The 54380-nt window shown below is 73.1% G+C and carries 61 protein-coding genes, 1 pseudogene and 1 riboswitch (2 of these 63 cut by a window edge); of the genes and pseudogenes, 32 read left to right on the top strand and 30 right to left on the bottom strand.

Features of this window, described 5'->3' with window-relative positions:
• Both ACSHWO_RS32945 and ACSHWO_RS32940 read left to right on the top strand, forming a co-directional pair.
• Positions 1-414: the 3' end of an IS110 family transposase gene (locus ACSHWO_RS32945; RefSeq protein WP_438309567.1), read on the top strand. Its footprint begins 801 nt before the window's first position; only the last 414 of its 1215 coding nucleotides appear in the window; the start codon falls outside the window, past its left edge; it ends in the stop codon at positions 412-414.
• 62 nt (positions 415-476) lie between these two features.
• Complete coding sequence (locus tag ACSHWO_RS32940) at positions 477-1097, top strand: lamin tail domain-containing protein (protein ID WP_438317977.1); 621 nt, start codon at positions 477-479, stop codon at positions 1095-1097.
• Positions 1098-1220: 123 nt separating this feature from the next.
• Here ACSHWO_RS32940 and cutA read toward each other — a convergent pair whose 3' ends face one another.
• Both cutA and ACSHWO_RS32930 read right to left on the bottom strand, forming a co-directional pair.
• Positions 1221-1559: a divalent-cation tolerance protein CutA gene (gene cutA / locus ACSHWO_RS32935; protein ID WP_438317974.1), complete on the bottom strand. Its 339-nt coding sequence runs from the start codon at positions 1557-1559 to the stop codon at positions 1221-1223.
• 77 nt (positions 1560-1636) lie between these two features.
• Positions 1637-2236, bottom strand: a complete 600-nt coding sequence (locus ACSHWO_RS32930) for a TetR/AcrR family transcriptional regulator (protein WP_438317971.1) — start codon at positions 2234-2236, stop codon at positions 1637-1639.
• A gap of 94 nt (positions 2237-2330) precedes the next feature.
• Here ACSHWO_RS32930 and ACSHWO_RS32925 point away from each other — a divergent pair, with 94 nt between their 5' ends.
• Positions 2331-3119 carry an SDR family NAD(P)-dependent oxidoreductase gene (locus ACSHWO_RS32925; protein ID WP_385848160.1) on the top strand — a complete coding sequence of 263 codons (789 nt, stop codon included), beginning with the start codon at positions 2331-2333 and terminating at the stop codon, positions 3117-3119.
• A gap of 100 nt (positions 3120-3219) precedes the next feature.
• Here the strand turns inward: ACSHWO_RS32925 and ACSHWO_RS32920 are convergent, their stop codons facing one another.
• Positions 3220-4731 (bottom strand): SulP family inorganic anion transporter, encoded by a 1512-nt coding sequence (locus tag ACSHWO_RS32920; RefSeq protein ID WP_385848156.1) that lies wholly within the window; start codon positions 4729-4731, stop codon positions 3220-3222.
• A 35-nt stretch (positions 4732-4766) separates the two neighbouring features.
• The gene (locus ACSHWO_RS32915; protein WP_438317966.1) at positions 4767-5093 is read right to left on the bottom strand and encodes a hypothetical protein; all 327 of its coding nucleotides are present in this window, start codon (positions 5091-5093) and stop codon (positions 4767-4769) included.
• 652 nt (positions 5094-5745) lie between these two features.
• On the opposite strand from ACSHWO_RS32915, the gene ACSHWO_RS32910 reads away from it, so the two are divergent.
• The 4 genes from ACSHWO_RS32910 (at position 5746) to ACSHWO_RS32895 (ending at position 11378) form a co-directional block, all read left to right on the top strand.
• Positions 5746-8532 (top strand): LamG-like jellyroll fold domain-containing protein, encoded by a 2787-nt coding sequence (locus ACSHWO_RS32910; protein ID WP_438317963.1) that lies wholly within the window; start codon positions 5746-5748, stop codon positions 8530-8532.
• A gap of 474 nt (positions 8533-9006) precedes the next feature.
• Positions 9007-9984, top strand: a complete 978-nt coding sequence (locus ACSHWO_RS32905; RefSeq protein WP_438317960.1) for a magnesium transporter CorA family protein — start codon at positions 9007-9009, stop codon at positions 9982-9984.
• A gap of 183 nt (positions 9985-10167) precedes the next feature.
• Positions 10168-10785: a TOPRIM nucleotidyl transferase/hydrolase domain-containing protein gene (locus ACSHWO_RS32900; RefSeq protein WP_438317957.1), complete on the top strand. Its 618-nt coding sequence runs from the start codon at positions 10168-10170 to the stop codon at positions 10783-10785.
• A 215-nt stretch (positions 10786-11000) separates the two neighbouring features.
• The gene (locus tag ACSHWO_RS32895; RefSeq protein ID WP_385849963.1) at positions 11001-11378 is read left to right on the top strand and encodes a hypothetical protein; all 378 of its coding nucleotides are present in this window, start codon (positions 11001-11003) and stop codon (positions 11376-11378) included.
• 562 nt (positions 11379-11940) lie between these two features.
• On the opposite strand, the gene ACSHWO_RS32890 is transcribed toward ACSHWO_RS32895, so the two are convergent.
• The gene (locus ACSHWO_RS32890; protein WP_385849965.1) at positions 11941-12348 is read right to left on the bottom strand and encodes a four-helix bundle copper-binding protein; all 408 of its coding nucleotides are present in this window, start codon (positions 12346-12348) and stop codon (positions 11941-11943) included.
• Between ACSHWO_RS32890 and ACSHWO_RS32885 the strand changes: the two genes are divergently transcribed.
• On the top strand, positions 12329-12502 hold the full coding sequence (locus tag ACSHWO_RS32885; RefSeq protein ID WP_361087385.1) for a hypothetical protein: 174 nt from the start codon (positions 12329-12331) through the stop codon (positions 12500-12502). The two genes, ACSHWO_RS32890 and ACSHWO_RS32885, sit on opposite strands and share 20 nt — an antisense overlap.
• A 640-nt stretch (positions 12503-13142) precedes the next feature.
• Here ACSHWO_RS32885 and ACSHWO_RS32880 read toward each other — a convergent pair.
• From ACSHWO_RS32880 to ACSHWO_RS32870, 3 genes are all read right to left on the bottom strand, one after another.
• Entirely contained in the window at positions 13143-15071 is a 1929-nt protein-coding gene (locus ACSHWO_RS32880; RefSeq protein ID WP_438319327.1) for an NAD-binding protein, read from the bottom strand.
• Positions 15072-15300: 229 nt separating this feature from the next.
• Complete coding sequence (locus ACSHWO_RS32875) at positions 15301-16767, bottom strand: multicopper oxidase family protein (RefSeq protein WP_438317952.1); 1467 nt, start codon at positions 16765-16767, stop codon at positions 15301-15303.
• 110 nt (positions 16768-16877) lie between these two features.
• Positions 16878-17267, bottom strand: a complete 390-nt coding sequence (locus ACSHWO_RS32870) for a hypothetical protein (protein WP_438317949.1) — start codon at positions 17265-17267, stop codon at positions 16878-16880.
• Between the two features lie 164 nt (positions 17268-17431).
• Between ACSHWO_RS32870 and ACSHWO_RS32865 the strand changes: the two genes are divergently transcribed.
• Positions 17432-17830 carry a hypothetical protein gene (locus tag ACSHWO_RS32865; RefSeq protein ID WP_438319326.1) on the top strand — a complete coding sequence of 133 codons (399 nt, stop codon included), beginning with the start codon at positions 17432-17434 and terminating at the stop codon, positions 17828-17830.
• Here the strand turns inward: ACSHWO_RS32865 and ACSHWO_RS32860 are convergent, their stop codons facing one another.
• From ACSHWO_RS32860 to ACSHWO_RS32845, 4 genes are all read right to left on the bottom strand, one after another.
• Complete coding sequence (locus ACSHWO_RS32860) at positions 17831-18340, bottom strand: metallophosphoesterase family protein (protein WP_438317946.1); 510 nt, start codon at positions 18338-18340, stop codon at positions 17831-17833.
• A gap of 34 nt (positions 18341-18374) precedes the next feature.
• A complete protein-coding gene (locus ACSHWO_RS32855; RefSeq protein WP_438317943.1) occupies positions 18375-18857 on the bottom strand; it encodes an MSMEG_6728 family protein in 483 nt (160 codons plus the stop codon).
• Between the two features lie 31 nt (positions 18858-18888).
• Positions 18889-19530, bottom strand: coding sequence for a hypothetical protein (locus tag ACSHWO_RS32850; RefSeq protein ID WP_438317940.1), 642 nt, complete (start codon positions 19528-19530; stop codon positions 18889-18891).
• 70 nt (positions 19531-19600) lie between these two features.
• Positions 19601-20485: an MBL fold metallo-hydrolase gene (locus ACSHWO_RS32845; protein ID WP_438317937.1), complete on the bottom strand. Its 885-nt coding sequence runs from the start codon at positions 20483-20485 to the stop codon at positions 19601-19603.
• A gap of 134 nt (positions 20486-20619) precedes the next feature.
• On the opposite strand from ACSHWO_RS32845, the gene ACSHWO_RS32840 reads away from it, so the two are divergent.
• The gene (locus ACSHWO_RS32840; RefSeq protein WP_361087358.1) at positions 20620-21048 is read left to right on the top strand and encodes a MarR family winged helix-turn-helix transcriptional regulator; all 429 of its coding nucleotides are present in this window, start codon (positions 20620-20622) and stop codon (positions 21046-21048) included.
• Between the two features lie 8 nt (positions 21049-21056).
• On the opposite strand, the gene ACSHWO_RS32835 is transcribed toward ACSHWO_RS32840, so the two are convergent.
• The 5 genes from ACSHWO_RS32835 to ACSHWO_RS32815 form a co-directional block, all read right to left on the bottom strand.
• A complete protein-coding gene (locus ACSHWO_RS32835; protein WP_438317934.1) occupies positions 21057-22082 on the bottom strand; it encodes an RNA ligase family protein in 1026 nt (341 codons plus the stop codon).
• Complete coding sequence (locus ACSHWO_RS32830; RefSeq protein WP_438317931.1) at positions 22075-23064, bottom strand: MBL fold metallo-hydrolase; 990 nt, start codon at positions 23062-23064, stop codon at positions 22075-22077. Before ACSHWO_RS32830 ends, ACSHWO_RS32835 begins: the two co-directional genes overlap by 8 nt.
• Positions 23065-23278: 214 nt before the next feature.
• Positions 23279-24553, bottom strand: a complete 1275-nt coding sequence (locus ACSHWO_RS32825; RefSeq protein ID WP_438317928.1) for a serine hydrolase domain-containing protein — start codon at positions 24551-24553, stop codon at positions 23279-23281.
• Positions 24554-25061: 508 nt separating this feature from the next.
• The gene (locus ACSHWO_RS32820) at positions 25062-25223 is read right to left on the bottom strand and encodes a hypothetical protein (protein WP_438317925.1); all 162 of its coding nucleotides are present in this window, start codon (positions 25221-25223) and stop codon (positions 25062-25064) included.
• A 72-nt stretch (positions 25224-25295) separates the two neighbouring features.
• Positions 25296-26702 carry a short-chain fatty acyl-CoA regulator family protein gene (locus ACSHWO_RS32815; protein WP_438317922.1) on the bottom strand — a complete coding sequence of 469 codons (1407 nt, stop codon included), beginning with the start codon at positions 26700-26702 and terminating at the stop codon, positions 25296-25298.
• A gap of 377 nt (positions 26703-27079) precedes the next feature.
• On the opposite strand from ACSHWO_RS32815, the gene aceA reads away from it, so the two are divergent.
• The 4 genes and pseudogenes from aceA to ACSHWO_RS32795 form a co-directional block, all read left to right on the top strand.
• On the top strand, positions 27080-28369 hold the full coding sequence (aceA, locus tag ACSHWO_RS32810) for an isocitrate lyase (RefSeq protein WP_438317919.1): 1290 nt from the start codon (positions 27080-27082) through the stop codon (positions 28367-28369).
• A gap of 38 nt (positions 28370-28407) precedes the next feature.
• On the top strand, positions 28408-29997 hold the full coding sequence (gene aceB, locus ACSHWO_RS32805; protein ID WP_438317916.1) for a malate synthase A: 1590 nt from the start codon (positions 28408-28410) through the stop codon (positions 29995-29997).
• Positions 29994-30866: a 3-hydroxybutyryl-CoA dehydrogenase gene (locus tag ACSHWO_RS32800; RefSeq protein ID WP_438317913.1), complete on the top strand. Its 873-nt coding sequence runs from the start codon at positions 29994-29996 to the stop codon at positions 30864-30866. The genes aceB and ACSHWO_RS32800 overlap by 4 nt, the downstream gene beginning before the upstream one ends.
• Positions 30867-31088: 222 nt before the next feature.
• Positions 31089-31211, top strand: a riboswitch (cobalamin riboswitch).
• A gap of 2 nt (positions 31212-31213) precedes the next feature.
• Positions 31214-31766 (top strand): annotated as a pseudogene (locus tag ACSHWO_RS32795) (5-methyltetrahydropteroyltriglutamate--homocysteine S-methyltransferase); the annotation flags it as partial.
• Positions 31767-31817: 51 nt separating this feature from the next.
• Here ACSHWO_RS32795 and ACSHWO_RS32790 read toward each other — a convergent pair.
• The 6 genes from ACSHWO_RS32790 to ACSHWO_RS32765 all read right to left on the bottom strand — a co-directional run bounded on the left by ACSHWO_RS32790 (position 31818) and on the right by ACSHWO_RS32765 (position 36819).
• The gene (locus ACSHWO_RS32790; protein WP_438317910.1) at positions 31818-32138 is read right to left on the bottom strand and encodes a hypothetical protein; all 321 of its coding nucleotides are present in this window, start codon (positions 32136-32138) and stop codon (positions 31818-31820) included.
• A gap of 338 nt (positions 32139-32476) precedes the next feature.
• A complete protein-coding gene (gene gap / locus ACSHWO_RS32785) occupies positions 32477-33475 on the bottom strand; it encodes a type I glyceraldehyde-3-phosphate dehydrogenase (RefSeq protein WP_361087328.1) in 999 nt (332 codons plus the stop codon).
• Positions 33476-33581: 106 nt separating this feature from the next.
• Positions 33582-34538 (bottom strand): GlxA family transcriptional regulator, encoded by a 957-nt coding sequence (locus tag ACSHWO_RS32780; RefSeq protein WP_438317907.1) that lies wholly within the window; start codon positions 34536-34538, stop codon positions 33582-33584.
• Between the two features lie 80 nt (positions 34539-34618).
• Positions 34619-35122: a TspO/MBR family protein gene (locus ACSHWO_RS32775; RefSeq protein ID WP_438317904.1), complete on the bottom strand. Its 504-nt coding sequence runs from the start codon at positions 35120-35122 to the stop codon at positions 34619-34621.
• A gap of 173 nt (positions 35123-35295) precedes the next feature.
• Entirely contained in the window at positions 35296-36276 is a 981-nt protein-coding gene (locus ACSHWO_RS32770; RefSeq protein WP_438317901.1) for a DUF4344 domain-containing metallopeptidase, read from the bottom strand.
• 90 nt (positions 36277-36366) lie between these two features.
• Positions 36367-36819, bottom strand: a complete 453-nt coding sequence (locus ACSHWO_RS32765; protein WP_438317898.1) for a hypothetical protein — start codon at positions 36817-36819, stop codon at positions 36367-36369.
• Positions 36820-37051: 232 nt separating this feature from the next.
• On the opposite strand from ACSHWO_RS32765, the gene ACSHWO_RS32760 reads away from it, so the two are divergent.
• The 3 genes from ACSHWO_RS32760 (at position 37052) to ACSHWO_RS32750 (ending at position 37992) form a co-directional block, all read left to right on the top strand.
• Positions 37052-37447 (top strand): GNAT family N-acetyltransferase, encoded by a 396-nt coding sequence (locus ACSHWO_RS32760; protein WP_438317895.1) that lies wholly within the window; start codon positions 37052-37054, stop codon positions 37445-37447.
• A gap of 103 nt (positions 37448-37550) precedes the next feature.
• The gene (locus ACSHWO_RS32755; protein ID WP_438317892.1) at positions 37551-37748 is read left to right on the top strand and encodes a hypothetical protein; all 198 of its coding nucleotides are present in this window, start codon (positions 37551-37553) and stop codon (positions 37746-37748) included.
• 61 nt (positions 37749-37809) lie between these two features.
• On the top strand, positions 37810-37992 hold the full coding sequence (locus ACSHWO_RS32750; protein WP_361087310.1) for a CsbD family protein: 183 nt from the start codon (positions 37810-37812) through the stop codon (positions 37990-37992).
• Positions 37993-38101: 109 nt separating this feature from the next.
• Here ACSHWO_RS32750 and ACSHWO_RS32745 read toward each other — a convergent pair whose 3' ends face one another.
• Together ACSHWO_RS32745 and ACSHWO_RS32740 are read right to left on the bottom strand one after the other, a co-directional pair.
• The gene (locus tag ACSHWO_RS32745) at positions 38102-39187 is read right to left on the bottom strand and encodes an SRPBCC family protein (protein ID WP_438317888.1); all 1086 of its coding nucleotides are present in this window, start codon (positions 39185-39187) and stop codon (positions 38102-38104) included.
• 4 nt (positions 39188-39191) lie between these two features.
• Positions 39192-40415 carry a histone protein gene (locus tag ACSHWO_RS32740; protein WP_438317885.1) on the bottom strand — a complete coding sequence of 408 codons (1224 nt, stop codon included), beginning with the start codon at positions 40413-40415 and terminating at the stop codon, positions 39192-39194.
• Positions 40416-40571: 156 nt separating this feature from the next.
• Between ACSHWO_RS32740 and gvpO the strand changes: the two genes are divergently transcribed.
• From gvpO to ACSHWO_RS32690, 10 genes are all read left to right on the top strand, one after another.
• A complete protein-coding gene (gene gvpO, locus ACSHWO_RS32735) occupies positions 40572-40946 on the top strand; it encodes a gas vesicle protein GvpO (protein ID WP_438317882.1) in 375 nt (124 codons plus the stop codon).
• A 29-nt stretch (positions 40947-40975) separates the two neighbouring features.
• The gene (gvpJ, locus tag ACSHWO_RS32730) at positions 40976-41461 is read left to right on the top strand and encodes a gas vesicle protein GvpJ (RefSeq protein WP_438317879.1); all 486 of its coding nucleotides are present in this window, start codon (positions 40976-40978) and stop codon (positions 41459-41461) included.
• Between the two features lie 3 nt (positions 41462-41464).
• Positions 41465-42181, top strand: a complete 717-nt coding sequence (locus ACSHWO_RS32725; protein ID WP_438317876.1) for a GvpL/GvpF family gas vesicle protein — start codon at positions 41465-41467, stop codon at positions 42179-42181.
• A gap of 34 nt (positions 42182-42215) precedes the next feature.
• On the top strand, positions 42216-42464 hold the full coding sequence (locus ACSHWO_RS32720; RefSeq protein WP_438317873.1) for a gas vesicle protein GvpG: 249 nt from the start codon (positions 42216-42218) through the stop codon (positions 42462-42464).
• A 76-nt stretch (positions 42465-42540) separates the two neighbouring features.
• Complete coding sequence (locus ACSHWO_RS32715; RefSeq protein WP_361087505.1) at positions 42541-42924, top strand: gas vesicle protein; 384 nt, start codon at positions 42541-42543, stop codon at positions 42922-42924.
• Positions 42921-43778, top strand: a complete 858-nt coding sequence (locus tag ACSHWO_RS32710) for a GvpL/GvpF family gas vesicle protein (protein WP_438317870.1) — start codon at positions 42921-42923, stop codon at positions 43776-43778. Before ACSHWO_RS32715 ends, ACSHWO_RS32710 begins: the two co-directional genes overlap by 4 nt.
• Complete coding sequence (locus ACSHWO_RS32705; protein ID WP_438317867.1) at positions 43775-44032, top strand: gas vesicle protein; 258 nt, start codon at positions 43775-43777, stop codon at positions 44030-44032. The genes ACSHWO_RS32710 and ACSHWO_RS32705 overlap by 4 nt, the downstream gene beginning before the upstream one ends.
• Positions 44029-44463 carry a gas vesicle protein K gene (locus ACSHWO_RS32700; RefSeq protein ID WP_385848849.1) on the top strand — a complete coding sequence of 145 codons (435 nt, stop codon included), beginning with the start codon at positions 44029-44031 and terminating at the stop codon, positions 44461-44463. Before ACSHWO_RS32705 ends, ACSHWO_RS32700 begins: the two co-directional genes overlap by 4 nt.
• 53 nt (positions 44464-44516) lie before the next feature.
• Positions 44517-44690, top strand: coding sequence for a hypothetical protein (locus tag ACSHWO_RS32695; protein ID WP_385848850.1), 174 nt, complete (start codon positions 44517-44519; stop codon positions 44688-44690).
• Positions 44691-44778: 88 nt separating this feature from the next.
• Entirely contained in the window at positions 44779-45078 is a 300-nt protein-coding gene (locus ACSHWO_RS32690; protein ID WP_438317864.1) for an acylphosphatase, read from the top strand.
• A 20-nt stretch (positions 45079-45098) separates the two neighbouring features.
• Here the strand turns inward: ACSHWO_RS32690 and ACSHWO_RS32685 are convergent, their stop codons facing one another.
• From ACSHWO_RS32685 to ACSHWO_RS32665, 5 genes are all read right to left on the bottom strand, one after another.
• Positions 45099-45641 (bottom strand): hypothetical protein, encoded by a 543-nt coding sequence (locus tag ACSHWO_RS32685; RefSeq protein ID WP_438317861.1) that lies wholly within the window; start codon positions 45639-45641, stop codon positions 45099-45101.
• 99 nt (positions 45642-45740) lie between these two features.
• The gene (locus ACSHWO_RS32680; RefSeq protein WP_438317858.1) at positions 45741-46391 is read right to left on the bottom strand and encodes a response regulator transcription factor; all 651 of its coding nucleotides are present in this window, start codon (positions 46389-46391) and stop codon (positions 45741-45743) included.
• Complete coding sequence (locus ACSHWO_RS32675; RefSeq protein ID WP_438317855.1) at positions 46355-47686, bottom strand: sensor histidine kinase; 1332 nt, start codon at positions 47684-47686, stop codon at positions 46355-46357. Before ACSHWO_RS32675 ends, ACSHWO_RS32680 begins: the two co-directional genes overlap by 37 nt.
• The gene (locus tag ACSHWO_RS32670; protein WP_438317852.1) at positions 47676-48470 is read right to left on the bottom strand and encodes a CPBP family intramembrane glutamic endopeptidase; all 795 of its coding nucleotides are present in this window, start codon (positions 48468-48470) and stop codon (positions 47676-47678) included. The genes ACSHWO_RS32675 and ACSHWO_RS32670 overlap by 11 nt, the downstream gene beginning before the upstream one ends.
• Before the next feature lie 86 nt (positions 48471-48556).
• Positions 48557-49141, bottom strand: a complete 585-nt coding sequence (locus ACSHWO_RS32665; protein ID WP_438317849.1) for an ATP-binding protein — start codon at positions 49139-49141, stop codon at positions 48557-48559.
• 159 nt (positions 49142-49300) lie between these two features.
• Between ACSHWO_RS32665 and ACSHWO_RS32660 the strand changes: the two genes are divergently transcribed.
• From ACSHWO_RS32660 to ACSHWO_RS32640, 5 genes are all read left to right on the top strand, one after another.
• On the top strand, positions 49301-49906 hold the full coding sequence (locus ACSHWO_RS32660; RefSeq protein WP_438317846.1) for a TetR family transcriptional regulator: 606 nt from the start codon (positions 49301-49303) through the stop codon (positions 49904-49906).
• A 162-nt stretch (positions 49907-50068) separates the two neighbouring features.
• Positions 50069-50983, top strand: coding sequence for a cyclase family protein (locus ACSHWO_RS32655; protein ID WP_438319325.1), 915 nt, complete (start codon positions 50069-50071; stop codon positions 50981-50983).
• 141 nt (positions 50984-51124) lie between these two features.
• Positions 51125-52705, top strand: a complete 1581-nt coding sequence (locus ACSHWO_RS32650; protein WP_438317843.1) for a GMC oxidoreductase — start codon at positions 51125-51127, stop codon at positions 52703-52705.
• A 165-nt stretch (positions 52706-52870) separates the two neighbouring features.
• Positions 52871-53710: an SDR family oxidoreductase gene (locus tag ACSHWO_RS32645; RefSeq protein WP_438317840.1), complete on the top strand. Its 840-nt coding sequence runs from the start codon at positions 52871-52873 to the stop codon at positions 53708-53710.
• A gap of 37 nt (positions 53711-53747) precedes the next feature.
• Positions 53748-54380, top strand: partial view of a cytochrome ubiquinol oxidase subunit I gene (locus ACSHWO_RS32640; protein ID WP_438317837.1) — the beginning only. It continues 855 nt past the right edge of the window; only the first 633 of its 1488 coding nucleotides appear in the window; its start codon is at positions 53748-53750; its stop codon lies off the right edge, out of view.

The raw sequence follows: 54380 nt of genomic DNA, 5'->3' as shown, positions 1-54380 counted from the left end.
GAGGCCCACCCTCTTCACCCGGTCCTGACCTCGATGCCCGGAGTCGGAGTCAGGACCGCCGCCGTCCTGCTGGTCACCGTCGGCGACGGGACCGGCTTCCCCACCGCCAGCCACCTCGCCTCCTACGCCGGCCTCGCCCCCACCACCAGGTCGTCAGGGACCTCGATCCACGGCGAACACGCACCCAGAGGCGGAAACCGGCAGCTCAAACGCGCCATGTTCCTCTCCGCCTTCGCCTGCATGAACGCCGACCCCGCCTCACGCACCTACTACGACCGGCAACGAGCACGCGGCAAAACCCACACCCAAGCCCTCCTCCGACTCGCCCGCCAACGCATCAGCGTCCTCTTCGCCATGCTCCGCGACGGCACCTTCTACGAATCCCGACCCCCCACCGTCACCCTCGCCGCATAACCACCCCAAACAACCCAAACCCGGCACCGCACCCTTGACGAAGGACATAGAGACACCCCCCCATGTCTGCTTCTTTTGCCACGCGTCGTCTCCTCGCCGCAGTCCTGGCCGCCGGCGCCGTGGTCGGTGCGGCCGCAGTGCCGGCCGCCGCGCACGAGGGCGACCGGCGCGACCACCGCGGCCGGTACTCCTCGATCGTCATCGGTGACGTGCAGTACGCGGGCAGCCGCGGTCGCGGCAACCGGGACCTGAACCGCGAGTGGGTCGAGGTGGAGAACACCGGCCGCCACTCCGTCGAACTGCGCGGGTTCACCCTCACCGACCGCGACGGCAACCGCTACCGCTTCGACCGCCTCCGCCTCGACGGGCGTTCCGCCGTCAGGGTCCACACCGGCCACGGCCGCGACACCCACGGCGACGTCTACCAGAACCGCCGCCAGCAGGTGTGGGACGAGCGGGACTCCGCGACCCTCCGCGACGACCGCGGGAACGTCCTCGACACCGAGTCCTGGGGCGGGCGCGAGGACCGGGACGGCCGCAACAACCGCAACGCCCGCGACAGCCGCCATGAGCCCGACGCCCGTGACAGCCGCCACGCCCGCAACGCCCGTGACAGCCGCGAAAGCCGCGACGATCGTGGTGGCCGCGAAAGCCGCAACGACCGTAGGGGCCACCGCGGCTGACGTCGGCCCGGTCGGCGGCGGCCCGCGGTGAGGGCTGCCGCTCACGCTCCCACCCTTCGAACGGGGTGCCCCCGCGGCACCCCGTTCTCGCGTTGCCCGCGTTCGCTCCCGCGCCGCGACGCGTCAGGCGCCGCCGCGCGTCTCGGCCTGCGCCCAGGCCAGATAGGCCTCCGAGGCCCCGGTCGTCGGCAGCACCACCCATTGCGGCACCTCGTACGAGTGGCGCGCGTGCACCCATTCCCGCAAGTGTTCCACCCGGTCCTCGGTGGTCTTGAAGGAGACCCGGTACTCCCTCTCGTGCTGCACCTCGCCCTTCCACCAGTAGAAGGCGGTCATGCGCGCGTCGACGTGGGCCCCGGCGGCCAGCCGGGCCCCCACCGCGCCGCGCGCGAGCTCGTACGCCCTCGACTCGTCGTCCTCCGTGGTCTGCACGATCACGATCGGGTTCCCGCCGTCCGCCACGCTCCGCCTCCTCCTGGTCCGGTGCCCCGACTCTAGCCACGGCGGCCGAGCGGCGCCGGATCCGCGCCTCGTACCGGTCAGTCGCCGGTGGCGGCGCCGAGACCGCGCAGCAGGACGTCCAGGGTGAGGTCCGTCGCCTCGGACAAGGGGGTTTCCTCCAGGAGGGCGGCTACCGCGAGCGTCGCCAGGCCGTGCAGCACGGAGAAGGCGACCTGGGCCAGGCGGCCCGGATCGTCCGCCCGCACGAGGCCTTCGCGCTGGCCTTCGGCGATCAGCTCGGCGGCGATCTCCAGGCTGCGGTGTCCGAGTTCGCGCAGTTCCGCGCTGGAGTCGTCGGAGTGTTTGACGGTGAACATGAACTCCAGCAGTGGCGCGTGCGTGACGGCGAAGTCCACGTACGCACGCCCCAGCGCCTCCAGCCGGGCCGGTACGGGGCCGGGGGCCGCGGCCGCGGCGCGCAGGCGGTCGTTCAGCCGGGTGAAGCCGTTGACGGCGAGGGCGTCGAGCAGGGCCCGGCGGTCGCGGAAGTGCCGGGACGGTGCGGCGTGGCTGACGCCGAGCTCGCGGGCGAGGGCGCGCAGGGACAGGCCCTCGGCGCCGGAGGTCACGAGGACGTGCTCCGCCCTTTCCAGCAGCGCGGCCCTGAGGTTGCCGTGGTGGTAGGACCCGTCGGCCAAGGCAGCCCCTCCTTCCAATGTTGTCATTGACTACAATGCTGTCTCTGTCTACATTCGATTATGGACCAGCCGCCCTGAGAGGGAGTAGCTCGCGATGACCATGACGTACAGGAACACCACGGCCCTCATCACCGGGGCGAGCGCCGGCCTCGGTGTCGAGTTCGCCCGCCAGTGGGCCGCGCGCGGCGCCGACCTCGTGCTGGCTGCCCGCCGTCTCGACCGCCTGGAGACGCTCGCCGCCGACCTGCAGGACCGGTACGGCATCAAGGCCCACGCCATCGCCGCGGACCTGGCGCAGCCCGGTGCCGCGACCGCGCTGCGCGCCGGGATATCGGCCCGCGGCCTGTCGGTCCAGACGCTGATCAACAACGCGGGCTTCGGCAGCCACGGCGCCGTCGCCGATCAGGACCCCGCGCAGATGGAGGAGATGATCCGGCTGAACGTGCTGGCCGTCACGGAGCTGACCCGGGCGTTCCTGCCCGACCTGGTCTCCGACGGCCGCGGCGCGCTGGTCAACATCGCCAGTGTCGCCGCGTACCAGCCCACGCCGGCCATGGCCGTCTACGGCGCGACCAAGGCGTTCGTCCTGAACTTCACCGAGGCCGTCGCGTACGAGACGCGCGACTCGTCGCTGCGCGTCCTCGCCGTCTCGCCGGGGCCCGTGAGCACCGAGTTCTTCGACGTCGTCGGCAGCCGTGACGCGGCCGTCGGCCGGATGGCCACGCCCGAGCAGGTCGTGACCGCCGCACGCCGGGCGCTGGAGAGCCGGTCGACCCCGCCCAGCGTCGTCGTCGGGCTGAGCAACCGGCTCTCCGCGCTGGCCTCGGCGCTCGCGCCCCGCCGTGCGGCGCTTGCGGTGGCCGGGCGCGCCCTGAAGGCCTGACGGCCGGCGCGCGAGGGCCGAAGGGGCCGGCCGCCCCTCGCTCGGCGGCGTCGCTCGGCGCCTCGTTCGTCGCCTCCGTCCGCGGCGTCGCCGAGCGGAGTCAGCCGGCCAGCCGGGCCGGGGTGGCGGCTGCGCCGTCCGTTCTCTCGTAGCCGGTCATCCGCACCGGTTCGGTCCCGGTCGCACCGTGTCGTGCGGCCCAGTTCCCGAGCGCGGCCCGGCAGGCGTGGTCCAGGTGCCGGACGGCCGTCAGGTCGAGCTCGATGGGCCTGTCCTTCGGCAGCGCCTCCAGGGTCTGCAGGATGCGGGGCAGGCGGAGGAACGTGGCGTTGCCGGACAGGGTCACCACGATCCGGCCGCCGGTGAGGGCGTGGGTCTCGACGTGGACGTGGGAGGTCTCCCACGCCGACTTCGCCACCGCCAGCACGAGCCCCAGCATCACGCCTTCGAACATGCTGGTCGCCAGGATGGCGACGGCCGTGGTGACGAGGACGGCGAGCTCGCCGCGGTGCCCGCGCCACAGCACGGCGAGCTCCTTGACGGGGATCAGCTTGCAGCCCGCGTGGACGAGTACGCCGGCGAGGGCCGCGAGCGGGATGATGCCGATCGCCGCCGGTAGGAGCGCGGTGAACATCAGCAGCCACAGCCCGTGCAGGATGCGGGAGGCTCTGGTCTTCGCGCCCGCCTGGACGTTGGCGGAGCTGCGGACGATGACGGCGGTCATCGGCAGAGCGCCGAGTGCGCCGCACACGGTGTTGCCGATGCCCTGGGCCACGAGTTCCTTGTCGTAGTGCGTGCGCGGTCCGTCGTGCATCCGGTCGACCGCGGCCGCGCTGAACAGCGATTCGGCCGAGGCGATCAGGGCGAAGCCGAGGACCGTGCCGATTACGGCGGCGCTGCCCAGGGAGGCGAGGTCGCCCATGGCGGGCGGCCGGATCGCCTCCAGGAGCCCTTGCACCCGCACGCTGGCGACCTCCAGGTCGAGGAGCGCCGTGGTGGCGGTGGCGAGGGCGACGGCGGCCAGCGCGGCGGGCACCAGCCGCACCTTGGCGGGCAGCCTCTGCCACCCCACGAGGACGGCGATGGTGCCCAGACCGACCGCGAAGGAGGTCAGCACGGTGCCGTCGGAGGCGATCTCCCCCGCCAGGCCGGCTGTTCCGAGGACCTTCTCCGGGCCCGAGCGCGGCTGTTCGACGCCGGCCATGGTGTAGAGCTGTCCGAAGACGAGCACGAGTCCGATGCCGGCCAGCATGCCGTGCACGACGGAGACGGAGATGGCACGGAACCAGCGGCCGAACCGCAGCAGGCCGAGACCGATCTGGAGCAGCCCGCTCGCCAGGACGATGCCGCCGAGCATGCCGAGGCCGAACTCCCGTACGGCCTCGAAGACGAGTACGGTCAGGCCAGCTGCCGGGCCGCTGACCTGCAGGGCGCTTCCGGGCAGGAAGCCCACCACCAGGCCGCCGACGATGCCGGTGATCAGGCCGAGCTCGGCGGGTACGCCCGAGGCCACGGCCACGCCCACGCACAGCGGCAGGGCCACGAGGAACACCACGAGTGAGGCGAGCACGTCCCGCCGTACGGCAGCGCCGTCCCTGGCGGCCGCGAGCACGGGCGCCCACCCTTTCGCGTTCGTGCCGGGCCGGTTCACAGGGCACCGAACGCCGGGCCGCCGGCTTGCGCCCGGTGGACCCTGACCGACCCGGTGTGGACCTCGTCGTACCGGGCCTGCAGCCCGAGCCGGCCCGTCTCGACGCCTTCCCGCACGCAGGGGTGGCCGTGCAGGGTCTCCAACTGCACCTGGGCGTGGGCCTGCACGGCCTCCGCGACGTCGGACGGTTTCTCCACCAGGGAGCAGACGGACGCGTCCGGGGGTACGGCCTGGTCCAGCCGGTCGCGGACGTCTTCGGGGTGCCGGGGGTCGGCCACGTGGGTGGCCGAGAAGGAGCGCGCGTTGTCGATCAATGACTTCATGATGGCCTGCCTCCTGCGCCTGCGCGGCTTCCGCCGGGGCGCGGTGTGGTCGGGTCGGGTCGGTCGAGTGGCGTGGGTGGGCGCGCCGGGGGCACGTCGGAGCCGTGCCCTCGGGCATGTGCCGCACCCTGCCGCGGCACAGCGTGGTTCGCAGCCGCAACTTGCACTTTACCATCACATTGCCTTGCGGTGACAGCTCAGTTGTTGTCATAACCCATACAAAACGCGGCAGTTGATGGCGCAATTGCTGCACCACTCGCCCCCTCCGCGAGGTGGACGGGCGCCTCACTTCGCACCAGGAAGCAAGGCGGCGCACACGCATCACCAAGCGTAACAGGGTGATCTCACACCGTGTCAATCCGACCGCCGTGCGGCTGAATCGTCGTCAACAGCCCCTCGGGGAAGCGGCGTTGCATCTCAACTTGATAACGAGACCACACCGGACGCAGCCCGGGGCTCGCCTATTACAGTCAACTCCACCGATTCACAAGTGACTTGACGGATCATCATTTCTTGCCGGAAGGTAACGTTCAGGCATCTGCGGGTCCGTTCCCGTTTGTCCGAATTCGTCGCCGCGGCGGTCTGGCAGGCTTTCGGCACCCCACTCCTCCGACCTTGGCCGTCGAGCTGAGCGAACAGCCCTGGGGGGCTCATGCGTAGATCCAGAAGCCTGACCGCCGCCCTCGTCCTGTCACTGGCCGGCGCCGGAACGGGGCTGGGCCTGGTGCTGATGCCCCAGGCGTCCGCCATCACCCCGCCGGTGGCGTTCACGGCCGACAACCTGCCGACCTGGCAGACCAACGGGATCGTCTGGGCGATGGCGCAGGCGAACGGTACCGTCTTCGCCGGCGGCACCTTCTCGGCGGTCCGCCCGCCCGTCGGCGGTTCCGGCGCCGAGCGGGAGGCGGTGAACTTCGTCGCCCTCGACGCGGCGACGGGCAACCCCACCTCCTGCAAGCTGGCGTTCACCATCGGCGAGGGCACGGCGACCGTGCGGACGCTGGCCGTCTCGAAGGACAAGAAGACCCTCTACGCGGGCGGCTCCTTCGGCGCCGTCAACGGCGTACCGGTGTCCAACGTCGCCGCGATCGACATCGCCGGGTGCACTCCGAAGCCGGCCTTCCGGCCGGGCTTCGCGGCCACCGTACGCGGACTCGCCGTCACCGGCGACACCCTGTACGCGGCCGGCGACTTCAACACCGTCCAGGGCCAGCCCCGCCAGAAGTTCGCCGCGGTCGACGCCGCCACGGGCGCGGTGAAGCCCTTCACCGCCAACGCCGACGAGCCGGGCCGGGCGATCGAGCTCACGCCCGACGGCAGGAACGTGCTGCTCGGCGGCGACTTCTTCACCGTCAACGGCTCCAGCAGCCACGCCCTCGCCGTGGCGGACGCCTCCTCCGGCGCCGTGAAGAAGAGCTACGGGAGCGCGTTCCACCCCCTGTCGGTGGTCATGGACATCGCCACCGACGCCAACGGCTTCTACACCGGCAACCAGGGCAACGGCGGCGGCGTCTTCGACGGCCGCACCGGATTCGACCTGAGCGACTTCAAAGAGAAGTGGCGCGACCGCTGCCTCGGCGCCACCCAGCAGGTCCTGCCGTACGACGGCGTGCTCTACAGCTCCTCGCACGCGCACAACTGCTCCACCGAGATGGAGTTCCCGGAGGAGGGCAAGCGCCGCTACCTGATGGCGCAGCCCACCGCGCACAGGGACGGCGCCGCCCCGGCTCCGGTCGACGGGTTCGTCCGCGGCCCGCGCAAGCTCGGCTGGTTCCCCGCCGTCAACGGGGGGATCGGGGAGGGCGTCGGCCCGCGCGTCATGGCCGTGGCGGAGAAGGGCGACACGAAGTACATGTGGGTCGGCGGTGAGTTCACCACCGTCAACGGCGTCGAGCAGCAGGCCCTGACCCGCTTCGCCTCCACCGGCGACCGCGGCGCCCCGACCACGCCGGTCGCGAGCGCCGACAGCGTGAAGCCCGGCGAGGCCCAGGTGCGCTGGCGGACCAGCTACGACGCGGACGACAGCAAGCTGACGTACCGCATCTACCGCAACGGCTCCAGCACCCCGGTCCACACCATGACCGCAGACTCCCTGGAGTTCGAGCGGCCGCAGGCCTCCTGGACCGACACCACGGTCAAGGCCGGCCAGTCCTACACCTACCGGATCACCGCCACCGACGCCGCCGGCAACACCAGCGCGCTGTCGGCCACCGCCTCCGTGACCGTCCCGAGCACGCAGCAGGCCTACCCGGCCCAGGTCCGCGCCGACGGCGCCCAGCTGTACTGGCGCTACGACGACACCGTCAGCCCGTACGTGGCCGACTCCTCGGACGGCGGCAACACCAGCGGCGTCCAGGTCAACGCCCCGGCCCTGCGCCAGACGCCGGGCGCGACCAGCGGCGCGAGCACGGCGATGGGCTTCAACGGCACCAGCCAGCAGGTCCACAGCGACCACCACCAGACGGTCCCGGGCACTTACAGCATCGAGACCTGGTTCAGGACGAACAGCACGCGCGGCGGCAAGCTCGTCGGCTTCGGCAACAACACGAAGAACACCAGCGGCGCCTACGACAAGCACGTCTACCTGACCGATGCCGGACGCCTGGTGTTCGGGGTGTACAACGGCTCGACCCGGACGATCGCGACCAGTGCGTTCGAGAGGTACAACGACGACAAGTGGCACCACGTGGTCGCCACCCAGGGCCCGTCCGGCATGGCCCTGTACGTCGACGGCCAGAACAAGGGCACGCTCAACGTCACCGACACCACTCCGTACACGGGCTACTGGCACGTCGGCGGCGACAACCTGAACGGCTGGCCGAACCGCCCCACGAGCGACATGTTCGCCGGCCAGATCGACGAGACGGCCGTCTACCCGAAGGTCCTCACCGCAGCCCAGGTCAAGAACCACTTCGACCTGGCGAAGGCCCCGTCCGACACGGTCTCCAAGGTCACCGCGACCGAGGACACCTACGTCAACCAGGGCGCGCCGAGCGCCGCCAACGGCACCGCCACCTCGCTGGCCGTCCGCGGCACCCAGGGCTACGAGACGTACCTGCGGTTCAACGTGCCGGCCGCGCCGGCCGGGCAGGTCCTGAAGTCCGCCGTCCTCCAGGTCAAGACCTCGACCCAGGCCGGTGCCGGCACCGCCGACACCGTCTCCGTGGTCCCGGTCACCGGCACCTGGAGCGGCGACACCACCACGTACACCACCAGGCCCGCCGTGGGCACCACCCCGCTGGGAACCTTCGCCGCCATCCCGGACGGCTCGGCCCTGCACAGCGCCCAGCTGGACACCGCCGCGGTCTCGGCCCTGCTGGGTGGCAGCCGCGGCCTCGCGCTGACCGGCAAGGGCACCGACCCGCTGTGGATCTGGTCCAGGGAGTCGACCGCCGCGGACGCCGCTCCGCAGCTGATCCTCACCTTCGGCCCGAAGTAACCACACGGGGAACGCATGGTGCGGGGCCCGGCCGTCCGACGGCCGGGCCCCGCGCCGTGCGCGCTTCAACTTCCCCTTCCGTCAGTGTCCACGGCTCGGCGGAACCGCCTGACAGCCGCGCCCGCGCACGGGACGTTGGCGGCGCAGCTACGACGGAAGGACCACATGCCGCAGTACGCCAGCAGCGACGAAGAAGCGGACAGGGACCTCAGGGCCTACTGCCTGCTGGTCAGGATCGCCGGGGTGCGCTTCAACATGCACGGCGACATCGACGGGTGACCGGCCCGGCCGGCGCGGCCCGCAGCAGCACGGCCGCGTCGGCCCGGCGGCGTGCCCGTCCGCGGTCCCGCCTCACCTGTTCGAGGTGCGGCGTCGTGCGAACGCGTCACTGCGTTTGCGCCGCGCCGTCGCACGGACAGGCTGGAAGGCGACGCAGCGGACGGCAGACGGCGAGGGGCGATGATCGTATCGGTGATGTCCATGCCGGCCGGCACCATGACGCGTACCCATCCGTCCGAGGCACGCAAGCGGCTCGCGACGTCCCCGTTCCTGCTCGTGGACGTGGCACTGCCCGAGAGGCACTCGTCCTCGGAGCAGCCGCTCGTCCGCCTGCTGGGGTTGGGGATCGCGGGACTGGACTGGCTCGGCCGGGAGGGAGAGTCCGCCCGGGCCGAGTTCCTCGGGGACGCCGCCGTGTTCGTCCTGCCCGCGGTCGAGGCGGGCGAGGTCGTCCACGTCCACGCCGTGGCGACCGAGAGGTACCTGCTCACGGTGCACCGGGGCGCGACCGGGCTGATGGCGAGCTTCACCGGCCGGTTCCCGCACGAGCGTCCGCCGGACGCGGTGGCCATGCTGTTCCTCCTGCTCGACGAGGCCCTGGAGACCTACCGCCGGTCCGCCGTCCAGGGGCTGCTGACCGCGGAGGACCTGGAGGACGAGATGTTCCGCAAGAGGCAGCCCGAGCAGGTCTACCGCCTGTCACAGCTGCGACGCCACGCGGCCCTCCTGCACCACACGCTCCTTCCCTACACGCAGGTGGTGGAGGAGACGATCTCCCGCCGCATGCTGAGTTCGGGCTTCCCGCAGCCGCGGCAGCGGCTCGCGCGCGAGTACCAGCGCACGGCGCGCTTGACGCTCACCGACATCGATTCGTTCCAGGAATCGGCCCGGCGCGCCTTCGCCAGCTACTCCTCCCTGGTGTCCGGTGACCAGAACGGCGTGATCAACCGCCTGGCGATCGTGTCGACGATCTTCCTGCCGCTGACCTTCGTGACGGGGTTCTTCGGCATGAACTTCGCCTATCTGACGAGCGAACTGGAGAGCAGGGCGGTGTTCTGGCTGCTCGCCGTCGGGTTGCAGGTGCTCTTCCTGCTCGCCGCGCTCTACGTGCTGCACCGGACCGGACTGTGGCGCAGGCTCCAGGACGAGGACGCCCACCTCGACGACCACTAGCCGGGCGGTCAGGGGACGGCGCGAACGGCCCGGGGGCGCGGGCGGGCGTCGGGTGCGGCCTGGCCCGGTCCGGGTCGAGCCGGGCGGGCCCTGAGCCGGAGCGCACCTCAGCGCGCCCCGGACACCGCACCCCCGCCGGAAAATCCCTGGCCCGGCCGTCGGAAAGGGCCGAGACTCCGTCCCATGAGTGATATGGCACTGTTCCGGAAGGCCGTCACGGCATGGGCGGCCGGTGGGACCGGCGACAGGGCGCGCGAGCTGGCCGTCCGGCTCCCCGTCCGGACGGTCGTCCTGCTGGAAGGGCCCAGCGACGTCGCAGCGGTCGACGCACTGGCGGCGCGCCTCGGCCGGGATCCGGCCGCCGAGGGGGTCTGCGTGCTGCCGATGGGGGGTGCGATGAACGTCGGGCGCTTCGCCGGGGTGCTCGGACCGTCCGGTCTGGGCCTGCGCCTGACCGGACTGTGCGACGAGCGCGAGCGCGGCTACTACGTGCGCGGCTGGGAGCGCGCCGGCGCGGCACCGGCAGGGTTCTTCGTCTGTGCGGCGGATCTGGAGGACGAGCTGATCCGTGCGCTGGGCGTGCCACGGGTGGAGGAGCTGATCGGGGCGGAGGGGGACCTGCGCGCCCTGCAGACCTTCCAGCGCCAGCCCGCCCAGCAGGGCCGCACCCCGGAACAGCAGCTGCGGCGGTTCCTCGGCACCAAGAAGGGACGCAAGATCAGCTACGGGCGGGTGCTCGTCGAGGCGCTCCCCCTCGACCGCGTCCCCGCCCCGCTCGAAGGCCTCCTCGCCCACCTGTGACCGCGGCCCGCGGCGCCGCGCCGCTGCTCCGCTGCTCCGTGTCGTCCCCTGCCGCGTGTCGTCCCGGCCCCGTGCCCTCCGGGCCAGGCGGGTGACGTTCGGTACCGGTTGGCCGATGCGGGCCGGCTGTCGGGTCGCGCGGCGGGACCGGTCGGAGACGGTGGTGAGACCGTCCGCGGCCCGCTGTGGGCCGCCGTCGCCAGGAGTGTGAGTCAATGCGCCGTTCCGTTCCCGTCCTGTTCGCCGCCGTCGCCCTGACCGGGTCGGCCGCCGTTCCCGCCGCCGCGGCGGATCCGACGCCGATCACTTCCCCGTACGTCCAGGCCGCCGCGGACGTCACCGCCGCCGGCGTGCTGAAGCGGGCCAAGAACGTCAGCTGGGTGCGCCACGTCAACACCGGCCGCTACTGCGTCCACGTCGATGCCCAGGTCAACCTCGCGTTCAGCGTGGTCCAGGTCGAACTGCCCAATTCCAACCGGCGCAGCTTCACCACCACCCCCAACGCCGTCTGCGGTACCAACGCCGTCACCGTGAACACGTACGACCTCAACGGCAACTACGTCGACAACGCGTTCACGGTCGCCGTGCTGTAGCCCCGGACCGCCCGCGTCGCCCCGCGGCCTGCCGGTGCGCGCCGGTGAGCCGCCCGGCGGTCACGGTGTACGCGGGCGCATCGGACGGGTCCGATCCGCCCGGCCGTGCGCCCAGCGTGACCGCAGGGAGGCACGCCGTCCCTCTTTCGTGGTCCTTTGCCGGCGTGCGCTCCGCCGGGCGGGTGAAGGCGGCGCCCCGAGCGCTGATCATCCTGGTGGGATCGGGGCCGCCGGTGCCCAGCCAGCCCGGCGGCTCCCCACCAGGAAGGCACTGCGTTGTCCCACGGCCAAAGGCGGTCCTGCGCAGCCACCACGGGCGCTGGGGCGCCCGCAGCTCGTAGAGCCGTACGTCGACGAGGAAGTGGCCTGGGCCATCCGCCAGCACGAGGCCTATACCTTCGACCCGGACGTCCACATCGAGTGCGACGAGTTCGAGGACGTGGTCGGGCGCCACTTCCGCCAGCCGCCGCAGGGCCTGGGCTTGGCTCCCCCGTCGCCCACATGTGGCGCACCATGATCTGGCCCAACAACTTCCTCTGAGACGGGTCTGCCGCCGGACCGGTCAGCCCAGGGCGGCCAGGAGCTCGTTGCAGGCGCCTTCGCAGGAGCGGCAGGCCTCGGCGCACAGCCGGCAGTGCTCGTGCATGTCCGCGTGGGAGGCGCATTCGTCGGCGCAGGCCTTGCAGGCGACCGCACAGGCCTTGAGCAGGGCCGCGGTGACGTTGGCGTCGTACCCGGTGTGGCGGGAGAGCACCGAGGCGGTGGCGTTGCAGATGTCGGCGCAGTCCATGTCGGTGCGGATGCACTTGGTCAGGTCGCCGACCATGCCCTCGGACAGGCAGGAGTCGGCGCACGCGGTGCACGCCTGGGCACAGGCCTGGCACGCCTCGATACAGCGGGTGAGCCTGGCCTGGTCGATGCGGCCCAGGTCGGCCGGGTAGGTGGCGAGCATGTCCTCGACGGTGGTCATGACGGGTGCCTCCTTCTTCGAGAGCGGAGGCCGGCTGGCGGGCCACGGCCGCACCCACGCGTCGGCCCCGTACGTCCAGCGTGCGGCCGCGGAGCAGCAGCGGCAAACACGGCGCGGCCGGCTTCGCCGTTCGCCCCGCAAGGGCCCGACATGACGGATGAACTCCGATCGATGTGACGGCCCGGTGGTATGGGTGGGGGACCATGGCAGAGGCGCCGAACGACACGTACATCGACCTCTCGGGGCTCGTGCTCACGATGTCCTACCTGCTCCCCTCGGGGAGCCCGATGCAAGCGGTCGTCCACGGCGCGAACTTCGCGTTCCCCAAGCCCCTGTGGGTGTCCGTCGGCGCCGGCCGGCCCGAATACCTCGACGCGAGCCTCCTCTTCGGCCTCCGCCAGCGCGGAGCGCCGCAGCAGCGCGCCGTGCAGGGCCCCACGGGCGAGGAGGTCGGCGCACGCATGGCTCCGGGGCAGCGGTTCGTAACGCCGCGCGGGCGCGCCTGCTCCTTCAGCGACCGGGGTGACAGCGCGCTGCTCTCGAACGTGCGCCGGTACTCCCCGTTGGAGTACTGGGAGACCCTCCTGACCATGGTTGACAGGGCCATCGGCCTCTACGCGATGGGGGCCGCCCAGTACGGGCACAACTGCGTCGTCCCGGACGACGGGGCCGCCCGTGGACGATCGCCTGGCGCAGGCGGACCGCGGGTACCGGCTGACCCACGCGCACTTCGAGAACTACCGGAACGGCTGACGCCCGCGGTCGGAGCGCGAGGACCGTCCGGCCGGGTGGCGTCAGCGGTCGGCGGAGTCGGCGGTGGGAGTACGGCGGCGGCCCAGGAGCTCGGCCAGGCCCTGCCGGGTGGCGGCCATCAGGACGCGGTCCTGTCCGGAGAGGACGCGGTCGGGGTCCAGGTCCCAGACCAGGCCCCCGGCGGCGGCCGGGTCGCCCGCGCGGCGGACGCCGGGCAGGTGCGGGCGGCGCTCCGTGCGGGGTGCCGAGTCCAGGGCGATGACGCGCCAGGCGCCGGGGCGGAAGGACTGCGCGATCGTGCGCCCCTCCAGCTCCGGGAGTCCCGCCACCTCGACGGCGGCGATCAGCAGGACGCGGCGTTCGACGGGGATGGCACCGAGGATCTGCCGTCCCATCATCGCCCCGGCGAAGGCGGGGGCGGCGAGGTGGGTGACGCTGCGGCTGCGGGTGAGCGCCCCCGGGTGCGCCGTGCTCAGGGTGCGGTCGACCGCCTCGGCGAAGTCGTCGTCGTCCAGGCGCAGTACGACGCGCAGGTCGCCCTTGATCGTACGGGCGTGCAGGACCGCCTCCAGGTTGGTGGTGTCCGAGCTGGTCAGCGCGAGCAGGGCACGGGCCCTGTGGACGCGGGCTGCCTCCAGGACCCCCTCCTCCGTGACGTTCCCCAGGACCACCGGCACGTGCAGGCGGCGGGCGAGCGGGAGCCCGCGGGCCAGGGAGTCCGCCTCCAGGCACACCACGGGGACGCCGAGCTCCCTGAGCCGGGCGAGGACCCGCGTGCCGATCTTCCCGAGGCCGACGAGGACCACGTGCCCGGAGAGGTTGCCCGGCGGCCGCCTGAGCCCCGCGGCCGTACGGAACGCGCCCAGGGCCTCCAGCGCGGCGGCCACGAGGACGGGCAGCAGGAGCATGCCCACGAACCCGCCGAGCACCTGGAGCAGTTGCCGTACGGGCGGTTCCCGGACGGCCGGGTCGTTGAAGGCGAAGATGTCGAGGAGCGTCACGTACGCGGCGTGGAACGGGGAGTCGCCGGTCGTCAGCCACGAGGCCAGCCCGAGCGCCGCCACAGCGACGGCGACCCCGGCCAGCGACCAGTTCAGGCGGGGCGAGAAGAGGGATCCCAGGGAGCCGAGGAGGGCCGCCGCGCCCGGGAGCGGGGAGGGGAGGCGCCGGCGGCGCGGTGGCGGAACGACTTCGAGGGCGACGACGGTGCGCCCGCCCGCGTGCGCGGTCTCGTCGTCGTCCGGCAGCAGCCACGGTCCGCGGTCTCGGTCGCGGTCCCGGTTCCACGTGCGGGCGGGGCCATCGCTGCCCTCCGGGCCGTCGGGGTCCGCGGAGAGCAGCGCCAGTGTGCACAGGGCGCCGGCGGGCGGGGCGCCGCGCCGGCGGGGTGTGCGCTCCACCGCCCTGAGCAGGATTCCGTTGGCCTGGACGACCTTGCTGGTGCCCGCGACCGCGGTGGCCGCGAAGGCGGGTGCCGCGGTGTCCGAGTCCGACAGGACGGTGGTCGAGGCGTCCAGGCCGGGCGGGTCCGGGGCGGGGGCCGCGACGGCGGCCGCCCGGTCGAGCAGTTCGGCCAGGTGCAGCCCGAGCTTGCGGTTGTACAGGCGGATGACCAGGCGGACACGGGGGTTGAGGCGTCGGGCCACCAGGGCCGCCTGCACGTTGCGGTCGTCGTCCTCGTACACGAGGGACAGCGCCGGCGCGCCGTCCACGCCCGCAGCGGCCAGGACCGCTTCGTCGGGCTCGGCCGCCTCCACGATCCGCAGTCCGCCCGCCCCGGGCCGCTCCCCCGGAGCCGCGTCCGACGGCCTGGCGAGCGGTACGCGGGACAGCGGCCCGGAGCCCGGCCCACCCAGCACCCGCTCGGCCTCGCGGGCGGCGGGCACGATCAGGGTGACGGGTTCGCCGTACACGTCGAGGAGTTCCGCGGCGACCCGGTGGGCGAGGCCGTCGTCGCCGCAGACGACCATCCGGCCGGAAGGGGACTCGGAGTGAGGGAGGAACGGAGAGTGACTCGGGGGCCGCACGGCGGGAGCATGCCCTCGTCGGGCGGGAGGGCAAGCGTGGGAGAGGGCAGGCGGGAGGGGCCGGAGGGGTGAACGAGTACTGGGGAGGTGCTCCCCCGCGGTGGCTGCGCGCCCTGACCGGCACCGGCGCACGCTGACCGCCCCGACGCGTGCCGGCCAGCCAGATCACTAGCTAGCGCACTCGGAAGTTGGCCATCATGCCCATGGCCGAGTGGTCCAGCAGGTGGCAGTGGTAGACGTAGGTGCCCCGGTAGGTGTTGAAGGTGGCGTGCAGTTTCACGGTCTCGCCGGGGAACAGCTGGACCGTGTCCTTCAGTCCCGCCTCGGCGGGCGCGGCCGGGACGCCGCCCCGCTCCAGTACCCGGAACTGGACCAGGTGCATGTGGAAGTTGTGCGGGATCCGCTGGTTGGCGTTGGTCACCGTCCATATCTCGGAGGTCCCGAAGGTGACCGTCTGGTCGATCCGGTCCGGGTCCCACTGCAGCCCGTCGATGAAGCCGCGCGCTTCGGTGCGGCCGTCCTCGTCCATGCTGAGGACGATCTTCCGCTCGACCGCGGGCTTGGGCAGCGCGTCCACCGCGGGCAGGGTGCGCAGTACGTCCGGGATCCGGCTCGGGTCGGGTGCGGTGCGGACCACGTCGAAGCGGAGCACGTTGCCGGGCTCGGTGGTGCCCGGGCCCGGCATGTTCTGGAGCACGAGCTTCGTGCCGACGGGGTAGCGGGAGAAGTCGATGACGACGTCGGCGCGTTCGGCCGGGGACAGCGGGATGGTGTCGGTCGTGAACGGGCGTTCCAGCAGGCCGCCGTCCGAGCCGATCTGCACCATCTGCCCGCCGTCGGCGAGCCGCAGCTTGAAGAAGCGGAGGTTCGACGTGTTGAGCAGGCGGAAGCGGTACTTGCGGGCGGCGACCTCCACGTACGGGCTGGGGCGGCCGTTGGCGAGCAGTGTCGTGCGGCCCCGGAAGTCGTCCATCTGGTAGACCAGTTGGCCGTGCTCGTCGAAGCGGGCGTCGCGCAGTGCGATGGGCATCTCGTACTGGCCGGAGGGCAGCGGCAGGGCGCGCTCGGTCTCGTCCGTCAGGAGGTACGTGCCCGACAGGCCGCGGTAGACGTGCTCGGCCTCCATGTGGTGGGCGTGGTCGTGGAACCACAGCGTGGCGTTCGGCTGCTCGTTCGGGTACGTGTACGTGCGCGTCCTGCCCGGGGCGACGGTGTCCATGGGGCCGCCGTCGTTCTCCGGGGTGACGTCGGCGCCGTGCAGGTGCACGGAGATCGGCATGTCCAGGGTGTTGCGGTGGCGGACGGTGACCCGTCGGCCGCTGCGGGCGCGCAGCACGGGACCGGGGAAGTGGCCGTCGTAGGTCAGGACCTTCGTCTGCACGCCGGGCAGGATCTCCCGGGAGACCTCCTTGACGGTGACGCGGTACGCGTCCACCCCGCCCTGCGTGGAGTACGGGGTGAGGACGGGGAGCTGCGGCATCTTCACCGTGAACGGCGGCGGGACGGCCGCCGGGCCGGTCTCGTCCGCGGCGGCCCGTGCGGTACCGGTCTGCAGCACGGGCAGCAGTCCGGCGCCGGTGACCAGGCCCGCGCCCGCCGTGGACAGGGCGCCGACGAGCAGGCGTCTTCTCGTGACCATGGGTGTCCTCCTGGGAAGGATGAGGGAACGCGCCGGCGTCCACATGTCGAACGCCTGGGCACATGATCCGGAGGTCACGCCGGGCGACTCCCCCCTGATGTCGGAGAATGTCAGGTATCGCCCCGCCCGTCGCCGGCCCGAAGACTCCGCTTCCGCCGGAGCGGAACGGAGGGCCGCCGCGTCACCGCTCTCCTCCACGCGTCGCGGACGTGCTCGTACAGGGCCCCCACCACCGTGCGCGCCGTCGCCGCCCGCGTCGGCACCGGGTGGAGCAGGGATCCGGCCGGTCCGGTCTGGCCCGCCCGCCGGGAGGCGAGCCGCAGCAGCGCCACCGGAATCCGTGTGGGTGGCTCCCTTTCCGCCCAGGCCCGGGCTGCCGTCTCCACCAGCCCCCGCACCAGGGCCGCCACCGGCGCCGTGGTCGCGGCGGGCAGGCAGACGTCCGCCACCCGCTCCTCCACCGTCGGGTGGGTCGCCGACAGCCGGACGTCGGAGTACACCGTCGCCCCCTCGCACAGCACAGCCCCGGCCGGACCGTCCCATGCGCCCGCGGACACCCGTTCGAGTGGCGCGGGCCTGCGCTGCGGGCCAGGGTGGTGTACGGCCCGCGCCCCACGGGGCGAGGACGGCAAGCACCGCGCAGAAGGAGGCGGACGTGCGCCCGATGAAGCCCGGAGTGGCCGCAGCCCTGGGGTCGGCCGTCGTGCTGGCGGCCGTCGTGCCGGGGCCGTCGGCCGCCAGCACGACGGCCGACGCCTCCGCCGGCGCGGCCCGGGCCTCCGCCGTCGCCGGGGGGACGCCCACGCCGGCGCCCCTCGTGTTCTGCGGAACCGACGCGGCTTCCGGGCTCGGGGTGTCGGCCGACCGTGCCGGGTCGTGCGCCGTCGCGCTGGAGGTCGCGGCCGCGTACACCAGGGTCGTGCAGCACACCCAGGGCGCGCCCGCCGAGGTCCGCACGGCCGGGGCCACCTGGGTCTGCCGGGAGCGGCAGGGCGACCCCGATCCCTACCTGGAGTGCCTCGGCGGGGGCAACAGCGGCGGCCGGGTCACGCTGACCTCCTGATCACGGTCGGCGGCGCGGCGGGAGCCGGTGCAGGGTGACGTCGTGGAGCGCGCCCTCCGAAACGGTGAGGGTCATGAAGGTGCAGGACGGTTGCCGTCTGCGGTCCGTCGGCGAGCCGGGGTTGAGCAGGCGCAGGCCCCCGGGGGCCGTGGAGTCCCAGGGGATGTGGCTGTGGCCGAACACGAGGACGTCGAGGTCCGGGAAGCGCTCGGCGCAACGGCGCTCCCGCCCGGCGGCGGCGCCGGTCTCGTGCACCACGCCGAACCGCAGCCCCGCCAGCCGGGCGCGGGCCACCTCCGGCAGGCGGCGGCGCAGTGCCGGGCCGTCGTTGTTGCCGTACACGCCGATCAGCCGGTGGGCCCTGGATTCCAGCAGGTCGAGGGTGGCCTCGTCGGTCCAGTCGCCGGCGTGGACGACGGCGTCGGCCTCGTCGACAGCGGCCAGGAGGTCGTCCGGCAGGGTTTTCGCGCGGGTCGGAAGGTGCGTGTCGGAGGTCAGCAGCAGCCGCATGCGCCCCACGGTAGGCCCGGCCGGAGGAATCGGGTCAGTGGCTGGGGGAGCCGGTGCCCCGGTCGGACGACGGCCGGGCGTACGGAAGGCCCTCCGGCACTCCGGGGAAGTGGCGCCGGTAGAACTCCGGGGCCTTGCGCAGCAGCGCCGACTGGTGGCTGCGGTGGAACGCGGGGTCGCCCAGCCAGGGCGGAAGCTCTCCGTCCGCCGCGAGGCGGCGCTGGTCGCGGACCACGGCACGCGGCCGTACGGCGCGGAAGCCCGCCGTCAGCGAGGCCGCGCAGGAGTCGGCGCGTCCCCCCGCCGTCCACACGCTGCACACGTCCAGGCCGTAGCGCACGAGGGCCTCCTCGTAGCCGACCCACATCCGTACGGCGGGATGGTGGCGCCAGCCGTATCCGGGCAGCGTGAGGCCCCGGAGGACCTGGAGGGCCTCGACGCGCTGCTTTCCCAGCCGCCGTGGGTCCAGGACGGTGGCGGATTCGAGGAATCCCGGGAACGGGAGGAAGGTCTGCACGCGGTGCGCCTGCCCGCTCGGCGGGTTCCGATCACGCCGGGCGTTCGACGGTGGTGACGACGCGGACCAGCGCCGGCGTGGCGGGGGCGGAGGCGAAGCCGAACCGGACCGGTGGGCGGACGGGGGCCGGCGGGCCGAGGTCGGTCCCGTCGAAGGAGGCGGCGGCCGCGGTGATCCACCGCAGGTCGCAGGCCGCGTACCACTGGCGGTGTCCGGGGCGGGAGCTGCCCCGGGTCCGTACGCCGGGCAGCAGGCGGGCCGGGCCGTCGGCCAGGGAGGCCCACACCGGTCGGCGGGCGAGCGGCCGGGGTACGGCCCGCAGTGCGAGGCCGAGGGCTCCCCGTCGGCCGGCGACGAAGCGGACGTGCAGGGGGCCCGCGGTGACGTCCCATTCGGGGTCCCGGCGCCGCACGCCCACCGGCACGACGAGGACCTCGTCGAAGTGGTAGATGCCGGCGATGCACTCCGCGGTGCGGGCGCCGGGCGCCAGCAGCAGGCGACGGCCGTCGGCGCGCTCCAGCATCACGTCGCTGAACGGGCCGAAGGGCGAGCGGGGCCAGTGGCCGACGACCACCCGGGTGCCGGACCCCGTCCCGACGGCGGCGATCCAGCCGTCGAAGGTCAGCCGTTCGCGTCCCACTCCGGGCACGTACCCCGCCCGCGGCGGAGCCATGCGCTCCCCGCGGGCGACGGCCCCGGCCTTCCCCCGCGGGGCGGTCCCGGACCGGTGGTCCGGGGCCGGGTCAGGCGTCCACGGGCTGCCAGGCCGGGCCCTGCCCGTCCTGCCGTACGCGTCCGAACACGACGTCGGCGAAGTGCACGCCGAAGCCGATCGTGTCGGGCTCTGCCAGTTCTGCGACCAGGCGCCGGCGGTGGTCGGCGGTCCGGGCGCCGTCGTGGTCGAAGCCCGAGGACCATGCGGGGTGGTCGATCTGGATCGGCGAGTGCACGGCGTCGCCGAAGGCGATCAGGCGCCGTCCGCCGCCGGTGATGACGTACTCGGCGTGGCCGACGGTGTGGCCGGGGGTGATCCTCACGTGCACGCCGGGGAAGACCTCCTGCCCGTCCGTGACCGTCCGCACGCGCGGTGCGAGGGACGCGACCTGCTCGGCCATGCCCTGGGCTTCGAGGAGGTCGCGCCCGGCCCACTCCTGTTCGGAGATGAGGTAGGCGGCGTGGGCGAGCAGGGGCCGGTCGCCGCCGGGGGCCGGGTGGCAGGCCCAGCCGAGGTGGTCGGCGTGCAGGTGGGTGAAGGCCACCGCTTCGATGTCCTCGGGGCGGCGGCCGAGTTCGGCGAGGCCCTGCGGGAGGGCGCCTCCGTGGATCGCGGCGAGGGGGCCGTCGGGGGCTGCGTGGCGCTGCGGGCCGAAGCCCGCGTCGATCAGCAGCGCGCGGTCGCCGTGCTCGACGAGCAGGCCGCCCACGCTTCCGACGAGGTGGCCGGTGGCGTCCAGGTACTCCGGGTGCGCGGCCCAGACCTCGTCGGTGGTGTCCCGGAGGAGCTCCAGCGGCCGGAGCCGCACGTCGCCGTCGGGGACGTACGACACCTTCGTGTCGCCCAGCCGTATCGAGCGGATTCCCGCCGGCCGGCTCAGTCGCCCGTCCTGAATCACCGTCAAGTCGGCCATGTCCACTCCTTCGTGAGCTTTCGTGAGGGCGCCGCGGGGTGCGTGGCCGCGGCGGCGACGCCCACCATAAGCATCAAGCTGGAATCATTCAAGCTAGAAATGTTTTCGCTTGATGGACTTGGTAGGCTGGTGGCATGACGACGCCCCCGGATCCGCAGGTCATCGCGGAGCGACAGCTGTGCGGCCTGGTGAACGGACTGGCCCAGCGGATCGCCGAACACGTACGGGAGCGCGCTGCCGCCCTGGGGCTCACCGCGTCCCAGGCGACCGCGCTGCGGGAGATGAGCGGGCCGATGACCATGCGGGAACTCGCCGAGCGCATGAGCTGCGAGCCCTCCAACACCACCTTCGTCGTCGACAAGCTGGAGAAGCAGGACCTGGTCGAGCGCCGGCCGCACCCCACCGACCGCCGCGCGAAGCACCTCGTCCTCACCCCCGCGGGCACCGCACTGCGCGAACGCCTCCTCGACCTCCTCGCCGTCGACTCCCCGCTGTCCGGCCTCAGCCAGCAGGAACAGCGCGTCCTCCACTCCCTCCTGGAACAGGCCGTCACCGGCCCGTGAGTGCCGCGTCAGGCGCGGGTGCGGCGGTCCGCGGCGTCGAAGTGGGCGAGGGACAGGGCGCCGGGGAGCAGGGCCTGCTGCAGGGCGGGGGCCAGGTGGGCGTCGAGGCCGCCCAGGGCCTCGGCCAGCTCTTCCACCACGTCGCGGGCCGTCTCGGCGGCGATCTCCTCGGGCCGGGTGCGGGGACCCAGCTTGCTGACGGCGGCCGCCGCCCGGGCCGGGGTGAGCAGCGCGGTGGCCTGGCCGAGGAGCCAGGCGGGCACGCCGGCGGCGCCTTCGGCGGGCGCCAGGTACGGGCGGGAACCGTCGAAGCGGTCGTCCTCGGCGAAGGCGGGGTGCTTGGACTTGGCCACCGGGCGGGGGGCGACCTGCTGGCCGTCCGCGGCCGGCCACTCCCCGGCGGGCTTGAGGACGAGGCCCTCGGCGAGGTTGTCGGGCAGTTCCGGCAGGCCGAGCAGGGCCGGCACGCGGGTCGCGAACACCGGCGTGCGGGTCCGGACCCGGGCGAGGGTCCCGTGTGCGACGAGCGGGGCGCAGTGCAGGCCCGCGGCGTCCGCGGCCCGGCGCAGGACCCGGTCGGCGGCCCAGCGTGTGCCGTCGCCGGTGCCGACGGTGGCGTCGAAGGGCAGCCAGATCAGGTGCGGGGCGTACCAGACGCCGGTCTGGACCGGCTCGGTGGCCGGGGCGGGAGCCACGTCCGGGTGCGGGTAGCGGCCGCCCGCCAGTTCCCCGTAGACGGTGACCGGGGCCGAGTCGTCCGCGCCGTGGTGGCGGCGCAGCGCGGTGGCGCAGCGCTCCGCGGCGACGGCCAGGGCGGGCCAGATCCGACCGACGCCGAAGAAGTCGTCGAGCCCGCTGTCGCCGAGCAGTTCGCGGCGCTTGGCGGGGCGTACTCCGGCGGGGTCGCAGACGACCGCGAAGTTCGCGCCGTGGACCTTCTCCAGCGCGACCCAGGGTCCGGCCGCCCGCGCCTCGCCCAGCCGGGCGCGGGAGGGGATCTTCGGGTACGGGGACCAGGGGACGTCGTCAGGCATGCGGGACCCCGGGCTGGTGCTGTTCGGGCAGGCGGCTGTCGGGGTGCGCCCACGGCAGGACGTTGTCGGGCCGCTCCTCGCGGAAGAAGGCGAGGACGTCCTGGTCCGAGTGGCGCAGGCTGAAGTGGGTGAGGACGAAGAGGGTGTCCGGGTGGCCCTCGACGACGGGTTCGAGCCGGCTCCATACGGTGTGTCCGACCCGGTCGGCCCGTTCGAGCTCGGCGTCGTCGAGGTAGGTGCACTCGGTGATGACGACCGGGTACTCGAAGAGCCACGGGTTGTCCGCGAAGACGCTGACGTGGGTGTCGCCGAGGAACGCGAACAGCGGCCTGAGCACCTCCCGTTCGACCTCGACGCCCTCCGCGCGGAGCCGGGCCAGCGTACGGCCGAACTCCGCGCCCCGGCCCTGCGCGGCGAGGGAGCGGCGCAGCTCCTCGTACTCGGGTAGCAGCGCCTTGCGGCGCTCGGAGAACGCGTAGCCCACGCAGGGCACCTTGTGCACGCACTCCACCACCCGCACGTGGTGCCCGCGCCGTCCGAAGGTGAACGTGTCGCCGCCGCGGACCCCGTGCAGCCGGCAGCGTGCGGCGAGGGCCGGGTCGTAGGCGGTTCCGTGGTTCAGCTCGGCTGAGGCCCTCAGGAAGGCCTCCGCGTAGGGCAGCGCGGCCGCCGGCAGGTGGATGTCGACTCCTCCCGGCCGGGCGGCGAGGTGGTCGAGGTCCTTGGCGTGGTCGTGGTGGGTGTGGGTGAGGAAGACGGTCTCCGGCCGGTGGCCCTCGGCGAGTCCGGCGTCGAGCGCACAGCGGAGTTCGGGGATGTGGAAGAACGTCTTGTCGTTGGCGCGGGAGTATCCGGTGAGCGTGAGCCCGGTGCCGGGCATGCGCCAGGTCTTCCACTGGCGGAACGGGTGCCCCTGCTCCAGCCGGTCGGGGTGGGCGGGTGCGGGGGCGGGGCCGGTCGGCCGTGCGGGGGCCTGCGTCATCGGTGCCTCCGTCGCGCCGCCGTGATCAGTCGGGTGAGGGCCCGATCGTAACGGGCGGCGACCCGCGGCGGCCCGTCCTTTTCCGCGCGGGGCGCCGCCCGACGGGGCGGCGGCGGGACGGTCCCGGGCCCCCCGCTCCCCCACCCCTGCGGGGGAGCGGTGCGCCGTCCGGGCAGCGCGCCGTGCGGACTGCCCGGGTCCGAGCGGGTGCCGGTCAGCGGTTCTCGGGGAGGTCGGCTTCGGCCTGCAGGGTGGCGGAGAAGCCGCGCTGGGCGAACGGGGCCGACGGCGCAGCCGGGCCCGCGGGCGCGGGCTTCTTTCCGCAGAAGGCCGCTTCGAGGGTCCCGCCGAGGGCCGTGTTGGCGGCCCCGCGGTTGGACGTGTTCGCCATTGCGCTGAGGCTGCGCTTTCCGTCGCGGGTGGTGAACGCGTAGGTGTAGAAGCCCTGCACGGTGCCGGTGTGCCCGTAGACCGAGGTGCCGCAGCTGAGGTCGTAGCGGCGCAGGCCCAGGCCGTAGAAACGGGTGTTCGTGGCGTCGGTCGGCGACGCGGCGAGCATGGCGTCCAGCATGTCCGCGCGCAGCAGTCGGCCGCCGAGCAGGGCGGACATGAAGGTGGACAGGTCGGCCTCGGTCGAGATCATCGCGCCGGCGGACTGGGCCCACGAGACGGTCTGCTCGGTCGAGTCGACGAGCGGTGCGCCCTCTTCGTCCGGGTGCAGGTAGCCGTGGGCGTGGGGACCCTTGATGGCCGTGGAGGGGTGGACGTACGAGGTGTTCTTGAGCTTCAGGGGCTTGATGATGCGCTGCTCGTAGGCCTTGGCGACCGGCTGTCCGGTGGCCTTCTCGATGAGCATGCCGACCACGACGAAGTTGGTGTTCGAGTACTGGTACGAAGCACCCGGCTCGGCCGTCCGGGGCTCGCGCAGCGAGAGGGCGACGAGCTCCTGATAGGTGAAGACCCGGTTGCGGACGGACTCGAAGCCGGGGACGGTCTGGGCGAACATGGCGTTCGTGTAGTCCGACAACCCGCTGCGGTGGCTGAGGAGATGACGCACCGTGATCCGGTCGTCGGGCAGCAGACCCGGCAGGTAGGTGTTGACCGGGTCGTCCAGGCGGATCTTGCCCTCCGCGACGAGCTGGAGCAGCACGACGGAGGAGAAGGTCTTGGTGACGCTGCCGACGCGGAAGCGGGAGGCGGGGTCCATGGCGGCGCCCGTGGTCCGGTCCTGCACCCCCTCGGTGACGTTGCGGACCCCGTCGGGTCCGGAGTAGCGGGCCATGGCGCCGGGCGCTCCGGCCGTGAGAGTGTTGCGCAGTGCTCGCGTGATCCCCTCCAGGTCGGGGGCCACCGGGGCGGGGGCGGGCGTCGTCGCGGGGCGGGCGGGGATGGGCGGGGCGGCCACGGCGGCGGACGCCGTGGGTACCGTCATCGCGATCGCGAGCACGGTGGCACCGAGGGTGAGGCGTCGGTCGATGGTCAGGCGCACGGTTCTCCTCAACTGGTTCGCAACGGAGGTCCGTTCGCAGATCGGCGGACCCCCGGACGCTGAGCCTACTCAAGATCGACAATGGGTACGGCAGCCGGTGCGGTCGCTGCGGCCCCAGCCGAGGCGGCCGCCGTCCGAGCGAGCGCTCCGGCCGCTCCGCCGGAACGGAAGGAGGGACACGGCTGCCGAACTCCTCGGCCGTGCCGGGCGTCAGGAACCGCCGGCCGTGCGCGAACCGTCAACCCCTCGTCCGACGAGCTGAGTTTGCTGGCGAGGTGACCGGGGGGACCGCCGTGGCCGACGACGGAGCAACCTCGACCGTCGTTCGCCGGCCCGGCCCAGTGCCCCGGCTGCGCGCTCCGGCCGGACGAGCGGCACCGGAGAAGCAGCGGGCACCGCTCCCACCCCGGAAACGATCACCCTGGCACGGGGACACCACCGCTGCTGCACGGAAGGGCCGGCTCAACCCCGAGTGCAGCGGGCAGGCGGGGCTTCGGCCCGGATCCCCTCACCCCTCGACCCGTGCGATCAGCGCGTAGCGTTCGTCGGCGACCGGACGCAGTGCCCATGCCTCGCGGGTCGCCTCCTGGCGCAGCCCGTGATCCGGCTCTTCGTCGAATCCGTCGGTGGCGGCGTCCCAGTTCGACCTGACGGCAGCAGAGTTGGTCATGGGGTGGATCCTGCCGCCCGCTGGGACGGGTGAGTGCTCGGGAGCGCCCGGGTCGCGGCGGGGTCCCGCCGTTCAGCCGGGTTCGGGGGCGACGGGGTAGGGCACGAAGGTGCTGCTGTTCTCGTCGACCGCCAGGGTGCGGCCGAGCGGTGGAACGGCGCGCTGGGGGCAGTCGAGGCGCTCGCAGAGCCGGCAGCCCATGCCGATGGGGATCGCGGCGGCGGCGTTGTCAAGGTCGAGGCCGTCGGAGTAGACGAGCCGGGAGGCGTGGCGGATCTCGCATCCGAGGCCGATGGCGAAGGTCTTGCCGGGTTCGCCCCAGCCGCCGCGGTGGCGGGTGACGGACCGGGCGGTCCACAGGTGGCGCTGCCCGTCCGGCATGGAGGCGACCTGGACGTGGATGCGTCCGGGGGCGGCGAACGCCTCGTACACGTTCCACAGCGGGCAGGTGCCGCCCGCCCGGGAGAAGTGGAAGCCGGTCGCGGACTGTCTCTTGGACATGTTCCCCGCCCGGTCCACCCGGACGAAGGAGAACGGAACCCCGCGCAGCCTGGGGCGTTGCAGTGTGCTGAGGCGGTGGCAGACGGTCTCGTAGCCGAGGCCGAAGTGGTCGCCGAGCCGTTCGATGTCGTAGCGGAACTCCTCCGCGGCGGTGTGGAAGGCCTGGTACGGGAGGATCAGGGCGGCCGCGAAGTAGTTCGCGATGCCGATCCGGCCGAGGCCGTGCGCCGGGGTGCCGGGCGGGAGGTCCTCGGCGGCCAGCCGGCCCAACTCGTCCCCGTACTCCAGCAGGGCGAGCTGGGTGGCCATGCGGAACGCCTGCTGGCCGGGGCGGAGCCGGTCGGACAGGTGCAGGACGCGCGCCCGCTCGTCGAAGTGGTGCAGCCGCTCCGAGCCGCCCGCCAGGCGGACCCCGTGACGGTCGGCGAGCCGTGCCGAGAGCACGCGCACGACGTCCCCGGGGCGGATCCCGATCTCGCGGGCGAGGTCCTCGGCGGCGAGGTCGGTGTCGTGGAGGTAGTTCCGCCGGCGGTAGAAGAACTCGCGGATCTCCTCGTGCGGCGAGCGCGGCCCGGCGGGCGGTCCCGCGTCCCTGCCGTCGGCCGTCCCGGCGAGCCGTTCGGCGAGGAGCTGGTTGCGCCGGCCCAGGTCCAGCAGGACCGCGGCGACGGCCGGCATGCGGGTGGCGAGTTCGGCGAGGTCGGAAGGGGAGACCCGGGCCTCGGCGACCTCGCCCGCGAGCGCCTCGCGCAGGTCGGCGACGAGCCGGCTGGTGTCCCGCTCGGAGAAGAAGCCCGGGTCGACCCCGAAGGCCTCGGTCAGCCTCAGCAGGACCGGCACGGTCAGGGGACGGGAGTCGTGCTCCATCTGGTTGAGGTAGCTGGGCGAGATGCCGAGCACCCGGGCCAACTCGGCCTGGCTCATCCGGCGCTCCTCGCGCAGCCGCCGCAGCCGCGCACCCGCGTACGTCTTGGCCACCCGCACTCCCCCGCCCCTCGGTCGGTCCCAGCGTACGCGCGTCCTTCGCGTCACCAACGTTTGCAAGCTTGGCAGAAGGGCCGTGGAAGATTCGCAGAACTTGGCAGACGTCCCCCGTTGATGGCACTGCGTGCCGCTGCCAGAGTCTGTTCTGCGGCCCGCCGGACCCCGGCGGCCGAGGAGGACGGTCCGGGCACGATCAATGCTCTGACGTCGGAGATCCTGACAGTTCTCGTCGGTTGGCCCGGCACGGTTGCTCCGTTCCGCCTCAGGTGGGACCGGCGGCCGCACCCCATTAGCGGCACACAGTGCCGACACTCCGTCGTTCGTCGGCGGAACGTTGGCAGATCAAGCGACCCAGGGAGACGGTGGCGGTCATGGCAGAGGCGAACACGACCACGGCGGCGGCGAAGCAGTTGGAGGAGCGGTGGGCGACCGACCCGCGCTGGGCGGGCATCGAGCGCACCTACACGGCCGAGGAGGTCGTCCGCCTGTCGGGCAGCGTCCGCGAGGAGCACACCCTGGCCCGGCGCGGCGCCGAGCGGCTGTGGCGGCAACTCCACGAGCTGGACTACGTCCACGCCCTCGGCGCGCTGACCGGCGGCCAGGCCGTCCAGCAGGTCAGGGCCGGCCTCCAGGCGATCTACCTCTCGGGGTGGCAGGTCGCGGCCGACGCGAACCAGGCCGGCCACACCTACCCCGACCAGAGCCTCTACCCGGTCAACTCCGTGCCGCAGGTGGTGCGCCGGATCAACAACGCGCTGCTGCGCGCCGACCAGATCACCACCGCCGAGGGCGCGGGCGACACCACCGACTGGCTGGCCCCGATCGTCGCCGACGCCGAGGCCGGCTTCGGCGGCCCGCTCAACGCCTTCGAGTTGACGAAGGCGATGATCGCGGCGGGCGCGGCCGGCATCCACTACGAGGACCAGCTCGCCTCCGAGAAGAAGTGCGGCCACCTCGGCGGCAAGGTCCTCGTGCCCACCTCCCAGCACGTCCGCACCCTCAACGCGGCCCGGCTCGCCGCCGACATCGCCGACGTCCCGACCCTGGTCATCGCCCGCACCGACGCCCTCGCCGCCACCCTCCTCACGAGCGACGTCGACGAGCGCGACGCGCGGTTCACGACCGGGGAGCGCACGGCGGAGGGCTTCCACCGGGTGCGCGGCGGCATGGCCCCGGTCATCGCCCGCGGCCTGGCCTACGCCCCGTACGCCGACCTGCTCTGGGTCGAGACCGGCACCCCGGACCTGGCGCAGGCCCGCGAGTTCGCCGAGGCGGTCCACGCCGAGTTCCCGGACCAGATGCTCGCCTACAACTGCTCGCCCTCCTTCAACTGGAAGGCCGCCCTGGACGACGACGAGATCGCCAAGTTCCAGCGCGAACTCGGCGCCATGGGCTACAAGTTCCAGTTCATCACCCTGGCCGGCTTCCACTCCCTCAACCACGGCATGTTCGACCTCGCCCGTGGCTACGCCGAGCACGGCATGACCGCCTACGTCGACCTCCAGGAACGGGAGTTCGCCGCCCAGCAGCACGGCTTCACCGCCGTCCGGCACCAGCGGGAGGTCGGCACCGGCTACTTCGACCTGGTCTCCACCGCCGTCAACCCGGGGTCCTCCACCACCGCGCTCGCCGGCTCCACGGAGGAGGAGCAGTTCCACTAGGCCACCCGCCCCCCGCTCCGCCCCCTTCAGGAGACCGCATGTCCACCACCGCCATCACGCACCGGGTCCGGGTCCTCGCGGCGCCGGGCGACCGCCACGACGAGGTCCTCACCCCGGAGGCGCTCGACTTCGTCGGCGCCCTCGACGCGGCCTTCGCACACCGCCGCGAGGACGTCCTCAAGGAACGCCGCCGCCTGACGGGCCGCCTGGTCACGGGCACGCCCCTCGACTTCCCCGTCGCCACGTCCGCGGTCCGCGCGGACCCGCACTGGCGGGTCGCCCCGCCGGCCCCGGGCCTGGAAGACCGCCGGGTCGAGATCACCGGCCCGCCGGACCGGCGGACGGCCGTCCAGGCGCTCCACTCCGGCGCCCACGTATGGACGGCGGACTTCGCCGACGCCACCGCCCCCACCTGGGACAACGTCATCGGCGGCCAGCTGAGTCTGCTCGACGCCTGCCGGCGGCGCGTCGACCCGCCCACGCCCGGGGGCAGGGGGCACCGCCTCGTCGCGCGGCCCGCGACCCTCATGGTGCGGCCCCGCGGCTGGCACCTCGCCGAGGAGCACCTGAGGGTCGAGGGACGTGCCCCGTCCGCCTCGCTGGTCGACTTCGGGCTGTACTTCTTCCACTGCGCCCGACGGCAGGTCGACGCCGGCTCCGGACCGTACTTCTCCCTCCCCCAGCTGGAGAACCGCTACGAGGCCAGACTCTGGAACGACGTGTTCCGGCTCGCCCAGGACCTCCTCGGCATCCCCCGCGGCACGGTCCGCGCCACCGTCACCGTCGAGACGGTCACCGCCGCGTTCGAGATGGAGGAGATCCTCCACGAACTGCGCGAGCACAGCGCGGGCCTGACCGCCAGCTGCTGGAACTACCTGTTCAGCGTCATCAGGACCTTCGGCCACCGCACGGACTTCCAGCTGCCGGACCGCGCCGCGATCACCATGACCGCCCCCTTCATGCGGGCCTACACCGAGCTGCTGGTGCGCACCTGCCACCGGCGCGGCGCCCACGCCATCGGCGCCACGGCCGCCCACCTGCCGGGCGAGGACCCGACGGCCGAGCAGGCCGCCCTGGCCAGGGTGCGCCTGGACGAGAAACGGGAGGCCGAGGACGGCTTCGACGGCTCCCGGGTCGCCCACCCGGGCCTGGTCCCGGTCTGCCGCGAGGTCTTCGACGGGGTGCTGGGCGACCGCCCCCACCAGCTCGACCGCACCCGCGAGGACGTCGCCGTCACCGCCGCCGACCTCCTCGCGGTCCGCCGCTCCAGCGGCCCTCCCACGCGGGAGGGCGTCCGCGCCGACGTCGCCGTCGCCCTGCGCTGCGTCGAGGCCTGGCTGCGCGGACAGGGGGTGGTGGCCCTCCACGGCCGGCTGGAGGACGCCTCGACCGCGGAGGTCGCCCGGACCCAGCTCTGGCAGTGGCTGCGCCACCGCTCCGTCGACCGCGACGCCGTACTCGCCGTCCTCGACGCGGAGTGCGCGGCACTCGCCGCGGAACGGCCCGGCGCCCTGGTCCCCCAGGCCCGGGCGGTGCTGGAGCGCACCGCACTCGGACGGGACCTGCCGGCCTTCTTCACCGCCGACGCCTACACCCGCCACCTGGTCCGGACGGACGTGCGGTCGTGAGCGCCGCCGTCAGCAGGGTCGGGGTGGTCGGCGGTGGGCAGATGGGCGCCGGAATCGCCGAGGTCTGCGCTCGGGCCGGCCTGGACACCGTCGTCTGCGAAGCCGGCGACGCCGCGGCCCGGGCGGCCCGCGAACGCGTGGCCGTCTCACTCGAACGCGCCGTCCAGCGGGGCAAGACCGACCGGATCTCCGCCGAGCACGCCCTCACCCGGCTCGTCTTCTCCGGCACCCTCGACGACCTCGCCGACCGGCAGCTCGTCATCGAGGCCGTCACCGAGGACGCGGCGGTCAAGACCGCGACCTTCGCCGCCCTCGACAAGATCGTCGCCGATCCGGAGGCGATCCTCGCCACCAACACCTCCTCCCTGCCCGTCATGCGCCTGGCCATGGCCACCGGCCGCGCCGACCGGGTCGTCGGGCTGCACTTCTTCAACCCCGTCCCCGTCCTGCCGCTGGTGGAGGTCGTCCCCTCGCTGCACACGGCCCGGGAGACCGTGGAGACGGTGGAGGCGTTCGCCCGCGAGACGCTGGACAAGACGGTGGTCCGGTCGCAGGACCGGGCCGGTTTCGTCGTCAACGCCCTCCTGGTCCCCTACCTGCTTTCGGCCGTTCGCATGGCCGAATCCGGCTTCGCCACCGCCGCCGACGTCGACGCCGGCATGGAGCTGGGCTGCGCCCACCCCATGGGACCGCTCAGACTGGCCGACCTGATCGGGCTCGACACCGTCGCCGCCATTGCGGAAGCCCTCTACGACGAGTTCAAGGAACCCCTCTACGCCCCGCCGCCGCTGCTCCAGCGGATGGTGCAGGCAGGACGGCTGGGCCGCAAGTCCGGCCGCGGGTTCCACACGTACGACCGGGACCGATGAGGGGCCCGGTGGTGCCGCCGGGCTGAGGGGCCCGGCCGCGCGGGTGCGGGGGTGCAGCGGAGTGGTGTCCGCCGCACCCCCGTCGCGCTGCCCGCCCGGGGCCGCGGTGCGTCCCGTCTCCCCGTCCGGATCAGGGACAAGGCCTCCGGGACCGGCGTGGGACCCCGTAGGCTGGCCGGGCAGCTGGTTCGCCCCGTCCGCCAGGCGGGATGCGTCGCAAGAGGGAACCCGGTGGGAATCCGGGACTGCCCCGCAGCGGTGAGCGGGAACGACCGCCGTCACACGCACTGGGTCCGCAGGGGCCTGGGAAGCGACGGCCAGTAGGTGTCCGCCGGGTGGATCGCCCCGGCCGGCAGGTCGCCCTGGCGCTGCGCGACGAGGTGAACGACCTGGCGGCGGCCGGGACCTCCGTCATCCAGGTCGACGAGCCCGCGCTGCGCGAGACCCTGCCGCTGCGGGCGGCCAACCGCGCCGCGTACCTGGAGTGGGCGACCGGGGCGTTCCGGCTCACCACGGGCGGGGTCCGCCCGGACACCCAGGTCCACACCCACATGGGCTACGCGGAGTTCGGCGACGTCGTCCGGGCCATCGACGACCTCGACGCGGACGTCATCAGCCTGGAGGCGGCCCGCTCGCACATGCAGGTCGCGCGGGAACTCGCGGCCCACGGCCACCCCCGCGAGGCCGGCCCCGGGGTGTGGGACGTCCACAACCCCGCGTGCGAGCACGGACGAGGCGACCGCCCTGCTGCGCGGGGGACTCGAAGCCATTCCGGCGGAGCGGCTGTGGGTCAACCCGGACTGCGGTCTGAAGACCCGCGGCTGGCCCGAGACCCGCGCCTCGCTGGAGCACCTGGTCGCGGCCGCGCGCACCGTCCGCGCGGAGCTGGGCGCGTCCTGACGGCCCCGGTCCGGGAGGGCGCCGCCGCGCGCCCCCCGGACCGGCGGCGGGTCAGCGCCAGATCGTCTGCACGTTGTCGAACTGCACCCAGGTGACGGGGTTTGCGGAGTTGATGTCGAGGCGGCAGGCGTTGATGCCCTGGCTGTTGTCGCGGGCCGCGGTGGCGCGCACGTACCAGACCGGGCGGGCGCAGTCGGCCGGGCGCGTACCGGTCCTGGTGTCGGCGGTGAAGGTGCCGGTGATCTGGCCGCGGGCTTGGAGGAAGGCCGTGCCGGCGACGGTGGTCAGGCGCACCTGCGGGGTGGCCCCCGTCGCCGGGGTGGCGCCGGCCTCCAGGACGAGGTCGGGCGCGCGATCTCGGTCCGCAGCCACGTCTCACCGCCGCGCTTCTCCACACCGAGGTTGACGCCGTGCCCGAAGCCGCGCAGGTACATGTGGCCGGTGATCCGGGCGGTCTCGGTGAGGCGCGGCAGGCACAGGTCGCCGCGGGACTTGCGGGCGTGTGCCGAGGCGTCTGCTCCGCGGCGGGTGGGCCGCCCGGCGTGGCGTGCGCTACGTGAGGGGTCCCGCACCCGGACGCCGACGCCCTCCGCGCGCGGCGACCGCATGCGAAAAGCGGGTTCCCGGCTGCCTCGTCGGCAGTCGGGAACCCGCTCGGTCCGCGGGGGCATCGGGACGGTCTGCCCCGCGGAGGCCCGGCTCGACCCGCGTCAGCGGGCGGCGAGGAGGGTGAGGGTGTCGATCACTCGGTTGGAGAAGCCCCACTCGTTGTCGTACCAGGCGACCACCTTGACGTGGCGGCCGTCGACGCGGGTGAGGGCCGAGTCGAAGATCGACGAGGCGGGGTTGCCCACGATGTCGGACGACACCAGCGCGTCCTCCGAGTACTCGAGCACGCCGGCCAGCGGACCCTCCGCCGCGGCCTTGTACGCCGCCAGCACGTCCTCGCGCGTCACGTCGCGGGAGACGGTCGTGTTGAGCTCGACGATCGAACCCACCGGAACCGGAACGCGGATCGAGTCGCCGTTCAGCTTGCCGTCGAGCTGCGGCAGCACGAGGCCGATCGCCTTGGCGGCGCCGGTCGTGGTCGGGACGATGTTGACGGCGGCGGCGCGGGCGCGGCGGGGGTCGCGGTGCGGACCGTCCTGCAGGGCCTGCTCCTGCGTGTAGGCGTGCACCGTCGTCATGAAGCCGTGCTCGATCCCGGCGAGCTCGTCGAGGACGGCGGCCAGCGGCGCGAGAGCGTTGGTCGTGCACGAGGCGTTGGAGACGATCGTGTGCTCCGCCGGGTCGTACGCGTCGGTGTTCACGCCGTACGCCAGCGTCACGTCCGCGCCGTCCGACGGGGCGCTGACGAGCACCTTCTTCGCGCCTGCCTTGATGTGGGCGCGGGCGGCCCCGGCGGACGTGAAGCGGCCGGTCGACTCGAGGACGATCTCCACGCCCAGCTCGGCCCAGGGCAGCTGCTCCGGCTCGCGCTCGGCGAGGACCGTGATGCGGCGGCCGTCCACGACGAGGGTGTTCCCGTCGACGGTCACCGGGCGGCCCAGGCGGCCGGACGTCGAGTCGAACGCGAGCAGCCGCGCGAGCGTGGTGGGCTCGGAGAGGTCGTTGATGGCGACGACCTCGAGGTCGCTGTTGCGTTCGAGCAGCGCGCGGAGCACGTTGCGTCCGATGCGGCCGAATCCGTTGATGGCGATGCGAGTCATGAGCGGTGTCCCTTCTGTTCGCCATCAGATTCGCTTCCTTGATCCTCCGACGACAGTGGCGGGATCGCCATGGTTCAAAAGGATCTCGCCACACCGCGGGGGCGGGCTACTCGCCCTGGGTGAAGGTGCGGCGGTACTCGGTCGGGGTGGTGCCGAGGATGCGCTGGAAGTGCAGCCGGAGGTTCGCGCCGGTGCCGAGGCCGACGTCGGCGGCGATCTGCTCGACGCTCCGCTCCGAGCGTTCGAGCAGCTCACGGGCCCTGTCGACCCGGGCACGCATGATCCACTGCATGGGCGTGTACCCCGTGTCGTCGGCGAAGCGGCGGGAGAACGTGCGCGACGACACCGCCGCGTGCTCGGCGAGCGCCTCCAGGGTCAGGGGCTCGGCGAGCCGGCGCAGGGCCCACTCTCGGGTGGCGGCGAACCGCTCCCCCAGCGGCTCGGGCACGCTGCGGGGCAGGTACTGCGCCTGGCCGCCGCTGCGGTAGGGGGCCGCGACCAGGCGGCGGGCGGCGTGGTTCGAGGCGGCCACACCGAGGTCGGCGCGCAGGATGTGCAGGCACAGGTCGATGCCCGAGGCGGCGCCCGCGGACGTCAGCACGCTGCCCTCGTCGACGAACAGGACGTTCTCGTCGAGCCGGACGAGCGGATGTTTGGCGGCGAGCGCGCGTGCGTAGTGCCAGTGGGTCGTAGCGCGCTTGCCGTCGAGCAGGCCGGTGGCGGCGAGCGCGAACGCGCCGGTCGAGATGGCGGCGAGCCGGGCTCCCCGCGCATGGGCGGCGACCAGGGCGTCGATGACGCCCTGCGGAGGGTCCTCGCGGTCCGGGAACCGGTAGCCGGGCACGAAGACGATGTCGGCCCATGCGAGCGCGTCGAGCCCGTGGTTCACGTGGTACGAGAGACCGTCACCGCCGGTGACGAGCCCGGGGGCGGCGCCGCACACCCGCACCTCGTACGGCATGCTCGCCCGGGTGGTGAAGACCTGGGCGGGGATGCCGACGTCGAGCGGCTTCGCGCCCTCCAGGACCAGGACGGCGACGCGGTGCAGGCGGGGCTTGGACACGCCTAGAGGGTACGCGGAAGTCCGACATTCAAGCACATGTGCGACACGGTCTGCGGTGGCACCGCGCACCGGACCGGCGGTCACCGGTTGAGCCACCAGATCGCCCCGTTGAGCACGGCCGCGTACGCCACCCACAGCAGGTAGGGCAGCAGCAGGTAGGCGGCGGGCCGGTACACGCGGGCGAAGGCCGCGACGGTGAACCCGATCGACACCAGCAGCAGACAGATCTCGACCAGCGCCGCACCGTACTGCCCGGCCGCGAAGAACAGCGGTGTCCAGGCCAGGTTGAGCAGCAGCTGCACCGCCCACAGCGTGAGGGCGGGACGGCGGCCGCGGCCGTCCGCGCGGCCGTGTCGGACGACGAGCCAGGCCGCGACGGCGATCGACGCGTAGAGCACGGTCCACACCGGCCCGAAGAGCCACGCCGGCGGCGCCCAACCGGGACGCCGCAACCCGAGGTAGACATCACCGGCGTCGGCCGCCGCCAGGGCTCCGACGGCGGCGACGCCGTAGGTCAGGGCGAGGAGGGCCAGCAGCAGCGGGAGCGGCCGGGCGAGCCGGGCGCGGAGCGCTGCGGCGGTCACGGCGCAGCCGCCGGGGGTGCGGGCGGGGCGGCCCACCGGCGCGGGCGCGTCCCGGAGGGTCGTCTCATGCGGCTCACCGGCTTCCGTCGGGCGGGGCGCCCCGTCCGGACGCCCCCACCCAGCACTTCGCTCCCCGGCACGCCGGCGGATGCGCCGGTTCGGGGACGGCGCCGTCACTGGTTCTTGCGGAGCTCTTCGAGCCTCTCGGCGAAGGCCTTCGTCTCCGCGATCAGCCGGGCGCGCGCCTCGGCGCGGCTCTTGTCGCCCTGCTTCCTGAACGCCTCGCGAAAGTGCGGCTGGAGTTGGGTCCACCAGCCGTGGTCCAGCATCGCCCACGCCTGCGGGCACAGCGGGGCGCGGGACTTCGGCAGGTAGCCGGCACCGACCAGCGACCCGTCGAACCTCTTCGGGTCGCTGCCGTCGAGGTAGCAGAGGAAGTTGAAGACCCGCTGCTGGGTGACGGGGTGGTCGCTCGACAGCCCTTCGAGCGTCAGCTCGCCCTCCTTGCGGGCGAGCGCGTCGAAGACGAGCGCGGCCGCCAGCGAGGGTTGCGGCCCGGCCTCGTTGACGGTGTGGAACGAGGCGAACCCGTCGGCGGCGTCCTCCTCGAGACCGAGGTTCGGGAGCTGGAGCTGGCGCTGGAGGGCATGGCCCATCTCGTGGCCGAAGACGAACCGGGTCGACAGTGCGGTCAGATCGTCGACGTTGTACTCGTCCTCGGGGAGGAGGGCCGGACGCTTGACGGTCTTGACGACCTCGCCGGCGATGTCCCGGAGCTGGGTCAGGAACGCCGGCGGGATGTAGATCGTTCTGCCGTCGGGCTGGGTGACGGCGTCCGTGACCCCCGGCGGGACCTTGTCGGTGACCTTGACGACGAGGTCGTGCGGGAGGGCGACCGAGGTGTTCACCCAGTCCGCGAGCTGTTCGAGCGCGCGGGATTTCCGGAGGGCGTCCACCGCCGGGCGGTCCTGCGGCTTGATCGCGCCGTCCCCGTAGACGATCGTGACCTTGCCACTGCCCTCGCCGCTGCCGTCGCCCTCGTCCTTGCCCGTGCCGTCGCTGCCGGTCCAGGAGGCGACCGCGAGGCCGACGGCGAGCAGCGCCCCCACCGCAGCGGCCCGCGCGGCGGTCGACCGCCCACCACTGCTCAGCACCCCGGCCGGCTCCTTTCCAGGGCTCACACCCGACACGCGGATTATGATCGACCACCCACACGCCCGCAATAACCGCTTTGCGGCGTTTCGTCATGGGTCCAGCCGGGTGCCCGGAGCGGTGGGCACGGGTGGTGGCAGCTCCACCCGGTCTCGGCTTCGACCGGGCCGAAGCGCGGTTCCAGCGCTTCGTGCAGGCCCGAGGCCCAGGGCTTCGGCGGCGCGGACCGGGCCCACCGGCGACCTCGGCGAGCCCTGGTGCGCCGGGCGCCCCGGCCGGGTCTCGCCCCTCGGCCACGGCAGCGGGCCACCCGACGAACTGTCCCGCCGCGACGGACGGCCGGCGCGGGGGTGGGAGGGAGGCTGCGCACCAGTGCCGCCGGCCCGCTCGGGGGTGCGGCCGGAGTCCAGGGCCGCGACGGTGAAGCAGACGGCGGCCGCGAGGCCGAGGAGGAAAGCGGCCGGGTTGACATAGCGGGGGACGGAGGTCGCGTAGTCGCCGATGTCGCCGACCTCGCACACGAAGCGCAGGGGCAGGTACTCCACCCGACACGACCGCACCGGTGGCGTGCAAAGGCGTACACGGCCACCGCAACGGCCGCCTGGGCGCGGCCGGCGATCCGGAACCAGGCCCCGTTGTCGGCGCGGCGCAGCCCCCCGCCCGGGCCAGAACACCGACGGCGCGGGCCGCGAAGACGAAGGGAAAGATCAGCGCGGCCGGGACCAGGAGCAACAGGAAGCGCCTCCCGCCGCCCGCCCACTCCTTACGATCTCGCGTATGAAGATCAACTACGAGTGGCGGGGCGAGGTCGACAACGCCGCGCTCGACGCACTCCATGCCGACGGCTTCGACCTCCCGGCCGCCCGGACCGACTGGCGGGAACGGCTGGAGCGCCACAGTCTCGGCTGGGTCTGCGCGTGGGAAGGCGGGGCTCTGATCGGTTTCGTCAACGTCGTCTGGGACGGAGGCGCCCACGCCTTTCTGCTGGACACGGTGGTCGCCCGGCGCCGCCGCTCCGGCGGAGTGGGCGCCGCGCTCGTGGCGATCGCGGCCCGTGAGGCCCGTGCTGCGGGCTGTGAATGGCTGCACGTCGACTTCGAGGAGCACCTGCGCCCGTTCTACCTCGACGCGTGCCGGTTCGAGGTGACGGCGGCCGGCCTGATGGCCCTGTAAAACCGCCTCTTCGCGTTTGAAGCCGGGCGGAAGGCGCAGACGGAACGGCACAGGGTCGTTGCGTGATGAGAGCCATCGCCCCACGACCGGGCAGGAGGCCGTCGTGAAGGACCGTCGGGGGCGGCACGGACTCGGGCGGACGAAGCGCCGGGCGCTCGTCCGCCGCGCGTCCCGCACCGCCCTGCGCCCGATCGGCGTGCGGCTGACGGTGTGGGCCCTGCGCCTGTCGCTCTGGGGCCTGCGCCGGGCGCTGCGGCGCCGAGTGCGTTCTGCACTACCTGCCCGCAGGAAAGCCCGCTGAGGAGGCATAGGCGGCTCCCCACGGGGCAGCGGCTGTGAGGGGGGTCGGAGGTGAATCAGGGATGGCGACAGGCAAGAAGGCACAGAACGTCGGCAAGAACATGAAGGGCAAGGTCAAGGAAACCACCGGCAAAGCAGTCGGCAACGAGAGCATGGAAATGAAGGGGAAGGCCGAGCAGACCGCTGCCAATGCCAAGCAGGCCGGGCAGAAGGCCAAGGACGCGGCCAAGGGCACGCTGACCTGACCCTGCGCGAAGCGCGAACCGGGGGCCGCCGTCCACCGAGGACGGCGGCCCCTCTTTCTTGTGCGTGCGCCCCTCTTTCTTGCTTTCTTGGCGTGCGGGTGTGCGGTGTTCAGCGGCTCCTGCGCCGACGACGCGCTCGCGGTTCGGCCCGGTCCGCCTCCTCGTCTTCGCCTTCCTCCTCCTCTGCCTCTGCGTCCGTCTCGTCCTCGTCCGTGTCGTCCTCGTCCGTCTCGTCCTCGTCCGTCTCGTCCTCGTCCGCTTCGTCCTCTACTTCGTCGTCTGCTTCGCCGTCCTCCTCGCCTTCCTGCTCGTCGTACTCCTCGTCCGGCGGGGCTTCTTCGTCCTCGTACTCCTCGGGCTCGTCCTCCGCGGACTCCTCCTCTTCCATGGCCTCTTCGTGGGTGCGGACCACCTCGCCGTCCCGTATCTCACCCCGCCAGCCTTCGGGCTCATCGCTCGCGAGGGTGACGTGGCGCGCGAAGTGCTTGAGGTCGAGGCGCAGGCGGCGGCCCTGGGCACGCCAGAGGTTGCCCGTCTTCTCGAACAGCCCGGAGGGGTAGTACTCGACCACCACGACCACGCGGGTGAGGGAGGGGGCGAGCTCGTGGAAGCTGACGCAGCCGCGGGTCGTGCCCTTGGCGCCTTCCGAGCTCCAGACGATCCGTTCGTCGGGGACCTGCTCCTGGACGGTCGCCTTCCAGCTGCGGGTGGAGGGGCCGACCTTGACCTTCCAGTCGGAGGAGGTGTCGTCGCCCTGGGAGACGCTGCGCACGCCCTTGGCGAAACTGCTGAAGTCCTCGTACCGAGTCCACTGGTCGTACGCGGTGCGCAGCGGGACTCCTACGTCGACGGTTTCCATGATGTGGGTGGGTTTGGACCCGCTCTTGCGGGACTTTCCCTTGCCGGTCAGTCCGCTGCCGATGTCCTTGACCTTCTCCTTCAGGCCGTCGAAGGTGCTGCCCGCGGCGGCCTTGAGGGGCGAGTCGCCCTTGAGGAGCCGGCCGCCGATGTCGGCGAGGGAACCTCCGTTGTCGGCCACGTCGGAGAGCTGGTCGGTGAGGTCGCCGAGTTTGTCGGACGCCTTGTCGGCCAGTTGGTCGGCCTGCGCCGAGAGATAGCCTCCGAGTTCCTCGACCAGGTGGTTCATGGGGGACCGTGAGTTGTCGGACGTCCGTGAGCTGTGTGTCGTGGCCATGGCACTACCTCCGCGTCGACGGCTTGCGCGCCGTCGCCTTCTTCGCTGACGTCGAGGACTTCCTCGCGCCGCTGCTCCGGGCGGGCTGGCGCGCCGCGGTCTTCTTGGCCGCGGCCTTCTTGGCGGGCGGCCTGGCGGACGCGGACTTCTTGGGCCCGGCGCGGCCCGGTGACGAGCCGGCCTTCTTGGCCGGGGCCTTCCTGGCCTGCGTGCTCCGGGTGGAGGAGGAGGCGGTCTTCCTCCCCTCTGCGGCCTTCTTCTTCGCAGGTGCGGCCTTCTTCGCAGGTGCGGCCTTCTTCGCGGGCGCGGCCTTCCTCGCGGGCGCGGCCGACTTCTTCGCGGGCGCGGCCTTCTTCGCGGGCGCGGCCTTCTTCGCGGGCGCGGCCGACTTCTTCGCCGCCGTGTCCTTCTTTGCCGGGGCGGCCTTCTTTGCCGGGGCCGCCGACTTCCTACCCGTCGTCTTCCGGGCCGCGGCGCTCGTCTCCTTCGCCGGTGCGCGGCGGGATGCGGGCTTCTCGGACGCCGGGCTGCGCTCGCGGCCCGTGGAGGTACGGGCGGGCGCGGAGGTGCGTGCGCTGCTGCGGCGGGCCGGCTTGCGGGGGCGCTCCTCCTCGGGTTCTTCCTCGGGCTCCTCCTCCGGCTCTTCCTCGGACTCCTCCTCGCCCTCGGTCTCGGCCTCGCCCTCGACCTCTTCTTCGGCCCCTTCCTCAGGCTCTTCCTCAGGCTCTTCCTCGGGCTCTTCCTCGGGCTCTTCCTCTTCCTCGTCGTACGGCCCCTCGTCCTCCTCGTCGTAGGGCTGCTCTTCCTCCTCTTCCTCGTCCTCGTCCTCGTACGCCTCGTCCTCGTAAGGCTCCTCTTCGTACTCCTCGTCCTCGTCCTCGTCCCCGGCGCGCGCCTCCTCCGGCTCCTCGCGCTCACGGGTGAGTTCGAGGGTGCGCTGGTGGAGGGTGTCGGCCAGACCCGAGAGCTGGCGGTTGGCAGCAGTGGCGAGAGCCGCGCGACCCGCCTGCAGGGCTTCACCGCGGAGCTGCTCTCCGAGTTCGGCGACCTGCGGCAGCTCTCCGAGCTTGCGCAGCCCCTGTGTCATGAGCTGACCCGGTTCGAGGCCGAACCTGCGGCCGGCGAGGTAGGTCGCCAGCGACAGGGCCATGCGGCCCTTCTTCGCTCTGCCCAGTACGTAGCCACCGACTATGGCGGCTCCCAGGGCGATCTTGGTCGTGTCCTCCATCGACTTGGTCCCTTCCGCGTGGCTTCAAGGAGCGGCTGCTCACCCTGGCGCCAGATATTCGGCTTTATGTGAAGAAAGTTCCAAATGCGAGGTGTGGTGTGGCCGCATGGGGGGAGGCGTTGTAGATCCATGGAGATCTGGTTCGCGAGGGAGCACATGACCACGTCCGAACCGGCCCGCCGGCGGCGCCGCACCTCCGGGGACGAAGACGCCGAACGGCCCGCCGCCAGGCCAGCGCGCAAGCCGGCCGCCACCCGCAAGCGCGGTGCGCCCGGCGCCGCGGCGGCAATGCGGGCTGCCGCCGAGCAGCTCGCAGAACTGCTCGGCCGGCGGCCCGAGTCGGTCTCGTCCCTGAAGCCCACGGACGAGGGCTGGGAAGCGGTGGTGGAGGTGGTCGAGCTCGAACGCATCCCGGACACCACCAGCGTCATGGGTAGCTACCGGGTCGAGCTGGACGACCGGGGCGAGCTGATCTCGTACGAACGTACCCGGAGGTACAGCCGGGGCATGATCGACCGGCCGCGCGGCTGACGCCGCCACCGGCCCGGAAGGGAAGCACCATGACGGTGATGCCGCAAGGGGCGAGCGGAGGCCTCAGCCGCAGCGGCGGTGGAACGAGCAGCCTCTACGACGTCCTGGAACTCATTCTCGACCGTGGGCTGGTCATCGACGCCTTCGTGCGCGTCTCCGTGGTCGGCATCGAACTCATCAAGATCGACGCGCGGATCGTGGTCGCGAGTGTCGACACCTACCTCCGCTTCGCCGAAGCCTGCAACCGGCTCGACCTCGAAGCGGGCCGCAGCGCACCCGCCCAGCTGCCGGAGATGATGGACAAGATGATCGAGGGCGGAAGCAAGGGCAAGACCAAGGGTGCGCTCAGCGGGGCGCTGGAGGGCCTGACGCAGTCCCTGTCCGGCAAGGGCGGGGACGAGGAGGCGGAAGACGAGGACGAGGAGGAGCGCAAGGCGGAGGAACCCGAGCTGGAAGAAGCGCCTCCTCGGCGCCGGCGGCCGGTCCGGCGGACGGCGCGGCACGAGAGGGAGTGAACCGTGGCCGTTTACGTATACGCCGTCACCTTGGACGACCATCCGTGCCGGATCGACGGAATCTCCGGCGTCGGTGCGCAGGCCGCGCCCGTCCGGGTCGTCCCGGCGGACGGGCTGCGCGCCGTGGTCAGCGACATCGATGAGGAAATCCGCCCGAAACGGCGCGACGTCGCAGCCCACCAGACCGTCCAGAACCGCCTCTTGGCCGACGGGACGCCGCTCCCGCTGCAGTTCGGCTACACCGCGCCCGACGACGACGCCGTCCGCCAGGCGCTGCGGGAGCAGGGCGGCATGTACCGCGCGGCATTGGAACGCGTGCAGGGTTGCGCCGAGTACAACGTGAAGGCGTCCCGGGAGCAGGACCACTTGTTGCGCGAGATCCTGGACGCTTCGCCCGAGGCGCGCAGGCTCAACGAGGAGATCCTCGCCGGATCCCAGGACCCGCGCCTGCCCCTGGAACTGGGGCGCCTGATCGCCGAGGAGGTCGACCTGCGGCATGCGGCCGCGGCGGCGGACCTGGTCGGGGCGCTGGTGCCGCTCGGCAGGGACCACGCCCTCCACACCCCGAGCGGTGAGGACTTCCTCAACCTGTCCCTGCTCGTGCCTTTCGGTGACGAAAAACCCCTGCTGAGGGCGCACGCCGAGCTCACCCAGAACAGCGACAGCGGCCTGGCGATACGGCTGACGGGGCCGCTGCCCCCGTACAGCTTCGTGCCGTGAGGCCCCCACCCGAACCGAGGAAGGAACCTCCGCGATGGGCCTGCTGGAGAAACTGATCACCTCGCCCCTGCTGCCGGTACGGGCCGTGCTCTGGGCAGCGCAGCAGGTGGCGGACAAGGCCGAGGCCGAGTACTACGACCCGGCCCCCGTCTGGGCGCAGCTCACCGAGCTGGAGCGGCAGCTCGGTGCCGGAGAGATCGACGAGGAGACCTTCGAACGCGAGGAGGACCTGCTGATCGACCGGCTCGCCGAAATCGACAGGTACCGCAGCGGCGAGCCGTGACGGGACCGGAGCAGACGACTGGGAGGCGAGATACGTGACGAACCCCCTGGACCGCAGATTCGGCACGGGTCCCGCGATGGCGGGCTACCCCCCGAGCTCCTCGGCCAGTCTGGCCGACATCCTGGAGCGCGTGCTGGACAAGGGCATCGTCATCGCCGGCGACATCCGCATCAACCTGCTCGACATCGAGCTCCTGACCATCAAACTGCGGATCCTCATCGCCTCGGTGGACAAGGCCAAGGAGATGGGCATCGACTGGTGGGAGCACGACGCGTCGCTCTCCTCCGGTCACCGCGACGAGTCGCTGGCCGAAGAGAACCGGCGCCTGCGCGCCGAGCTCGCGCAGGCGCGCCGCGAGGGACTCACCGATGCCGGACCGCTGCCCGACGCCCTGGGAGTCGGGCAGGAGGAGCGCTCCTCCCGGGCCCGCGGTACGGCGGAGCGGAGGGCCGAGCCGTGACCGCCCCCACCGCCCCCGACGGCCCCACCCTCACCTACGTGTACGCCGTCACGCCCCCGGCGCCCGGTCTCGGCGAGTCCCTCGAGGGTCTGGCCGGGGTGGCGGACAGCCCCGTCGCGCTGCTCGTGCCCACCGGCGGGGGAACGGCCGCGCCCGTCGCCTTCGTCGTCAGCGACGTCCCCCGCGCCGAGTGGGCGGAAGAGGTGCTCAGGGAGCGCTTCGAGGACCTGCGCTGGCTGGAGGACACCGCGCGCGCCCACCACCGCGTGATCGAGGCCCTCGCGGCGCGCACCACCGTCCTGCCCCTGCGGCTGGCCACCCTCTACGCGGACCGGGCCCGGGCGTTGCAGGCGCTGGAGGAGCAGGGCCAGGACTTCGCCGACCAGCTGGCCCGGCTCAGCGCCCACACCGAGTACGGCGTCAAGGTCTACGTACGTCCCTCTCCGCCCGCCGGCACCACCTCCCCCGCGGGCCCGGCGACGCCCGAACCCGCGGCCGGACCCGCCCCGGCCGGTGCCGGCAGGGCCTACCTCCGGGCACGACGTGCCCAGCACGAGGCCCGCGAGGGCCACTACCGCCAGGCGCAACTGGCCGCCGACCGCATCGCCGGCATCGCCCTGCGGTGCGCGGCCCAGCAGGTGCGCCATTCCCCGCAGGCCGGCCCCCTCGCCGCGGGGGCCGACGGGGAGAACGTCCTCAACGACGCCTTCCTCGTCCCCGACGACCGGGCCGAGGCCTTCCGGACGGCGGTCCGCGGCGCGGCCGAGGACCTTCCCGGAATCCGCCTGGAGGTGACCGGCCCCTGGGCGCCGTACTCCTTCGCCGCCGCGCCGCCGGCTCCCCCTGCGCCATGAACCAGCACGCCGGCGAGGAACGCCTCGACCGCGTCGACCGTCACGACCGCGGCGAACTCGCCCTGCCCGGCCGGCAGGTCGCGCTCGTCGACCTCCTCGACCGGCTGCTGGCCGGAGGCGTCGTCATCACCGGCGACATCGTCCTGTCCATCGCGGACATCGACCTGGTCAGGATCTCCCTGCGCGCCCTGATCAGCTCCGTGAGCACGGCCGACGCTCCCTGGCCGGCTCCGGAACGGCGGGCAGCACCATGAGCCGTGAGACCCCCGACCGGCCGCAGCCCGCCGCCCCGGCCCACGTCCCCTCCCCCGCCCCCGATCTGCGGGCGGTCGGGGGCGCCATGGCCGATGCGGTGCGGCTGCTGCCGGCGTCCCCGGCCGACGCACCGCCTTCGGGGCCTTCCCGCGGCCACCGCATCCGCACCGGACCCGAGACGGTCGAGGAGGACCTCGTCAGGCTCGTGCTGACCGTGGTCGAACTCCTCCGGCAGCTCATCGAACGGCAGGCGATCCGCCGCGTCGAAGCCGGCGGCCTCAGTGACGCGCAGGAGGAGGAGCTCGGGGCCACGCTCCTCGCCCTCCACGACCGCATGACGGAGCTGTGCGCCCGGCACGGCTGCACCCTCGACGACCTGAACCTGGACCTGGGCCCGCTCGGCCCCCTGCTCGCGCCGCCCGAACCCTGAGGGTGTTCCCCCCCGGGCCGGAGTAGGCGCACGGTGACGAGAGAGGTGCGGACATGAGCACCAGCGAGAAGATCAAGGCCCAGGCCGAGCAGGTGATCGGAAAGGCCGTGAGGAAGGCGGCGCACGCCGTGGGGAACAGGACCACGGAGGCCAAGGGGGCCGCGTTGGAGGCCCGCGGCAAGGCCCGGCAGACGAAGGAGGCGGGAAAGGACGCGTTCCGGCACTGAGCGGTGGGCTCCCCCGAACGGGGGCGGTCCGCGTGTCCCCCGCGCGTCGCTCGGCCGGGTGGCGGCGGGAGGGGGCAGGGTCGGGTGCATGATGCGGAAGCGTGTGATCGTGTCGGGCAGGGTGCAGGGGGTGTTCTTCCGCGACAGCTGCCGGAGCGCCGCCCTGGAGCAGGGGGTGGCCGGCTGGGTGCGCAACCTGCCCGGCGGGGAGGTGGAGGCGCTGTTCGAGGGGGACGAGGAAGCCGTCGCCCGGATGGTCCGGTGGATGCACGCCGGACCGCCGGCGGCCGCGGTCCTCAACGTCGAGGTGTACGAGGAGCCGGCGTCCGGCCCGGGGGCGGCCGCCGAGGGGTTCGCGGTGAGCCCCACACCGCCCGAGCGCCCCTGACGACGGGGCATGGCGGTGCCTCAGTCGGACAGTTCGGCCCGCCAGGCCCGCGGCCACCGCCCGGACGGCGGTGGCACGCCGTTGATGCCGAGGTCGCGGCGCGCGGACGCGTAGAAGGCGTCCCGCGCCGCGCTCGCCAGCTGGTGGGCCTTGGTCCACTGCCCCGCCTCGGCGGAGGCTTCCCGTACCAGCAGCTCTATGGTCCAGATCGTCTCGTGCCAGCGGCGCGCCGCCGCGATCGTCTCCGCGTCCCCCACCAGCAGGACGGATTCCCACTCGGTCGCGCGGCGCGACTCCGCCTCGGCCAGCTGGACGAGTCCCTCCGCCGGCGCCAGGGGGTCGGCCACGTCGGCGAAGCCGAGGGCCGCTCCGATGCGCTGGGCGACGCGCAGTTGGGCCTTGAGGGCGTTGGCGTAGCGGGCGTAGGTCTCGAAGCGCTTCTCGTCCCAGCGTTCCTCGCGCTGCCGCTTCCACCTGCGGCGCTCGGTCAGGCTCTGCGTCGCGTACGAGGCCGCCGAGCCGATCACGACGCCCGCCAGCGCGGGCAGTTGGTCCCAGAGCATCCGTCCCCCCCTTGGACGATCCCGTGGCCGCGCGGGTGAGCCGCGGCACGGTCTGGGGGTCCCTACCCAGGAACGCGTTCCGCCCACCCCGGGCGACGGTCAGCGTTTGAGGTAGGCCAGCACGGCCAGTACCCGCCGGTTGTCGTCCGCGGAGGCGCTGATCCGCAGCTTGGCGAAGATGCTCGCGGTGTGCTTGGCGACGGCGCTCTCGCTGATGTGCAGGCCGTTCGCTATCGCGGCGTTCGACCTGCCCTCCGCCATCAGTTCCAGCACGTCGCGTTCGCGCGGGGTCAGGCCGCCGATCGTTCCGCGGGCGTCGCCGCGCGCCAGCAGTCGGGAGATGACCTGCGGGTCCATCACCGTGCCGCCGGCGGCGACGCGGCGGACCGCGTCGACGAACTGCTCCGTATTGGTCACCCGGTCCTTCAGGAGGTACCCGACGGCGCCCTCTCCCCCGGCCAGCAGTTCGTTCGCGTAGAGCTGCTCCACGTACTGGGAGAGAACGAGGACCGGCAGCCCGGGCCTGCGGCGGCGGGCGTCCAGGGCGGCCTGGAGGCCCTCGTCGGTGAAGGTCGGCGGCAGCCGTACGTCCACCACCGCGACGTCGGGCGCCGCGTCCCCCTCGGCGAGCAGCGCGCGCCGGAGGGACGGCCCGTTGTCGACGGCGACGACCTCGCAGCCGTGCTCCCGGAGGGTGCGGGTGAGCCCGTCCCTCAGGAGGAAGAGGTCTTCGGCGAGGACAACGCGCACGGTATCTCCATCGTCACGGTGGTCGGTCCGCCCCGGGGGCTGTGCAGGGCGAGGGTTCCGTCGAAGGTATCCAACCGCTGCCGTACGCCTGCCAGTCCGGTGCCCCGGGACGGGTCGGCGCCGCCGTGCCCGTCGTCGGTGACGGTGATGCGCAGCAGGCCGTCGCCGTGGGCGAGGGCGATGCGGACCTCGCGGGCGCCCGAGTGCTTGGCCGCGTTGGTCAGCGCCTCGCTCACGGCGAAGTAGGCGGCGGTTTCCACGGGCGCCTGCAGCCGGCCGGGCAGCCGCGCCTCGACGTGGACGTCGAGGAAGCTGTCGAGGGCCAGCGACCGGACCGCGTCGCCGAGGCCGCGGTCGGCGAGGACCGGCGGGTGGATGCCGTGGACCAGGGTGCGCAGGTCCTGCAGGGCCCGCTCCGAGGTGCTGCGGACGTCCAGGAGGAGTTCGCGCGCCGCCGCCGGATCGGCGTCCAGCAGGCGGGTGGCCCGGTCTAGGGTCATGCCCAGGGCGACCAGGCGGGCCTGTGCCCCGTCGTGCAGGTCCCGTTCGATGCGCCGCAGTTCGGCGGCCAGGGTGTCGAGGGCGCGGCCGCGGGTGTCGGTGAGCTGCTCGATCCGCCGGGTCAGCCGGGTGGTGCGGGGTTCCGCGAGCAGCCGGCGGCTCAGGCGTGCGTGCAGCCGGAGCGCGGCGGGCGCCGTGTGCAGGCCGGCGGCGACGAAGGCGAGCCCCAGCACGAGCGCGGCGAGCATGGTGGCGGTGGTGTGCACGGGGACGAAGGCGTACCAGTTGCCGTCGTTGATCCGGCGCCAGACGAACGGCTGCACCAGCGCGCCGAACACCCCGTACCAGGCCAGGGAGAGGGGTACGGCGACCAGGAGGCCCCCCGTCACCGGCTCCAGCCATGCCCACGCCAGGTCGCGCCAGAACCCGTCGTCGGCCAGGATGCGGCGCGACCGCCCGCGGGCGGTCGAGTCGCGGTCGGCGGCGGGCAGCGGGTCGGGCGGGCCGATCCGGACTCCCGTCCAGGCCGTGGCCCGCGTCCGGGAGCGGTCGGACAGGGCGCGCAGGGCCAGGGCGGCGGGCGGGAGCAGCCGGAAGCCGAGGCCCACGGGCAGCAGGAGGACGGCGAGCACCACCAGCGAGCCGGTCGCCGACACGGCGAGGGCGTGCAGGCTCGCCAGCTGGCAGCGGCCGAGGGCGACGTACGCACGGACCGGGGCCGGAACCGGAGCCGGGCCCGGAGCGGGGGTGGTGGCGCGTCCGCGGCTGCGGACGGCGCGCGGTCTATCGGACATCTTCCATGATCGTGGTGAGCCTATCCGGCGCCGGATCCGTCTGCGCGGGCCGCCCCCGGCGCACGCCCGACCACGTCCACAGCGCGGCTGCCGTCAGACCGGACACGCCGAACAGCACCATGGGGGTCACGGTGCCGGACTCCTCGTCCATGCAGAGCAGCATGCCGAGGTTGACCAGGGCGTGGAAGCCGCCCGCGAGGAGCAGCCGGGACGCGCCCGTCCCGTCGAGCGCCCAGCCCAGCACGACCGAAAGGGACACCGCGCCCACCAGGAACCCGGCGGCGTAGAGGGGGTGTTGGGCGAAGACCTGGACGTGCCAGAGGCCCCACACCGAGCCGACGGCCACGGAGGCTCCCAGGGGGCCGAAGCGGGGGCGCAGCAACGGCTGGAGGAGGCAGCGCCAGCCGATCTCCTCGGCGCAGGCACCGATCAGCTGCGCCACGGCGATCAGGGCGAACGGGGCGTCGGGGCGGACCGGCCGCCCGTCCCCGCCGAGGGCCGCGTACGCGGCGGCGCCGGCCGCGATGACGAGCGGTGCGGTCAGGAGCAGCAGGGCCCCGCGGCCGCCGGGGCGGGTCGGGCCGCCCGCGAGCAGCGCCCGTACGCGCCGCGGCCACAGCAGGGCGGCGACGCCGACCCCCAGGGCGGGCCCGAACTGCGTCAGCTGGATGATCTCGGCGGGTATCCGTGTCGCGGGCTGGGCGGCGCCCAGCAGGCCGGCCGCCGGAAAGGCGACGGCCAGGAAGCAGACCGTCACCCTGATGTCCACAGGTGTCATTCGCATGACACCGACGATGCCGCCCCGCAGGACCGCGTCCGCTGCGCCTGGCTACCGGACCGGGGTGTACCCAGGTACACCCCGGTCTCGGCTCAGGGTCGGAGGGACAGTTCGAACCAGGTCGTCTTGCCCGTGGCGGTGCGGTGGCTGCCCCAGGCCTCGCTCAGCAGGTCGAGGAGTTCGATGCCGCGGCCGCCCTCCGCCCCCAGGGGTGCGGTGCGGCGTACGGGGTCGGCGTCGCAGGCGTCCTCCACCTCGCACAGCAGCCGGTCGCCCTCGGCCCTGAGGTTGAGGCGGACGGGGCCGCGGGCGTGGCGGAGCGCGTTGGTGACGATCTCGCTGACCAGGAGTTCGGCGGTGTCGGTGAGGTCGCCGTGGGCGTTCAGGCCCCAGTCGCGGAGCCGGCCCGTCACCAGGTGGCGGGCCCGGCCCGCCGAGGTCAGGTCGCGCGCCAGGGGCCAGGAGGCCTCCCGCGCGGTCGCCCGGGCCGCGGGCGCGCAGAGGGGCCGCGGGGGTGCCAGGCTCCGGGTCCACAGGCCCAACTGCCGGGTGAACCACGACGTCGAGGCGTTCTTCGCCACCCACTCCCCGGCGTGCCCGCGGACGGGCGTGCCGGCATGCCGTGCCGTCCGCTCGTGCAGACGGGAGGGGAGGACGGTGAAGCGGGCCATGGTCATCAGTCCTTTCTGTGCCGGGTGGCCCGGCCGCTCGATGGCGAGGTTCGACGTTCATGTAGCACTTGCTACACCTACAAGAATACCCGAAGCGGGCATTACGGTAAAGACTTAACCAAAACGGACATACGTACCGCGTGTGCCGCGCCCCGGGAGGTGCCCATGCCCCGCCCCGCCGACCAGGACAAACGTCGTGCCCTGCTGCACCGGGTCCGCGCGTACGTGCTCCGCAACGGCCTGGCCGGGCTGTCCCTGCGCCCGCTGGCCCGGGCCCTGGGCACCAGCGACCGCATGCTCCTGTACTACTTCGGCACCAAGGAGCGCATGGTCGCCGAGGCCCTCGCGCTCGACGAGCGCCGTCCCCTCCTCAGGCTGCGGGCGCAGCTGGACGCGCGCGGGGCTCCGCAGGACGCCGCAGGGCTGCGGCGGCTCGTGGAACGCGTCTGGGAGCAGTTCGGCAGTCCGGACATGCGGGCGGTACTCCCCCTGTACCTGGAGATCATGAGCGCCAGCGTGATGCATCCGGAGCGGTACGGGCCCGTGATGCGCGACCTGGTCACCGGCTGGACCGACCTGGTGACGGGCCTCTTCGCCGGACTGGGCATGCCCGATGCGCGGGCGCGCACCGAGGCCGCCCTGCTCGTCGACGGCGTCTTCGGCCTGCTCTTCGCCCCGCTCGCGGACGGGGACCGAGAGCGGGCCGACGCGGCCTTCCGCCTCCTGCTCGACCGCCTCGAACCGGGCTGGCGGCCGTCCGGACGCGACTGACGGACTCCGCCCGGGATGCACGGCTCACGGCGGCGCCGGACAGTGGAGGCGGGGCCCGTCGGCAGACGCAGAGCAGGAGGATCCGGCGTGACCGATCACAGGACCTCCGGGGAACCCGAGCGGCTGACGACGCCCACGACCGCCGCGGCGCCCGCGGCGCCCATGACGGAGGAGGCCTTCCGGTCCCTCTACGTCCGCCTGCGCCACCACGGCCGGACCGCCGAGGAGCGCCGCCGCGGCGCCCTCGCCCACCTGACCCCCGAGCGGGTCGCGGCCGCCGCGGCCGAGGTGCGCCTCGGGCGCACCGTGTCGCTGGCCGCGCCGATCGAGACGTACCCCGGCCCGGACGATCCGCAGCCCGCCGCCTACGTGCTGACCGCACCCCGCGAGCAGGAGACCGGGACCCCCGGCCTGCACTTCGCCCTGGACCGCTTCGCCATGAACGTGCACGGCGACGCCCACACCCACCTCGACGCCCTGTGCCACGTCGTCTTCGACGGCGAGCTCTACGGCGGCGCCCCGGAGAAGGCACTGAAGGCGGGCGGTGCCCGCGGGATCACCCTCGACCTCGTCCGGAGCGGCATCGTCGGCCGCGGCGTGCTCCTGGACGTCCCCCGGGTGCGCGGTCTGCCCTGGCTGGAGCCCGGCGACTGCGTGAGCGCCGGCGACCTCACCGCGGCCGAGGAGGCGCAGGGCGTCCGCACCGGGCCCGGCGACCTGCTGTTCGTCCGCGTCGGGCACCGGCGCCGGCGACGCGAGTCCGGCCCGTGGGACGTGGCGCGAGCCAGGGCGGGCCTGCATCCGGAGGCGGTGCGGCTCCTGGCCGAGCGGCACGTCGCCGTCCTCGGCTCGGACGGCAACAACGACACCGCGCCCAGCCCGGTGGCCGGCGTCGCCTTCCCCGTACACGTCCTGGCGATGCACGCGCTGGGCGTGCACCTGCTGGACTACCTGGACCTGGAGGAGCTGGCGCAGCTGTGCGCGGAGCTCGGACGCTGGCGGTTCCTGTGCACGGTGGCGCCGCTGCGGCTGCCGGCGGCGACCGGCTCCCCCGTGAATCCGATCGCCGTCGTGTGACCGTACGGGCACCGTGGGGGCCCCTCGGCCTCCGGGGTGCCGGACCGCCGGTCGGCGTATACGTTCGAAGAGGGATCCCGCTGTGACGGACAGGCCCGGTACGGGCGCGACTCCACAGACCGAGGACGGACGGTGGTCGCCGTGAGCGACACCCCCCACTACGACGCCATCATCATCGGATCCGGCGCCGGCGGCGGCACGCTCGCCCATCGGCTCGCCCCTTCGGGCAAACGCGTGCTCCTCCTCGAACGCGGCGGCTACCTGCCGCGCGAGCGCGACAACTGGGACTCCACCGCCGTGTTCGTCAAGGGCAAGTACCGTGCACCGGAGTTCTGGCTGGACAAGCACGGACGCGAGTTCCCGCCCGAGGTCAACTACTACGTGGGCGGCAACACCAAGTTCTACGGCGCGGCGCTGTTCCGGCTGCGCCCCCAGGACTTCGGCGAGCTGCGCCACCACGACGGGATCTCGCCGGCCTGGCCGATCGGCTACGAGGACCTGGAGCCGTACTACACCCAGGCGGAACACCTGTACCTGGTGCACGGCCGGCACGGCGAGGACCCCTGGGAGGGGCCGGCCAGCGCACAGTACGCCCACCCTCCGGTCGAACACGAGCCGCGGATCCAGCAGTTGAGCGACGATCTGGAGAAGCAGGGACTGCACCCCTTCCACCTGCCCATCGGGGTCGACCTGAGCCAGGACGACCGGGGGCGGGCGACCCACTCCAGCGTCTGCATCCGCTGCAACCGGGTGGACGGCTTCCCCTGCCTGGTCCGCGGCAAGTCCGACGCCGAGGTGATCTGCGTGGAGCCGGCCCTGCAGCACCCGAACGTCGAACTGGTCACGGGCGCCCACGTGGTCCGGCTGGAAACCGACCCGACGGGGCGGACGGTGAGCACGGTCGTCGTCCGGCTCGACGGCGACGAGGAGGCCCGGTACGCGGCGGACGTCGTGGTCGTCTCCTGCGGGGCGGTCAACTCGGCGGCGCTGCTGCTGGCGTCCGCGAACGACCGCCACCCGCGGGGCCTGGCCAACAGCTCGGACGTGGTCGGCCGCTTCTACATGCGCCACAACAACCTGGCCCTGATGGCCGTGTCGAAGGAGCCGAACGACACGCAGTTCCAGAAGACCCTCGCCCTGCACGACTGGTACCTCGGCTCCGACGACTGGGACCACCCCCTCGGCGGGATCCAGATGCTCGGCAAGTCGGACGCCGAGCAGATCCGCGGCGAGGCTCCGCGTTGGGCCGGGGCGGTGACCCCGAACATGCCGTTCGAGGTCATGGCCCACCACGCCGTCGACTTCTGGCTGTGCGGCGAGGACCTGCCGCTGCCCGACAACCGGGTCACCCTGGACGGCGAGGGCCGCATCCACCTCGCACTCGACGAGGACAACAACACCGCCGGGCTGGACCGACTGCGGCACGAGCTCCAGCGCCGGCTCGGGCACCTGGGCATGCACGAGCACCACCTGCTGGACCACAGCATCTACCTGCACAAGGGCATGCCGATCGGGGCCACCGCCCACCAGGCGGGGACCGTCCGCTTCGGCACCGACCCGGCCTCCTCCGCCCTGGACCTCAACTGCAAGGCGCACGACCTGGACAACCTGTACGTGGTCGACACGAGCTTCTTCCCGAGCATCGGCGCGGTCAACCCGTCCCTGACGGCCATCGCGAACGCCCTGCGCGTCGGCGACCACCTCCTCGAACGCATGGGCTGACCCGCCGCAGCACACCGCCGACCGGGCGAAGAACCTCAACCGGGTGGTGCAACACGCATCGCCGCGCGCCCCCGCGCCCCGCCCCCGGTGATTGGGTGACCCGGAACCCGCCCGGCTGTCCCCGCCCGGACCGCGCGGGCCGCGCTGCGGAGGAGGCAGTTGGTCGTGAGTTCCACCGAGGCCGTACCCCGGGATGCGATCCCCCCGCACCTGCTGAAGGGCCAGAAGGTGCTGGTGACCGGCGCCAACTCCGGGATCGGCAGGGCCACGGCCATCGGCATGGGCCGGGCCGGCGCGGACGTGGTCGTGAACTACGTGGCCGGCCGCGACGAGGCCGAGAAGGTCGTCGAGGAGATCTCGTCCTTCGGGGTGCGCGCGGCGGCGTACGAGGCGGACGTGTCGAACGAGGACCAGGTCGTCGCCATGACGAACCGCATGGTCGAGGAGTTCGGGACGATCGACGTCCTCGTCGCCAACGCCGGGCTCCAGCGGGACTCCGCCTTCACCGAAATGACCCTCGCCCAGTGGCAGAAGGTCATCGACGTCAACCTGACCGGGCAGTTCCTGTGCGCCCGCGAGGCGACCAAGGAGTTCCTGCGGCGCGGGGTCGTCCCGGAGGTCTCCCGCTCCGCCGGAAAGATCATCTGCATGAGCTCGGTGCACCAGATCATCCCCTGGGCCGGCCACGTCAACTACGCCTCCTCCAAGGGCGGCGTGCAGATGATGATGGAGACCCTTGCCCAGGAGCTGGCGCCGCAGAAGATCCGCGTCAACGCGATCGCGCCCGGCGCCATCAAGACGCCCATCAACCGCAACGCATGGGACACCCCGCAGGCCGAGCAGGACCTGCTGAAACTGATCCCGTACCGCCGCGTCGGCGACCCGGAGGACATCGCGAACGCGGCCGTCGGCCTCGCCTCCGACCTCATGGACTACGTCGTGGGAGCCACCCTCTACGTCGACGGGGGGATGACCCTCTTCCCCGGCTTCGCCACCGGCGGCTGACCCCAACCGCCTCGGCCCCGGGGGAGACACACCACCCATGCACACCACGGTCCACCTGCTGGCGGAAGCACCGCCCCAGATGCTGCCGGCCAGATCGCTCATGGCCTTCACCCTCGCCTCGCACATCATCCTCGTGCCCCTGGGCGTGGCGCTGCCGCTGATCACCCTGATCATGCACGGCTACGGGCTGCGCCGCGGCGACGCGACCGCCCTGCTTCTGGCGCGGCGCTGGTCGGCGGTGATGGCGGTGCAGTTCGCGATCGGCGTCGTCACCGGCACCGTCCTGTCCTTCGAGTTCGGCCTGCTGTGGCCGGGGCTGATGGGCCGGTGGGGCGACGTCTTCGGGCTCGGCTTCGGCATCGAGGCCTGGGCCTTCTTCCTGGAGGCCGTCCTCATCGCCGTCTACCTCTACGGCTGGCGCAGGCTGCCCGCCCGTACGCACTTCCTGCTCGGGCTGCCCCTGCCGGCCACCGCCCTGCTCGGGGCCTTCGGCATCCTGTCGGCCAACTCCTGGATGAACACCCCTCGGGGCTTCAGCCTCGACTCCGGGGGCGACCCCGTCGACGTGGACGTCCGCAAGGCGATCTTCACGCCGATGTTCGGGCCGGAGTACTGGCACTTCGTCGTGGCGATGCTGCTCACCGCCGGGTACGTGGTGGCCGGCGTCTAC

The organism is Streptomyces pallidus (ex Mingjun et al. 2026) (genome assembly GCF_051550185.1).
Lineage (GTDB): Bacteria > Actinomycetota > Actinomycetes > Streptomycetales > Streptomycetaceae > Streptomyces.
This window is presented reverse-complemented; position numbering and strand designations above follow the sequence as displayed.

Bases quoted from the DNA above. Each gene is read 5' to 3' on its own strand.
- ACSHWO_RS32940 (WP_438317977.1), top strand. From the start codon at position 477: ATGTCTGCTTCTTTTGCCACGCGTCGTCTCCTCGCCGCAGTCCTGGCC.
- ACSHWO_RS32925 (WP_385848160.1), top strand. From the start codon at position 2,331: ATGACCATGACGTACAGGAACACCACGGCCCTCATCACCGGGGCGAGC.
- ACSHWO_RS32915 (WP_438317966.1), bottom strand. From the start codon at position 5,093: ATGAAGTCATTGATCGACAACGCGCGCTCCTTCTCGGCCACCCACGTG.
- ACSHWO_RS32910 (WP_438317963.1), top strand. From the start codon at position 5,746: ATGCGTAGATCCAGAAGCCTGACCGCCGCCCTCGTCCTGTCACTGGCC.
- ACSHWO_RS32905 (WP_438317960.1), top strand. From the start codon at position 9,007: ATGTCCATGCCGGCCGGCACCATGACGCGTACCCATCCGTCCGAGGCA.
- ACSHWO_RS32900 (WP_438317957.1), top strand. From the start codon at position 10,168: ATGAGTGATATGGCACTGTTCCGGAAGGCCGTCACGGCATGGGCGGCC.
- ACSHWO_RS32895 (WP_385849963.1), top strand. From the start codon at position 11,001: ATGCGCCGTTCCGTTCCCGTCCTGTTCGCCGCCGTCGCCCTGACCGGG.
- ACSHWO_RS32885 (WP_361087385.1), top strand. From the start codon at position 12,329: ATGTCCTCGACGGTGGTCATGACGGGTGCCTCCTTCTTCGAGAGCGGA.
- ACSHWO_RS32890 (WP_385849965.1), bottom strand. From the start codon at position 12,348: ATGACCACCGTCGAGGACATGCTCGCCACCTACCCGGCCGACCTGGGC.
- ACSHWO_RS32880 (WP_438319327.1), bottom strand. From the start codon at position 15,071: ATGGTCGTCTGCGGCGACGACGGCCTCGCCCACCGGGTCGCCGCGGAA.
- ACSHWO_RS32875 (WP_438317952.1), bottom strand. From the start codon at position 16,767: ATGGTCACGAGAAGACGCCTGCTCGTCGGCGCCCTGTCCACGGCGGGC.
- ACSHWO_RS32865 (WP_438319326.1), top strand. From the start codon at position 17,432: ATGAAGCCCGGAGTGGCCGCAGCCCTGGGGTCGGCCGTCGTGCTGGCG.
- ACSHWO_RS32860 (WP_438317946.1), bottom strand. From the start codon at position 18,340: ATGCGGCTGCTGCTGACCTCCGACACGCACCTTCCGACCCGCGCGAAA.
- ACSHWO_RS32850 (WP_438317940.1), bottom strand. From the start codon at position 19,530: ATGGCTCCGCCGCGGGCGGGGTACGTGCCCGGAGTGGGACGCGAACGG.
- ACSHWO_RS32845 (WP_438317937.1), bottom strand. From the start codon at position 20,485: ATGGCCGACTTGACGGTGATTCAGGACGGGCGACTGAGCCGGCCGGCG.
- ACSHWO_RS32840 (WP_361087358.1), top strand. From the start codon at position 20,620: ATGACGACGCCCCCGGATCCGCAGGTCATCGCGGAGCGACAGCTGTGC.
- ACSHWO_RS32835 (WP_438317934.1), bottom strand. From the start codon at position 22,082: ATGCCTGACGACGTCCCCTGGTCCCCGTACCCGAAGATCCCCTCCCGC.
- ACSHWO_RS32830 (WP_438317931.1), bottom strand. From the start codon at position 23,064: ATGACGCAGGCCCCCGCACGGCCGACCGGCCCCGCCCCCGCACCCGCC.
- ACSHWO_RS32820 (WP_438317925.1), bottom strand. From the start codon at position 25,223: ATGACCAACTCTGCTGCCGTCAGGTCGAACTGGGACGCCGCCACCGAC.
- aceA (WP_438317919.1), top strand. From the start codon at position 27,080: ATGGCAGAGGCGAACACGACCACGGCGGCGGCGAAGCAGTTGGAGGAG.
- aceB (WP_438317916.1), top strand. From the start codon at position 28,408: ATGTCCACCACCGCCATCACGCACCGGGTCCGGGTCCTCGCGGCGCCG.
- gap (WP_361087328.1), bottom strand. From the start codon at position 33,475: ATGACTCGCATCGCCATCAACGGATTCGGCCGCATCGGACGCAACGTG.
- ACSHWO_RS32760 (WP_438317895.1), top strand. From the start codon at position 37,052: ATGAAGATCAACTACGAGTGGCGGGGCGAGGTCGACAACGCCGCGCTC.
- ACSHWO_RS32750 (WP_361087310.1), top strand. From the start codon at position 37,810: ATGGCGACAGGCAAGAAGGCACAGAACGTCGGCAAGAACATGAAGGGC.
- ACSHWO_RS32745 (WP_438317888.1), bottom strand. From the start codon at position 39,187: ATGGCCACGACACACAGCTCACGGACGTCCGACAACTCACGGTCCCCC.
- ACSHWO_RS32740 (WP_438317885.1), bottom strand. From the start codon at position 40,415: ATGGAGGACACGACCAAGATCGCCCTGGGAGCCGCCATAGTCGGTGGC.
- gvpO (WP_438317882.1), top strand. From the start codon at position 40,572: ATGACCACGTCCGAACCGGCCCGCCGGCGGCGCCGCACCTCCGGGGAC.
- gvpJ (WP_438317879.1), top strand. From the start codon at position 40,976: ATGACGGTGATGCCGCAAGGGGCGAGCGGAGGCCTCAGCCGCAGCGGC.
- ACSHWO_RS32720 (WP_438317873.1), top strand. From the start codon at position 42,216: ATGGGCCTGCTGGAGAAACTGATCACCTCGCCCCTGCTGCCGGTACGG.
- ACSHWO_RS32715 (WP_361087505.1), top strand. From the start codon at position 42,541: ATGGCGGGCTACCCCCCGAGCTCCTCGGCCAGTCTGGCCGACATCCTG.
- ACSHWO_RS32705 (WP_438317867.1), top strand. From the start codon at position 43,775: ATGAACCAGCACGCCGGCGAGGAACGCCTCGACCGCGTCGACCGTCAC.
- ACSHWO_RS32700 (WP_385848849.1), top strand. From the start codon at position 44,029: ATGAGCCGTGAGACCCCCGACCGGCCGCAGCCCGCCGCCCCGGCCCAC.
- ACSHWO_RS32695 (WP_385848850.1), top strand. From the start codon at position 44,517: ATGAGCACCAGCGAGAAGATCAAGGCCCAGGCCGAGCAGGTGATCGGA.
- ACSHWO_RS32690 (WP_438317864.1), top strand. From the start codon at position 44,779: ATGATGCGGAAGCGTGTGATCGTGTCGGGCAGGGTGCAGGGGGTGTTC.
- ACSHWO_RS32685 (WP_438317861.1), bottom strand. From the start codon at position 45,641: ATGCTCTGGGACCAACTGCCCGCGCTGGCGGGCGTCGTGATCGGCTCG.
- ACSHWO_RS32675 (WP_438317855.1), bottom strand. From the start codon at position 47,686: ATGTCCGATAGACCGCGCGCCGTCCGCAGCCGCGGACGCGCCACCACC.
- ACSHWO_RS32670 (WP_438317852.1), bottom strand. From the start codon at position 48,470: ATGCGAATGACACCTGTGGACATCAGGGTGACGGTCTGCTTCCTGGCC.
- ACSHWO_RS32665 (WP_438317849.1), bottom strand. From the start codon at position 49,141: ATGACCATGGCCCGCTTCACCGTCCTCCCCTCCCGTCTGCACGAGCGG.
- ACSHWO_RS32660 (WP_438317846.1), top strand. From the start codon at position 49,301: ATGCCCCGCCCCGCCGACCAGGACAAACGTCGTGCCCTGCTGCACCGG.
- ACSHWO_RS32655 (WP_438319325.1), top strand. From the start codon at position 50,069: ATGACGGAGGAGGCCTTCCGGTCCCTCTACGTCCGCCTGCGCCACCAC.